This is a genomic window from Lactiplantibacillus sp. DA1, from assembly GCF_032681335.1.
In the GTDB taxonomy this organism is placed as follows: domain Bacteria; phylum Bacillota; class Bacilli; order Lactobacillales; family Lactobacillaceae; genus Lactiplantibacillus.
On record NZ_JAWHTQ010000008.1, the window covers coordinates 57,672 to 115,342 of the forward strand.

Below are 57,671 nucleotides of genomic sequence, written 5' to 3' on the forward strand. Positions count from 1 at the left end.
GCCCCGGCTTTCAGTTGATTGCCACACTGCGAGCAAAAAAGTGCCTGCTTATTCATTTAAACATCCTCCAAATTAATCATAAATTTCTCGTTAATCATTTGAATCTACCGTTTCAAACTTACCGGTACTCGTGTTGTAGCGCGCTAGAATATCATTAACATCATCATATCGATAAGTATCTGCTAAATCATTAGTACCACTAACATAGCATTTAATTTCATACACATCCGTGTGTGGTTCACTCGCCGTATAATCATAATCACTAATATCCCCACCGGTAGCCGCGGCAATTTCTGACACAGCTGTCTGAGCTGAACTAGACAAATCATCATAAGCACTGCCCGTACCACTCTGCGATTCACTCTCGCTGTTGATTAAACTCGAGTCTGATTCATCACTGGCAGTGGTAGCTTTGGTATCAGTATTCGCCGTTGACGTTGTCGCTGCCTTTTTATTCGCAACTAACGAAATTAATTCATGGACGTTCGCGTGCCCCATCAGATTAACCTTGTGCGTAATTGTCGTGTCAGAATTACTTAGTTTAAACGTATAGGTCCCCGGAAACAGCGGACCAACCTTATAAGTGGCATGCGCACTTTCGGTGGTCACCAATTCGATGTCATTTGCTTCCAGTGTGGCATTTTTTAGATTGGTCGTGATTAACGGCTGCATCGTGGTGACGCGTAATTTGTAAGTTGGGAATAGTGTCCACTTAGTTCCGATTTGCTTAACAACAAACGTGTGATCACTAGAATAACCGTTATGCTGTAAGTCTGTTTTCAGATCTTGTGCGTACTGGGGATGTTTTTGGATATAGGTCATTAAGGGCTTTACGGACTGTTTTGTGATTTTTAACCCAGTATTATCGCTAACTAAGTGTTTCGACAATGTCGTGGGCTTATTACTAGTCATCATTTCGACTTCCGCGGCAATCTGCTGATTTTTACCAGTGTGATATTGATAAAACCCAAATCCACCTCCCACAATAATGACGACTGCGAGCACGCTTCCACTGATTCGCAACCACCTTGATTGCTGCGTCTTAGCTGGTTTATGAGCTTGATATTGCCTTGAATCCCCGAGTTTCTGCTCCGTTCCACTGGCTTGCGTTCGTTCAGCACTGTCAATATGAGTCAGATCCGCTCCGCAATTTTCGCAAAAAACATTATCAGCCTCATTTTCATGCTGACAATTTGGACATATTTTCATTTCTGGTACACTCCTCCATTAATTTGACATCCGATGAAATAAGCTCCTCCCAACACTCTGATTTCTATTCTGCTTTGCAAGCTATACTAATTATTTAATAGCGTTATAACAAAGCTTTAATAACATTATATACGACTAAAAGAAGTATTTAAAGACCTTTATAGTATGTTGCTATTTTATCATTAACCGTAACCTAATAATTGCTTTGTCACATTCAACGGATCACAAATTCAGCATGAGTTCGATAACTGAAAGCAAAGTAACGTGATTTAATCAGCATCACGTATCAAAAGCTTTAATGACCTTATAATGGCACCTATAAGGTACTTACAGCTCTGTTTCAAGCATAGCGAAACCTCTAAAATTAGTGCTAAGACGCTTAATGGATTAAGGAGGATTCCCATGTTAACCGAGATAGGCAAAATCATTCGGCAACGCCGACAGCAACACGACATCACCATCGAGCAATTGGCCGAACAATCGAATGTTTCAATCTCGCTAATTTCCCGACTCGAACGTGGTAAGGTCGATAACATTAAACTACAAAGTTTGACCGCAATCGCTGAAACTCTGAATTTAAAAATAGCGGACTTCTTTCGCGACGAGCTTCTCCAATCACCTAATATTGTTGCATTACTCGACTACCTGAGTGATCTGCCAGCCCATCAACGCGAAGAACTTGCCGGTACGTTACTCAAACTACTCCGACTATCCAAATCGTGAGCATTTGTGCAGCGCCCCCCGGACAGTTAGTTCACCATTGAACCCCGCGATTCATCTACACTAAAAAATGATTCACCTTCCTCTAGCAGGAAGGCGAATCATTTTTAATTTATCAAACTTATTAGCGGTCAGTTAAGCGCCCTTAAAGCCAGCATGCAGTTCTTAATGATGCGTTGTCACTAATAACCCACTCATCACTGCCAATATGATACCCACCGCCATGGCTTTGAGTGGTTCACGAACGATGGGGGTGGCGGTCAAAGCCTCGACCATCGCCCCACCTAAATACGTTACAACGAGACCCAATACGGCGCCCCAAAAGATTGTGACTAGTAAACTAGCCAGCCACGTTGTCTTCAATAGCAAGCTCCTCCAATGCGGTCAGGCACCGCTGACCTTTTGATTGAGTGTATCAAAGTCGTCACGCGATTGCAAATTGATTAATAGAATTCATAATTTTTATATAATAGTTCTATCAAAAGAAAATCCCCACCATCAATGACAAAAAAGCTCAGCACCGACCATTCAGGTCCTAGGTACTGAGCGATTATCATGACCACTATGACAGGCTAACGTCCCCCACTACTCAAATCCGCAGGCCAATTTGATTCGACGACCGTTTGCGGAACATATTGGCGATTCAATAGTGCCAGCCACTGCCGGACAATCTTGCTCAGGGTAAAGTCATGACTGCGTTGCCGAGCGCGCGCGGCATATTCAGCGCGACAGTCAAAATCAGTTAACAGCGGCATTAAGCCAGTAATCAGAGCATTCACATCGCGGGCCGGAGTCAACACACCGTACTGGCCACCCTGCAAGTACTCGGCTGAGCCAGTATTCCACATTGAGACGATCGGTAATCCCATCGTCATCGCTTCCCCCATAACTAATGGCATCCCTTCCCAACGCGAGGTCATCATGAAGACACTCGCCTGTTGATAATGCGCCCGTAACTCAGTATCCTTCAGCGCACCCCGATAAATAATGCGGTCGCGAACATCGAGTTCAGCCATCAACCGATTGAACGTCGCTAATTGCGCTTCGGGACCAGCTCCCGCGACTGCGATTTGCCAATCATCGGGCAAAGCCCGCGCAACTGTCAACAAATAATCGAGTCCCTTATGTTGCAGGTCAATACGACCAGTGTAGGCAATGATGTGTTGCGCCAAGTCGGCCTGCTGACCATGAGCTTGCATGGTCGGTGGATTATAGATCTTGACCGTATGAGCGTTAAAACGTGAGTAGCCTTCCCAATCATAATCGGTCAATGTCACGACCGTATCAGCCGCTAAGAGCCCTGCGACCAGTTCATCTTGCATTTGGACGTAATACTGATTGAGGTAGATATCAACATTATTGTGCATCCACGCAATGACATTGATCCGTGGAAAACGTTGTTTGATTGCCGGAGCAAAACTCGTCAGTAAACCTCCCGGGAGAATAACGGCATCGTAAGTTCCCGACCCAATCGTCGTGAGTAAATCATCTATTTGAGGCGCATAAACTGTCAACGGATCAGCGCCAAAGTAATTAAGTACCGTCGCACTTGCGGGCCGGCGCGCCGTGATAAGCGGTGCGCTCAGTTCATAGAAAGACCGGGGTTGGGCCAAGGAGTAAAAAGCAACATCGGCTTGCGAGGTCAACGCATTGCCGAGGACCGTCGCCGCTCGTTTGACACCATCCATCACTAAATTCTCGACTGTTATCAAAATTTTCATTAGCATCGTTGACTGGCGATTAAACAACCAGTCGCTCCTTTCCACATAAACTCGGTTCATGGAACCGGAATCGACGATGTTAGGCTGAGCTGATTGCGTCAGACCCGTTCATCCTTAACTAATCACCATCACTAGTATCAGCTTAGGTAGCGTTATTATAACAGGAATAATTAAAAACCAATTAAAATATGCTCACAATTCACATTATGCTAGTCATTGCAAGTTGCTTATTGACTAAACGTCAGTTAGCTAGGTGCTGATTAAGACGTCATAGACTGCATTCCGGCCTCAATCAACACTTGTTAAAACGCCACTGGTATTGCTTGATATACACACAATCTGAAATACGTCGCCCATGCTAAGTTGACAGTATTCAATCGGCACAATTAATAGCACAAAAAATAGCGTTGCTACTGGAGGCACAGGCCAGTAGCAACGCTATTTTCAAATTAAGATTTTAACTGCTTATTTTAAACCCTTCCATTGCCAATCATTAACTTCTGGCAAATCGGTTCCGGCATCCCGAATGTATGCATTGTGTTTAGCAAGCATATTATCCATGGATTGAACGAAGGCCGCACCGGTGTTTTCCATGGCTGGTTGCGCCACAATCGCCGTCTTAGCTAAGTCGAAGCGGTCCATCTGGTTCATGACCCGTACGTCGAATGGTGTGGTAATATCCCCATTCTCACGGTAACCATGAACATATAAGTTATGGTTGTGACGATCGAAGAAGATGTCACGAACTAAATCTTCGTAACCGTGGAAAGCAAAGACCACTGGTTTGTCCTTAGTAAAGTAATGGTCAAACTCAGCATCTGACAAGCCCCGTGGATCCTTTTCAGGACTACGCAACTTCAAGATGTCAACCACGTTCACGAAACGAATCTTCATCTCTGGGAAACTGTCGTGTAGTAATTGGATGGCAGCCAAAGTTTCAAGCGTTGGTTCCGTCCCAGCAGCTGCAAAGACAATGTCTGGTTCGCTACCTTGGTCCGTACTTGCCCAATCAATGATACCAAGACCATTGTCAACTAATTGCTTAGCTTCTTCAATGCTGAACCATTGTTGACGTGGGTGTTTTGACGTCACCACGTAGTTGATCTTTTCTTGGCTCCGGAAAATGACGTCACCGACAGCTAATAACGTGTTGGCATCGGCTGGTAAATATTCGCGAATGTATTCTGGTTTCTTTTCGGCCAAATGAGTTAACGCACCTGGATCTTGGTGGGTGTAACCATTATGGTCTTGTTGGAATACAGTTGAAGCCGCGATAATGTTAAGTGATGGGTACTTTTTACGCCAATCAAGTTCATTGGCCTTACGTAACCACTTGAAGTGTTGCGTCAACATTGAGTCCACAACGCGTAGGAACGCTTCATAACTGGCAAATAACCCATGACGTCCAGTTAAGACGTAACCTTCTAACCAACCTTCAGCTTGGTGTTCAGATAACTGAGCATCTAAGACCCGGCCAGCTGGTGCTTCATATTGGTCACTATCTGGATGAATGTCTTCCATCCATTGACGATTAGTGGTTTCGAAGACACCATATAAGCGGTTAGACATGGTTTCATCAGGTCCGAACAACCGGAAGTTATCAGGATTCTTTTTGATGACATCCCGCAAGTAGTCTGACCAAACAAGCATATCTTGCTTAACATTCGCGCCTTCCTTGGACGTATCGACCGCATAATCACGGAAGTTTGGTAAGTTCAAGGCTTTCGGATCAACCCCACCATTCGTAATTGGGTTAGCAGCCATCCGACTGTCCCCAGTAGGAATAATTTCTTTAATATCATCCTTCAAAGAACCATCTTCATTGAAGAGTTCTTTTGGTTGGTATGATTCGAGCCAATCAACTAAAGCATCCGCATGTTCCATGTCATTTTGATCAACAGGAATCGGAATTTGATGAGCCCGGAATGAACCTTCGATCTTATCGCCGTCCCATGACTTAGGACCAGTCCAGCCCTTAGGTGCACGGAAGACGATCATTGGCCATACTGGCAATGTCGCATCGTCATTTTCGCGAGCATGCTTCTGGATTGTCTTGATCTTTTCAACGGCTTCATCCATCGCCTTAGCTAAGGCTGGGTGAACCTTTTCAGGATCGTCACCTTCAACGAAGATTGGTTCCCAATTCATGCTTTCGAAGTATTCCTTAATCTTAGCATCAGAAGTCCGACCAAAAATCGTTGGGTTAGAAATCTTAAAACCGTTTAAGTTCAAGATTGGTAACACAGCCCCGTCGTTGATTGGGTTGATGAACTTCGTTGATTGCCATGAAGTTGCTAATGGACCCGTTTCGGATTCCCCATCACCAACAACAACCGCGGCGATTTCGTCAGGATTGTCAAGAATTGCCCCAACCCCGTGTGAAATTGAGTAACCAAGTTCGCCACCTTCGTGGATTGAACCGGGTGTTTCAGGTGCCGCATGGGAAGCAACCCCACCTGGGAATGAGAATTGCTTGAAGAGCTTTTGCATCCCTTCAACATCCTGCGTAATTTCTGGATAAATATCGGTGTAAGTACCGTCAAGGTATGAGTTTGAAACCATCACTTGACCACCATGACCTGGACCTTCGACGTAGAACATCTTCAAACCGTACTTGTTGATGACCCGGTTAAGATGAGCATAGATAAAGTTTTGACCGGCGATCGTCCCCCAGTGACCAATTGGATGAACCTTAACGTCACTGGCCTTCAATGGCCGTTGTAATAGTGGATTATCTTTTAAATAAAGTTGACCAACTGATAAGTAGTTGGCAGCACGCCAGTACTTATCAACTTTTTGCAAATATGCTGGTGATGAGTAATCTGTTGTCATTTCAAAACACTCCTTAATTTGCTTTTCACTTGAACGCTAACTGTTTAAATGTTTTCGTTTACAAGTTCTATTTTAACAACTCATTTAAAAAAATCAACCTTTTTGTTAATTGGAACGGTCCAATTTTATAAATTAAAACAAAAAAACAAGGCTCATCCCTTGGGACACCTTGATTTTAGATTAATATATTTTTTCATAATTTGTACGCAGAGTGATTGAAGTAGCCCATCAATTAGCTTTAATATGCCCAGAATTAACACCGGCGCCCTGATTAGTTAGTGGCAACCAGTTCAGTGCTTTTAATAGATAGCGGTCCCAGAAATCCCACTCGTGCGCTCCAGAACCGACCACATATTCATGCGAAACTTTTTTGGCCGTTAGAAAATGATCAAATTCATCATTCGCTGGCTTTAAGCCGTCCTGATCGCCAATCGCCATAAAAATCGCGGGTAAAGCGACGTGAGCTGCCAGTAAATTAGTTACGAGCACTTGCGGGTTTAATTCCGAATGACCAGCAGCTGCTAGATCTGGGCCAAAAACGCCATGCTGATATGCGGCCGTTTCCGCAAACCACTGAGGCTTTGCCGGTAACTTTTCCATTCCGGGTCGCACATTCAGTCCGGCTGATAAACTCACAATGGCCCCAAAAGTATCGTGAAATTTTAGTCCGTTATACAGCGCCCCGTAACCGCCCATTGATAATCCGCCAATAAAAGTTTGGTCACGCTGGTGTGATAGTGGAAACGTCCGGCGTGTAAAATCAATCAATTCCTGACCAATAAATTGACTATACGTCTCCCCAGACCAAGGATGATCAGTATAGAAACTATTCTCGCCCGCTGGCATCACGACAGCCAGGTTCCGTTCGTCGGCCCAGCGCTGGATTCGTGTGCCACTAATCCAGTCGACTTCACTACCTAAGATACCGTGCAATAAGTACAGGGTGGCAAACGGACCCTGAATCGGGCGCGGCACGCCCTGCTCATCTGGGACCAATTTATCCGTTGGTAAACACACCATCAGGGGAACGGTCCGATGTAAACTAGCCGCCATAAAATTAATACGAATCAGTGCCATGACATCTCAGACTCCTAACTATTCGTTGACACAAACGTTGTATACTTCATATATTGATAATGTAGTCGCATATTAGACACTTCAAAGGGTGTCCCATCATCTAAGAAGAAGATCCCACTCATCAGGCCCACCGGTTCATTCGGCTGCAAATGTAGCAACTCTTGATCAGTCGTATTGGACGCATCGGCCGCAATCGATAAGAATGATTTAGTCACTGCGGCATGCAACGTCTCCTGTACATAATTAAAGATCGAACCACTGACCACTTGCCGGTTCAACTGGGGCACAAGCTTGATTGGAATATAGCCACTTTCAATCATGAAAGGCTGGTCATCCAGTAATCGCAGCCGTTTGATTTCATAAACAAACTCGTCAGCCGTTAAAAATAAGTCTTGTTGCAACTCTTGACTTGCAGGAATGACGCGAAAGTCTAATAATTGAATACTGGGCTTAGCACCCTCAGTATTTAAACTGTCCGTAATTCCTAGGTTAGTTCCTTCATACTTAAACGAAGATTGATTTTTAAGATATAATGGATTAATGAACGTTCCCGAACCCCGCTTCTTGAAAATCAGGCCCTTATTGGCTAGCACGTTAAGCGCGCGCTTAATCGAGCTACGACTTACCTGATACTGTTCGCTAAGACTACGTTCATCTGGAAGCTTCTTATCAACAAATTCATTCGCCATGATCCGTTTATTGAGATCATTGATGACTTGTTGATAAACTAGGTCAGCCATTGTAATCCCTCCTTTGAGGTTATTTCATACCTCAAGTATAGCAGAATTAATGGCGTTTGGGTGAATTGTTCCGGTCCATTTATAAAATTGGACCGTATTTTTAATAAATGTGAGGTTAATAATAATGTCAAAAAAGAAGAAAAAAGATCAATTAGGTAAAACACTTGTTGAAAAGATTTTGGATAAAGCAAATATCAGCTATCAACAATATGAATTCCCAACCGAAACGGAAGGCGACGTTCAACAATTACAAGTCGACCACCTCGGTATTGATGAACATCATATCTACAAAACCTTGGCGTTAATTGGTAACAAGACTGGTCCCATCGTTGGTGTCCTACCATTAGATGAACACCTGAGCTATAAAAAATTAGCCAAGCTATCAGGCAATAAAAAGGTCGGCATGATTCCATTAAAAGACTTGGAACGGACGACTGGTTATCAACATGGTGCGAATACGCCCGTTGGTATTTGGGAGACTAAGAAATTCCCTATCTATCTGGATGAAACGGCTAAGCAACAAGGAAAAATTCTGGTATCTTCAGGTAAAATCGGTCGTTCGATTGAAATTGACGCTGATGACTTACGCAAGCTCGTTCACGGCACTTTTGGACCGATAACGGAGTAATCTTGTGGAAAACTTGATCAAGAATAACAGTATTGTCCTGTTGATCATCATTGGTTTACCAGGGCTCTTTGCTTGGTTACTAACAATTGTCAACCGGAAGACTAAAGCAAATCTGGTCAACCATTATGGAATTAATAGTCAAGTCTATTGTGGCTTTTTAGGCATCATCATCCACGAACTCAGTCATTTGGTATTGGCACTAATTTTTCGGCACGGTATTCAATCCGTCAGGCTACTCAAGCGACCACACCTCCATCCAGAGAATGAATCAGCGGACGATTTAGCATTGGGCTACGTTAACCATACATGGAATCGACGCAGCCTATATCAAGTCATCGGTAATTTGTTCATTGGTGTGGCACCAATTTTTGGATGCACCGCAGCGCTCCTTGGGCTTGATTGGTTACTAGCTCCCGGACTTTTTCAGGCTATTTTTAAATTGGCCGACACACCTGAACAGCTGCAATGGACGGCTAGTTGGCAAACTTTAACAAGCACGTCGACAAGCTGGTGGCAACTGCTATTATTACTAATATTGACCGTTACCATTGTGATTGGTGGCTTTGATTTGAGTCCCGCTGATTATCAAAATAGTACGATTGGGTTATACAGTACCGTGGGCATTCTTCTTGTACTGACGACGTTGTTAACTTTAATTGGTATTACTAGTTGGATTCACACACTAGTCACTTGGGGACTAATGGTGGCCATCATTTTAGGCTACTCACTATTCGTGTCACTTGTCGTCATGTTGATAACCCATCTCTTAACAAACCGTGCTTAACACCGGTGCCCTCGCCCTTCAGCTAATATCAATTAAACTCGATTTCAGAAATTAAGATTAGATCACGCCTAAAAAGGACGTTTCAAGAATTGACTGTGAATTCTTGAAACGTCCTTTTTTAGCGTGATCAGCTTCAATATCGGCCGCAACACCTACTTTTAAAAGTATCAATCGAAGATTAACTGTCGCCAACACTCACGCTTTGTCATCCGCCGTCCACTCAGCTTTAAACTGATCGACAAATTGGTGCATCACCGTAGTTCGGTGCACTGCTAAGGCCTTGGCGGACGCCGTATTCATTAGATCCGCTAACTTGAATAGTTTTTCATAAAAATGATTGATGGCAGTTCCGGGCTGGTTACGATATTGGTCGCGCGTCAACTGTTCACGAGGTACGATCGTTGGATCATAGATTTTCTCACCGACATGACCTGAATAATAAAGTGCCCGTGCAATCCCAATGGCGCCAATTGCGTCCAACCGGTCAGCATCCTGAACGATTTGACCTTCCAGACTCAATTTTTGTACCCCATTGAAGGATTTACTAAATGACATATGATCAATAATATCAAAAATCGCCACTTGATCGGCCGGTGTGACGTGTAGGTTAGTCAACTGGTTAGCCAAGTCTTGATGAGCCTTAATGGGGTCCGTCATTAATTTATCATCGATCACATCATGTAACCATGCGGCTGCCAAAGTCAAATTCAAATTAGCCCCCTCAGCTTGTGCAAGGCGTCGTGCCAAGCGGTTAACTCGCTGTAAATGATCGCTACCATGGCCACTATGATCCTGAGCCAGTTGCCGCAAAGCGTAAGCTTGAATTGCTATTAATTGCCCCTCCGTTATCATACTCTCATCCTATTCCTGTATTTGATAATACGCCCGTAATTTCTTGATAGTCCCCCGACTAAAGGTCAGGTGATCCCGATTGTCCATGCTAATAATACCCTTATTAAAGTCAACCGTAATGACATGATCAAGATTCAAGGCATAACTTTGAAACTCATTGAAAAATTGCATTGCTGTAAGCTGTTCTTTAATCGTGTTTAAATTCTTATGTACGACATAGGACTGAGTTGTCGTGACAATTCGCGTTGTCCGTAACCCGTGTTCCTTCTCACAGTAAAGAATATCTTTAAGCTTCAATGTTAATAATAACGCGCCACTTCGTAAGGTTAAAGTTGGTTCGGCTGATTGTTGTAACGTCACTAACCGTTTTTTGACAATTTGAAGAATCTGTTGTACTTGTGGCACAAATTTTTCTTTATTGAACATATTTGTTTTTGAAATAAACCCAGTGGGCGTCGTCATCGCATTCAACGTATCCGGCATCATGTCATCCCGCACCGTCACATAGACGACAAAACCATCGGGATCATAATCACGAATCTTTGAGGCCAATTGAATGCCATTAATTTCACGCTGCAAAACAATATCTAAAAAATAAAGATTTGGTCCGCCACCCTTTTTCACCGCTGCTAACACGTCAGACGGCTGCCACGCCGAGACTAGCTCATAATTAAAATGCAATGCCTCGAGCTGCGTCGTAATGATGTCATTTAGCCAGAGACGTTGCTGTTCCTGATCGTCACTGATAAACACCTTCATATCAATCACTCTTCCCAATGTAAAGTAAATTAACAAACCAACCGTCTAAATAATTTACCTTACGCCCAATTTAAATTGTTTACAATCAGTTTATATCATACTAAAGCCCCACCATTACAGCAACCAAAAAAACACGAGTAGCCCAAATAATTAGCATCATGGGGCCACCCGCATTAATTTTTACTTTTCAATTTGTTGCGGTTTGGTCTGCGCTTGATTGAGTCGTAATAATTCGTCTGTCCGTAGCTTATTAACAATTAACTGGGCTGCTGCCGTAGTTAGACTATGACTGAGATCTTGGTCGAAAACTGTAATCGGATCATCAGGATGATGGAGTTGGTTGGTTAGTGCCGTGATAAAATTATCGTAAGCCCGCTTAGGATAACCTGTTGCGGTCACTTGATCAATGCCCTGCCGAATTTTATCCAATGGATAACTTGGTTTCAACAAACTAATCACAATAATATCGGCTAACTGCATAATTTGATATTTTTTCTTTACTGGCGACAAAATTACTTTGTGTTTAACATAATTATTGATCATCGCAGCGGTAACTGGATCGGCACCTAATGGCTGCAATGTTTCATTGATTAACAATAGCACCTGATCCATATATAAATCAAAATTTGGTAATTCGGTCCATTTAGGCAAGATTACTTTTCCCATCCGAACCTGCCAGTCGGCGTAAGTCTCATTAGCTGCCATTATGTTGCCTCCTCTGGTAAATTGATTACATTAATTATACCTAGATTAACTAGTCTTGTAAACTAGATGACATTGTAAATCACATTAATTTCCGAATATGTTATCATTTATGAGTTAATGCAAATACAAATGAAAAGTAGGTTATGTTGTATGTATGAAATGACTAAGAAACTCCGCGTTGGTGATGATGTCAAGGAGCTGATTCCACAAGCCGTGATTGCTGGGCTTTGGGACCGACTCAAAGCAATGCGGAAAGAAAAATTATTGATTGATAGTACGATAGCAATCATGTTCAGTGATGACTATGAGGATAACAAAATTTTCTTCATGACCCTTCAAAAATCCGGCTCATTCGCTAATGAGTACGAAATGGCCTATGCCGGTCCCAAAGACTTCCTCGGCCACGGGACCATCGTCATTATTAAGGACCGTCCCCGCACCATTCAAATGAGTATCTCTGATGCTAACAAAGATGAAGATACACCAACCAACGCATCAGCAGATCAAAAATAAGCTGTTATTAAATCACACCACCCAACACTAAGATTTGCTCAGGATGACGAGACTTAATTTTAAGGGGCTAACGGTTTCCAACACGCTAATTATTATGACCCAAAAAGCACCGTCAACACTAGGTTGGCGGTGTTTTCACTTATTGTACTTCAATCTTACCTTCACTGTCCGCAACCGTTTTTGGTAACGTTACGGTCAGCAGTCCAGCTTGATAGTGCGCCTGAATCTGGTTACGGTTCACGTTCATCAGATGGAACTTCCGGGTAAAGTCCGCATCCATTCGTTCGCGATGTAGTATGCGACCATCATCATTACGATCGTCTTGTGACCGATGCGCTCGAATGGTTAGCCACTCGTCAGCATAGTTAACAGTAATGGCTTCCTTATCAAAACCGGGTAATTCTGCCGTTACTGTGTAATCATCATCATGTTCGACTACGTCCGTTTTCATGCCAACGTGTGCGTTTAAAACGTTTTCTGCTTCCCGGTGAGCCCGCTTTAATAACTTAGTTGGTTTTAACAAGTCATCCAAATGATGACCTAATAATTGCTGGCGCATGTCAATAACCTCCGTATCCAATCAATAATTAATTAATAAGCCTGTTGGTGAATCGCTTCAGCAAGTAAATCTAAGGCATGGTCACGCGTCCCAACTTGATCCATATCAAAGATGATTGAATCGATGTCGCCACCCTTGAAATCAAACTGTTCGAAATAAATATACGGATCTTCACCTTCCACTTTAAGGAAAGCGGCTTCAATTTTTTTATCAAAGCCTGCCGCCCAATCCGCATCGTCCATCTGCTTGAAATCTGCACGGGTCACGTAACCACGGTCACGAATTAAATCCATCGCTTTTTTGACATCACTATCTTGATAAACCAATTTCTTCGAATCCTCATGAATCTTAGTTTTCGTTTCTACTGGCATCATTAAAGATCTCCCTTTACTTGGTATACCCTTAGTTTAGCACCATTCATTGGAAACGTTAACCATCTTTCTCGTAGCCTTATGATTTCCGCTCAGAGTATTGCTAATTCGCCGATTAACCTCGATAGACCAATTAATTAACCGTCACAGAGGCTGACAAAAACGGCGATAAGCCTTATAATAATAGCTACTTCGCGTTATACTTAAATTAACTACTATATATGAAATGAGGAATGTTTCTTTGGACAGTGGCCAGATAATTTTAAATTTAGTCATTATTGTCATTACGTTCTTCGTCGCTGCTTTCTTTGTGGCCTGCGAGTTTGCACTCGTTCAGACCCGCCCAAGCGCCCTCGAAGAAGAACAGAAAAAACGAGATAAGCCATCAAAACGGATCGCAACTTCCTTACACATGGTCCGTAATCTTAATGAGTATCTTTCAACAACCCAAGTAGGGGTCTCGTTAGCTGGTATCATTTTAGGTTGGATTGGGGAACAAACAACTGAACACTTTGTACTTGACTTCCTATCACTCTTCAACCTATCCGTCTCAACGGCGGTATTACGCGGCATTAGTATTGTCATTGGGGTCTTCTTACTAACTTACCTAGAAGTGGTCCTCACCGAAATCGTGCCTAAAAATATTGCGATCGACATGCCACTCAAAGTAATGGCCGTCATTACGACACCATTACGCTGGTTCCACGTCATGTTTTATCCATTCGTCTGGTTATTGAACGTATCATCGGCCGGTGTTGTCAAGATGTTAGGTATTCCAGTTGCCAATGAAGATAACGATGTTTATTCACAAGCTGAAATTCTCAATCTGTCTCGAAATGCTGTCACTGGTGGCGAACTTGAACGTAACGATTACCTCTATATGGAACGGGCGTTTGAGTTTAATGACAAGATTGCTAAGGACATTATGATCGACCGTACTCAGTTAGTCGTTATCGACATTAATGATACGGTTAAGCAGGCCATTCGCGTTTATTTACAGAAACGCTTTAGCCGATTGCCCGTTGTCGCTAACAATGATAAGGATAAAATCCTTGGTTACGTTTACAATTATGATTTGATTCGTCAAGGTGAAGTTGACGATGATATTCGTGTTAATAAGCTATTACGTAACATCATTACAATTCCTGAAACAACGCCAATTCAAGCCATCCTTCAAAAGATGATCGACAAGCAAACGCCAATCGTCGTTGTGGTCGATGAATATGGTGGTACCAGCGGGATTGTTACTGATAAGGATATTTATGAAGAGTTATTCGGGACAGTCAACGATGAAATTGACAATGTTTCTAACGAATACATTGAAAAGCAAGCAAATGGGACTTACCGCATTAGTGGTAAGATGACCATCTACGACTTTGAACGTTATTTCAAGACTGACTTACAAGAATTTGAAGACTCGGACGTCGTTACTTTGACTGGTTATATTTTGGATAATTTCCCAAAAATTCAAGCCGGCGATACAATTCAAATCGGTAACTTCAACTTCAAAGCCCTTGATTTTGAAAATGCCTATATCAATTGGTTTGAGGTCAGTGCTCAAACTGACAACTCAATTGACAATCATAGTGACAAGCAAGCACAAGACTAAATAATGACGTAGATTAGTTAAAATGGTACCTAAGAAAATTAGTTTCTTAGGTACCATTTTAGATTGCAACCCGCACCAAACTCAGTTGAGCCCTGCTAATAACAACTAGCCTAATGTATATGGGTTTGATCACACTGCTTTAAGATGCGCACCATTAAAATTCAAGGTTTCCTCAAAGCCATCGCAGTCATTACGATCTCTGACAATTGAGGTCCGCAGTTGTTTGCAATTAAGTAGTGCCCGGCGTAAACTAATACTAACGTAAAACAGAAATGAGGAACTGCTGTGAGTGAATCAACAATCAATATCATTTATATTTCCATTGAAGGCAACACCCGCTCATTTGTCACTGGTATGCAAGACTATGCTAAGACCCAGCATGCTGCCGATGATAGTAACCCGTTAATTACCTTGAAAGAAATCACCGAACAGTCAGATTTTGACATTGAAACAGAACCCTACTTTGCTTTTGTCCCAACTTATCTTGACGGTGGCAACGGGATCGATAATGGCGTTAAGGAGTTAATGACCAACGTATTAGGTGAATACCTGAACTACGACCAAAACTCACGGTTTTGTCTCGGCGTCGTTGGCTCTGGTAATCGTAACTTTAACGATCAGTACTGTCTAACTGCTCGGCGTTACGCCGAACAACTTGATACGGATATGATTGCCGATTATGAACTTCGCGGCACTTCCGTTGATACTGAACGTGTCTACAATGTCATGAAAGATCGCTTAGCGGCCTACTTAGACAATCAAACTTTTTAGATATTATTCAAAACGGAAGCCCCAGTCAGCACGACATTGCTGCTTGGGGCTTCCGTTTTGTTAATCACTGCCTTGCTTTAGCCTTAATCATCACGCAGTGGACCTATTCCGTTTCCTGATCCTTATCAAAGATCGTTGGCCCAATGATGAGTGATTCCGCCAGTAAGGTTTCATTGTATAGTTTAAACACGTACTTCTGATACTTGACCTCACGTTGCGAAATCATATCCAAATATTGCCGTTCTTGTTCGAGCGCATTCATAAAGGCCCGCATCTCTAGCTCTTTTTCCGCCCCAGTAAATTCCGGTCGGCGAACAACATCGACCCAAGCCCGGGCAAAGTCACGCGTTTTAGTTCGTTGTTTTTGCGTCATCAGATCAAAAATAACGGACTCTTTCACGTGTGGTGGCAAATACATTTTTTGAACGGTATCAATTGCATGATGAACCATGGCAACTCGGATCTTATCAATCTCACCAGTAGCTTCATCGTCGGTCAACGCCGGTTTTAGTAGCCACCGAAAGATAATCGTTGGAACAATCATACTGAGAATAATCAACGTACTAGCGGCCATTAAAACCAAGTTAAAATCAGCTTGACCGACTGTGGTATCCGTTAAGGTGTAGGCCAAAGCCAGTGTTACGGCACCGTGCACCCCACCCAAGGCAAATATCCAAGCAGGTCGATTCTTAAAACTCAACCGTAAGCGACCATAGGCGTAACGCACCAACACGTTACTAATATATAAGACAAAACCAATCATCAAGAAATTCAATGAACCATGTCCAAATTGCTCACTTACAAGAATCTTGATAAACATAAAACCAAGAACAACAAATACCATACTGTTAAAGATTTCAGTAATCATCCCCACCAAGTCGAAAGCAAAATGAACTTGTTGGGCATTAATCAGTCGACTCCGTTGGGCTTCCGCATTATGCACCAATCCCGCTACCACAACTGCGATGATGCCTGACACATGAATTGCTTCGGCAGCGTAATACAAAATAAAGGGCGTAATCACGTAAATTAACAATGACGCGTTCAGCGAGTTATACGAGGAACGTAATAGCACTTGCCGAAACAATACCATGATCCACGCACTCACAAACCCGAAGAGCACGCCACCCACGGCTGAAATAATAAAGTCAATAATGGTTTGACCATAATTAATATAACCATTGGTGTACCACAACACCGCCATATTCAACAAGATAATACCGGAAGCATCATTAAACAGTGATTCCATCTTCAAGAAGGTTCCCTCGGTTGGTGGCATCTCTAAACCATTGGTCACTGATTCCATTGCCGTGGCGTCAGTTGGCGTGCTAATTGCTGCAAGAATAAATGCTAATGGCAGTCCAACTAGGCCAAGCGCTGCCAAACCAAATCCCGCCACAATTAATGCAAGAATGACTAACACGACCGTCGTTTGAATAATATGTTTTAACTCCTTACCAACAGCATTGAGTCGGGTTGCTTGCCCCTCAAAAAACAAGAGTGGAGCAACAATCAGACCAATAAAAATCTCAGAATTAAAATTTTCAATATGACTACTTAGTATTGGGATAAAAAATAGTCCAATTCCTACTAACAAGCTCAAATAGTTAACTGATATTTGTGGAATTACCCGGGAAATAAAAATACTAATGACCGCAGCTAACACCAAAATAAAGCTTGAAACCATCAAGTTCACGTACTCACCCCACTATTAATCATTTATTAATTACACATCAGGCTAGTTAATCGACCATAAATCATGATTAAAAACATGCCAAACAGTTGAAGTTACCAACAACTTAATGTTTATTTGAAATACCAGTATTAAAATATACAAAGACCTGTTGTACCAAGTTCAGCGACCGTTCATCTGCTAATTGAACGACTTGCTGAAACGTATTTAGGAAATTTCTAATCATAATTAATACTAAATAATAACTAGTAGAACGTGTATTAATTGTATCCGATTATTAAAAAATTGTATCGTCAGTCGTCTCCACGCCCACAAGCAAGTCATCAAAAAAGCTTTCAAAGCGACTGGCCTTGAAAGCTTGGATTCTCGTACGAGCACTCATTAACCATTTAATAAATGTTCACGCCGGGCACGCCACAATACTAATGCTAAACTACCCAACATAAAAATAGTTACTGTAATAAAAAGTACCGAGTATGAAAACTGAGCGACCATCATTCCGCCAAACAACGGTCCCACGGCTCGCCCTAGCGACAAAGCCATGTTGTAACGGCCTTGATATTTTCCCCGCTGATCATCAGCTGCCATATCATCGACCCAGGCAGGCGCAATCGGTAATCCAATCACTTCACCAATCGTTAATACGACCATAATAATGATGAAATCAACGTATTGTCGGGCAAATACCAACCCCAAGAACGACAGCGCAAATAGCGTAATTCCAAAACCAATCTGGGTTCCAATCTTAAATCGTTCGTTAAATAATGCAACGATTGGCTGACTCACAATAATCAGCAACCCGTTGATCGTCCAAACTTCACTATATCGACGGAATGGAATCCCCAAGTTGGTCATATGCACGGATAGAATGCTCTCCCATAATGCATAACTCAAATAAATTGTGAAAATCATCAAACAAATCGTCCAAATTAACTGGCGATGATTTTTAGGCGTTGTGTCACGCTTCTGTGTCGTGACTTTTTCCGTCCGAATAGCAGGTGTGACATTAAATGTACTTAAGGTAATGACCATCAGCCCCATATAACAAACAGTCGCCACCATAAAGACCACGCTGATTCCAAGCTCTAATAAGTACCCTACCAACAACGTTCCGATAACGACCCCAACGTTCAAAGCTAAGTAGAGCATGTTGAAGACATAGCGATTGGATCTGGTCGTAACTGTCGCCGCATAAGCATTGACAACTGTCATACTGATTCCATCACCAAACCCAACAATGATTAACCCGATTGCGTATGACCACAAGCTATGCCAGAAAATCAACGTTGTTAAAATCGCCGTTGAAATTCCCCCGCCGAGCAAAGCCGTATAGTATGGTCGCCAGTGGTCAAACAGACGCCCACCGACAAAGTTACCGGCAATCATTGCCAACGACATCAAAAAGAGAATAATCCCTGAAAAAGTTAAGCTTTGCTTGAGATAATTATGCATGTAGACCGTTGTTAATGGCCACATAAATGCGGCCCCAGCGTTGTTCAACAGATTAGCTAAGAACAGCCAACGCAACCGAACTTCTTTTTGCATCTCCTCACCACATTTCTTAATTGAATTTATTCATCGCAAAAACAATACCCTAGCTAGTATACGCCGCTTGGTGACTTTTACCTACCAATCAGCCGAAAAAGATCATTAGTCCGCTAATAATCCCGTTTAAATCAAGCTTTACAATAACTTCTACGCCAATATTTGAGGTGTGACGTCAGTGCAAATCTACCCATCGTATATTAGAAATGGTGCGCACGATTGCTTGTGTATCACACCTAATTGGGCTCGTTTTAATGAGGTGCCTGCCTGGTTTTTAATTTTCACTCACTTTAAGTAATGGTTTATAATCAATGAACATGCGCCGTACATAACGACACGAACATTGGAATCAAAAGTAAGGAGACGTTAACATGCAACTTTTCACTATTCCAGCCGACCAGACAGCATTTAGCACTAAAGAAGTCGTTGCTATTACTAAAATGACTAAAGATGCCCTCCGCTATTATGAACAACAACGGTTAATTGGTCCGGTACCACGTGACCACAATAATTACCGGCAATACTCACATCAAAATTTAGAACGATTGCAATTCGTCGCAACTTTTCGGCAATTAGGTCTGGATCTAAAATTACTCAGCGGTGACGGCCATATTCCAAGCCGTGAGCAACGGATTAAAGAGTTGCGCTCATATCGTGCTACCGTTCAAGAACAAATCGCTCACTTACAAGCAACTGATCAGTTTTTAGCCCATAAGATTGCTTACTTTAAGGCCTCGCCAGATCACTAACCAACTTTTTGATTGATTGATTGCTTGCTATCGTGTGGACACGATAGTTTATACTAGCGCCAGACTTAAATTAAAGAAGGTTACGATTTATGAAAACAATTGCTATTAACCAATACGGTAGTGCGGAAGCATTCACAATGATCAACATGCCTAAACCCGAACCACAAGCTGACGAAGTCCAAGTCGCCATTCATGCCTTTAGTCTCAATCCAATGGATATTGCCGGTCGGATGGGGGCTTTGTCATCACCCTTTACTGACTTATGGTCTTTCCCATTGGTCTTAGGCTGGGACTTCTCTGGTGTAATTACTAAAGTGGGCTCCGATATAACTAGCTTTAAAACTGGAGATGCTGTATTTGGCTCGGCCGCATCAGCCCACGCGGCTAACAATGGGACCTATGGTGAGTTTATTACCGTTAATACCAAAGAATTGGCCCATCTCCCATCAGGGTTATCATTTGATCAAGCCGCCGCTTTACCAATCGCCGGACTGACGGCTTATTACGGGATGAAACATAATCTCAATCTTCAACCCGGACAAAAGATTCTGATTCAAGGTGGTGCTGGCGGTGTTGGCCTTTTTGCCGTTCAGATTGCCAAAGCCTTTGATGCTTACGTCGCTACCACCGCTAGTGCTAATCACCGCAACTTACTGGTTGATCTGGGAACAGACGAAGTGATTGATTACCACGAAACCAATCCTGCCGCCGTCTTACACGATTATGATGCCGTCTTTGATACCGTTGGTGACATCGATACTGGTCTTAAGGTCCTAAAAGCTGATGGTCAACTTGCAACCATTGCGGCTCAGCCAACAGACGCTCAGCAGCATGACCAACAGAAAAAAGCTGCTTTTCAGTTCACACAAGGCTCATCGGAAGACCTCACCGATCTAGCTAAGTTAACAATCAACGGCCAAGTTAAGTTAACCATTGCGACGTTACCATTTGCCGTAGCCAGCGTCATTAAGGGGCATCAAGCTATCGAAAGTCGTCATACCACTGGTAAGATTGTCATTCACGTTGCAGATTAACTAATGACGACTACTGTGGCTTGGTAAGCCCGATCAGGTTGACACAGCTTCTGGCTACCAGTACCGAATAAATATAAGTTTTCAGAAGCCAGTTTGATTTCTGAAAACTTATTTTCAATTGAACTTACAACTCAATCCGAATGCAGTTATAGCAGCATTTGGTTGCAACTGAAGCTATTCAACGAATACCCTTTAATTTTGTCACGCACTTTAATTGCCAATATCATTCACATAACTGCCATCTCCGCAAACTAGTAAGCCACTGTCCTGACAAACTCTGACTAAATTTTCGACCAGAGCAAACTGGTCACATTGATATTTATTTAACAATTTTAAAAAATTAAAATTGAAATGTCCGGTTTTTGAACCTGATTGTCGACTACTGCCCCTAATGATTGTTATAATATAGCCAAACACTGCCAACAGGTGTAATTTTTCAACAATTGAGGTGACAACATGGCGAATAATAGCTTTGGTTTGGCGTTAGGCTTCTTGGTGATTTTGTTACTCTGGATCTACCAACGTGTGCGCATGCCAAAGATGCGCTCACTCGCCGGCTACATGTCGCGACGCGCGATTGAAAACGAAGAAACATGGCGGTTTGCACAACGCTTCTATTCAATGTTTGGCATCGAGATTTTCTCCATTTTGTTAATCGGCGCGATTATTGGTGGTCTGTTCAGAATTCCGTTATTGCAAAACTTTAATTTTCAAGCCATCGCCTTGGCGGTTGGTTTAATTATGCAAAATGTCGCAACCGAACGTGAATTGAAACACCAGTTTCCAAAATCATCCCAACATTAGCACTTTATAATTGACCATTACGATGAATGGCTTAATATTAGTAATGGTAGTTTAATGTTAATTGACGATTACGAACAAGTACCTGGTTTAAAATATTCTTAGTAAAGAAGTGAAATTGATGAGTAACGAAAAAATTGCCTTATTCACCATCTTTGGCGGTACCGGTGACCTCGCCCAGCGTAAACTGTACCCGTCACTATTTAAGCTCTATCAAAAGGGCTATCTTAAAGATCACTTTGCCGTTATTGGTACGGCTCGGCGTCCTTGGACTGATGATCATTATCACGAAGTCATTAGTGACTCATTGGCTGATCTCAATGCTGATCAGGAAACCGTTGCACAGTTTGCGAGCCATTTTTATTACCAATCGCATGATGTGACTGACGCTGAACATTATCGAACTTTGAAAAAGTTATCTGAAAAGTTGGACGCTCAATATGGTCTACAAGGCAACCGGATTTTCTACTTAGCAATGGCACCAAATTTCTTTGGTACAATTGCACAACATTTACGTTCCGAAAACATTTTAACTGATAACGGCTTTAACCGGGTCATCATCGAAAAACCATTTGGTCACGATTTTGAAAGTGCCAAAGAGCTAAATGATCAATTAACAGCAACCTTTAACGAAAATCAAATCTATCGAATTGACCATTACCTAGGCAAGGAAATGATTCAAAACATCACGGCCATTCGGTTTGGCAATAATATTTGGGAATCATTATGGAACAATCGCTACATCGACAATATTCAGATCACATTAAGTGAAAAACTAGGTGTCGAAGAACGGGCCGTTTATTACGACAATAGCGGTGCTTTGCGGGACATGGTGCAAAACCATATCTTACAAATCTTGAGTCTCCTAACGATGGATCAACCCGTTGAATTTACTGAAAATGATATTGATGTCGAAAAGGTCAAGGCATTACGGAGTTTACGACCACTTAAACCTGAAGAAGTCGCAACTAACTTTGTTCGTGGCCAATATGGTGCGGGTGATGATGGCGCCAAGGCTTATCGCGATGAGGATAAGATTTCACCTGATTCAAACACCGATACCTTCGTGGCTGGTAAAGTCATGATTGATAACTATCGTTGGTCCGGGGTACCATTCTACATTCGTACTGGAAAACGGTTAGCCGATAAATTTACACGGATCGACGTGGTTTTCAAACGACCAGTTGTAAATATCTTTAATCACGATGACGTCCGTGCAAATGATGACGCAGCAACGAGTCTCGACCCTAACATCTTGACGATCAATGTTGAACCAACTGAAGGCTTTGAACTCCGGATGAATGCGAAAGCAATCGGTCAAGGGTTCGCAACCACCCCAGTTAAGTTGAACTATTCACATGATGCCGAAGCCACGGCAGGCAGTCCTGAAGCTTACGAACGTCTACTTCACGATGCCTTGAATGGTGATGCAACCAACTTTACCCACTGGCAAGAAGTTGCTGACTCGTGGAAGTTTGTCGATGTGATTCAGCAGTACTGGGATGAACACCAACCTGAATTTCCAAACTACCGCCCTGGTACGATGGGACCAGATGCGGCTGATGAATTATTACGTCAAGATGGTCACCGCTGGGTCTACCGCAACTAACCGTCCTAACGTAGTCACTTAAATGGCTTAATTAAAAGGGCTAATTACCAACACTTACCTAACAACGTGTTGATAACTGGTCCTTTTTATATTGCTTTAACAATTGGATGGGTTGCTGCCCGTCGGCAATACACGTTTATTTTGACCTTCGGGATTGCGCCTGCGGATTAGCTTAACTAGCGTCGCAATAATCCCTAACACCACCCATTCTGCTTATAAAAGCCTACCTTACCAGTTGTTCACAAACTTGAATCAACCGTTTGACACCGGTCGTCAACTCTGACAGTGTCAGCCCGGCAAACCCTAACAAGTAATAGTCCGCCGTGGGCATGTCGCGCCAATTGGAGTTAAGCGGATAAATCCGAACCTGTTGCTGTTCTAGGGCTCCTAATAATTTGGCCTGTGCAATGCCTGGAATCTGAACAACTAAGTGCACCCCCGCGCCGGTTGCAATCGGCCGGATCCGCTTAGTTCGCGCTAACTGTTGACAAAGTACCCGATACTTTTGTCGATTAGCAGCTCGGTTTCGACTAAGGTGCCGATAATACGCCCCATCTTCAAAATAATTAGCCATTGCTTGTTGTAACAGGCCAGCCACCATTTCAGCCCGATATTGATACTGTTGATGATAAGTTGCCACCAGTTGTGGTGGTAAGACCAAATACCCCATCCGTAATGTCGGATCAATTCCCCGCGAAAACGTCCCCAAATAAGCCACCTGATTAGCCGTTGCTAGCGACTGTAGCGCGGGTAATGGGTGCGCACTGTAGCGGTATTCACTATCATAATCATCCTCAATGATGAGATGCTGAGTCCCCGCCCATTGTAACAACGCTAATCGTTTCTCAATGGGCAAGACGACTCCTAATGGAAATTGATGGCCGGGGGTCGTATAAATGATCTGGGGATTGCGCTCACGAACTTGTGTCAAATCGAGCCCATCTTCCGTCACTCTGATGGGGACCGCCGTCTGTCCATAACTAGCCGCCAATTCGGATAAACCGCGGTAGCCTGGATTCTCAATCCCGACCGTTCCGCGTGGCAAGATACTAAGTAGAATACTGAGACCTGCCTTAGCCCCACTCGTGATGACAATCTGGTCCGCTGTGCACCGCACACCACGAGTCGTTTTCAAAAATCGAACCAAGTTTTCACGTAAAGCCGGTAAGCCCTGCGCATCCGGATAAACGGCCGTTGGTTGCTGCTCAGTCTGACGCAACGCTAGTCGGACAGCCCGTTTCCAAGCGTTCCAACTTGGCGATAACAACTGAGTCACACCATACCGAAAATCATAAGTGAACGCCCTGGGTTTAGTGGGCTGTGGCACAGTCTCCAGCGCCTGTTTAGCTGCTGGCCAGTGTGTCCGATCGCGATAAAAGTAGCCACTCCCGGGAACGGTATAAACATAGCCCTCTGCTAGCAACTGATCGTAAGCTTGTTCGACAGTGGTCTTGGAAACTCCCAAATTTTGTGCCATTTTACGAATTGACCATAACTGGTGGTTGGCTTGAGTAGCATCATAGTCATCACGCATCTGCTGGTATAACTGAATATATAACGGTGTCGTTGACTGACGATTTAATGGCATCACACAACTGTCCTTTCATTTTTATCAAAATTGTCTATTTCTAACCGGACGATTGTTGTTTATTATAAACGGTAATCACGTTGAGAGGAAGGTCCTAATGATGAATACAAATATTCGGATCCAACAAATTCAAGTCTCTGGCATCCGACGCTTCGATGAAGCAATCAGTCAAATTCCCGATATTATCAGATTAACGGTCGGCGAACCTGACTTACCCACCCCAAGTCACGTAAAAAAAGCGGCAATTCAAGCTATTCATAATGATTGGACACACTACTCGCCACTAATGGGCTTTGCCGCTTTGCAAGATGCTGCGAGTCACTACTTTCAACAGAAATACCAACTCACCTATGCACCTGAGCAAATCATTGCAACAGTCGGAGCTAGTGAGGCCGTGGCAACGACCCTGCTCACTTTACTTAATCCTGGCGATACCGTCTTATTGCCAACACCGGCCTACACGAGCTATCAACCCGTCGTTGACATCGCAAACGCACAATTAGCTCCCATTGACACAACTGCAACGGGTTATAAATTAACACCCAGTGCGTTACAAGCTGCGCTAGATGATCATCGTCGCGATCACGTCAAGGCCTTAATTCTAAACTACCCGACCAACCCGACCGGCGTCACGTACACTGATGATGAATTACGGGCTTTGCAAGCCGTCATTGCTACCGCTGGAATCTACGTTATTAGCGACGAGATTTACAGTGAACTAACCTATGAACAGCCCCATACCGCTTTTGCCACACTATATCCAAACAAAACGATCACAATCAATGGCCTCTCCAAATCGCATGCCATGACCGGCTGGCGACTGGGATTCATCATGGCCCCAAGTAACTTGATTACCGAGATGAAGAAGACCCACCAGTACCTCGTTACTTCAACGAGTTCAATCACCCAAGCGGCTGGTATCGAAGCACTTACCCATGGTCTGGATGATGGCTCAGAAATGCGTGACGTCTATCAAACACGCCGCGATTACGTCGTCAAACGTCTGAGTGAAATTGGATTCAATTATATTTATCCGACGGGCGCATTCTATATCTTTGTCCAACTACCACAGGATTTCCAAGGCACCAGCTGGGACTTTGCGACCCGACTCGCACACGAGGCCCAAGTTGCTGTCGTTCCTGGCTCAGCATTCGGTATGAGTGGCGAGGGGTGGTTCCGAATAAGTTATGCAGCCAGTCAATCGGCACTACGCGAAGGGCTAAATCGTTTAGCCTTATGGCGCGCCCAAACTACCACACAGGAGGATTAGCCACATGAATTTAGCATCCGCACACCTGATTACCGCCATGGTCACCCCATTTGATGACCAACAACACATTGATTTCCACCGCTTAGAGCAACTGATCGAACACTTACTTGCAACTGGCACGGACGGCTTATTAGTCGGGGGCACGACTGGCGAAGGCCCCACGTTGAGCATCGCTGAAAAAAGAGATTTATACACGCAGACAGCTAGGATCGTTGCTGGGCGAGTTCCAATCATCGCTAATACGGGGACCAATGACACTGCCGCCACAATTCATTTCACCCACATTGTCAGTCAAATCGAGGGCATCGACGCCGCCCTCGTCGTTGTCCCGCCTTATAACAAACCCAACCAAACCGGGATGATGGCGCATTTTACAGCCATTGCCGAAAAATCAGACTTGCCCATTATAATTTATAATATTCCCGGTCGCGTAGGCGTTAAGATGACGGTCACGACGATTCTGACTTTGGCCCACAACCCCAACATTATTGGAATCAAACAATGTGGTTCCGATGAAGAATTGGCCGCAATTGTTGAAAAGGCGCCTAAAGATTTTCTCGTTTACACGGGCGAAGATGCTCAGAGCTTGACCACCCTCGTCTTGGGTGGTCAGGGAACAATTTCAGTGGCGAGTCATTTATTTGGAAATGAAATGGCGACGATGCGTTGCGCCTTGAACCACGGCGATATCACCCAAGCAGGGCAAATTCAACGACGTTTAATGCCGAAGATGGCAGCACTATTCACACAACCCTCACCGGCACCCGTCAAAGCGGCGCTGAACGCCCAACACTGGTTAGTCGGAAGCACGCGCCTACCAATTTTACCGTTAACTACCAATGAACAAAGTCAACTACTCAACAGCTTAAAGTAATGCAGAACGGTTGGTAGTACCTGGCAAAAGCGTGTATACTGAAACTAAAATAATTAGGAAAGTGGTGACCATGATGTGCGGTTGGGCTTTTACTGGCGGTATGCCCTTGATGTGGATGGGTGGCGGCTTTGGCATTATCAGCTTACTGATTCTGTTAGCCGTTGGTGCTTACTTTTTAGGGACACGTTCACGCCATCACGATTAAAGTTCTCATTGGGATAGTCAAAAAGACTTTCAAGGCACGGCTTGAAAGTCTTTTTTGTTCCATCATCAGGGATCAGCCAACCGGGTCAAGCCCTCCCCATTTCAGGTGACCTGCAGTTTTACCTGATAACATCAGCCTAGACGTTGATTTAGACCCGATGACTTAATTTCAAGATAGTAACGTCAGTAAGTTTACCGCCTTAACATTGCTATTGAGTTTGTCCCACTAACTTATTTTCACTCACAATCCATAAGCCGATTTGAACAAACTGGCCGCCAGTCCTAATGCCCCGATTCCAATCACAATTTTAAGTAATCTGGCAGGTAAGTGGCGTACAATTCGTGGTCCTAAGCTACCACCAATCAGAAAACCAATGCCTAAGGGTAATACATAGCGCCACTGAATTGGCGTTTGCAAGCCATAAACGACGGCTGAAACAATATTGGCTAATCCCAACGCCAGATTTTTCTGAGCATTATAGACGACGAACGGTGCGGTACTCGTGAAAGACAGGATCGACAACATCAAGACACCACCCGCAGCACCAAAATACCCCGTATAAGCCCCGACTAAAAAGATGCCCAACCAAGCTAAAGCCGTCATCCATTTAGGTGTCACAACAATTTCACCGGGCTGTTTAACATGAATATGACGAGGAATCAGCACTAAAATTCCTGCAATCAAAATAAAAAATGGGACGACCTTCGCAAAGGTCGCTGCCGGGATAATAAATAACAGAATTGCCCCAACAATACTCCCAACTAAGGTCAGTGGAATGAGCGTCTTCAATTCCTGACCATGCCCCCGTAGTTCCCGGCGTGAAGCCGGCACGGCCCCAAAGCTAGTAAAAACTAAGCCCACGGTGTTAGTGACATTAGCCGTAACGGGCGGCAGTCCCAGCGCCAGTAGGACCGGGTACGAAACCAGCGACGCTAACCCCGCTGCAGTGCTAACGATACCCGCAACAATCCCAACAACGACTAAAATAACGATTAACTCTCCGAACGTAAACATGTGCAACGTTCCCTTCTCTCTTAATAGCCCTACAATAGCCACAACGATTACCATAGTCAAATAACCATGCTATAATAATAAATCATAATACTAACAATTAAGTATCAATCAAATAAGGACTTTAAGATGAATATTAAAGATTTGCAATATTATGTTTCGTTAACTCAGCTGAAAAATTTTTCATTAGTTGCAGCCCAATTTCACGTTAGTCAACCGACCATTTCGGCTGCTATTCGGCGATTGGAGACCGAACTGAAAACACAATTACTAATTCGGGCTAATCCCCACTTACCCGTGGCACTCACCACGACCGGGATTCAAGTCCAACGACACGCCAATCAGATCCTATTAGAGCACCAACTGATGTGCCAAGAAGTTGCCCACACCACAACCGATCAACTTGTCATCGGGATGCCGCCAATCATTGAAATCAACTACTTTCCCCGGATTGCAAGTCAATTACCACAGGCTTTATTCAGCCAGATTCAACCTATCAATCAAGGTTCACTCGCGGCGCTCAAAGGATTAAAAAACGGACAATTAGACTTAGCCGTACTTGCTTACCTCAATGAATTCACGGATACGACCATTCAACTCACGACGTTTGACACCCAGTCATTCAGTATTGTTGTACCAGCTGACGATCCGCTAGCAACCTACTCACAACTTCAATTCAGGTCGTTGCGTCATCAGCATTTTGTGGCTCTCAAAGATAACTTTGTCCACCGCCAGGCGTTTCGTCAACTCAGTCATCAAAATCATGTTCGGCCAACGATTGTCTTTGAATCCAACGAAATCGGCAGTATCTTAAACATGGTTCGTCAGCATGTGGGCATTGCCTTATTGAGTAACGCCGTCCAATTACCGGCGGGATTATACCGGCTCCCCCTAACTGACGCACAAGCGCCCACGTTCAATGTCGGCGTTGCGTACCGCCACTCAATGACGTTTAGTCCAACCCAAGCCGACCTGATCCAACGACTGACCGCTGCTTTTCAATCCGTCGATTGGCACGCATACTAACCAGCACCTAAAAATCCACCGTGTAAGCTTATCAATATGATAAGCTCACACGGTGGATTTTATAACGACTGTACGTCAAGTTAGGTCGCCAAATTCAGGTCATTAAACAGACAAGTTTTAGTAACCTATCATGGTCGCTAACCCGTCTCAACCTCAGATTAAGCTTGTTGAACAGCCTCCGAGATTGGGGTATCGCCATTGATCAACGCAATGGTTTTACCGACCGTTTCGGGGGTGTGTAACGTTTGAACTGTAAAAGTTGCGACATCATCACGCGTAATCTCACCGCCAACGTCAGGGTTAACGGTTACTTTGCCAGTACCGGCATCATTAATCAACGTACCTGGTTGCAAAATGGTGTAATCCAATTGGGTTCTGTTTTTTAACCATTCGTCAGCATAATACTTCGCCACGTAGTACGGTTGTAATGCTCGTGGCCAACGACTCCGATCCGGTGTAAATTCAGCGCTGATAATCACATACCGCTTAACACCCGCAATTTCAGCCGCTTGCATTGATTTGACAGCACCATCCAGATCAATCATCAAAGTCATATCATAACCCGTTTGACCGCCAGATCCCGCTGCAAACACGATTGCGTCCATGCCATTAAAAGCCAGCGCTAAATCTTCGGGCTGAGCCATTAAGTTAAATTGTACTGGTTGGGCACCAGCATCCTCGAAAGCTTCGCCCTGTTCTGGTTGGCGAATACCTGCGTACACCTGATCACCTTGAGCCACTAACTTGGAAACGATTTTCTTACCAATCTGCCCGTGGGCGCCAATCACAAAGATTTTCATCTGGGTCACTCCTGTCCTTTAATTAAGTTTCATTATAAAACTTACTTGTGCAAAAAAGTATCATTCTGTTCCTGATTTGTCCAGTTTACAGAATTAGCTTATAATATGAGTATCTAAATGAGAGTAGTGATAATTTATGTCAAAATACATTCGTCAGGCCACCAGTGCCGATTTGCCAGCCATAATGTCCATTATCGAACAAGGCAAACAAGCCTTGGCTGCCGACCAGATTCCCCAATGGCAAGACGGTTATCCGCTGGCTACTGATATTCAAGCTGATATTGATGCTAAAATTGCCTGGGTGCTCATCGTGGATAATCAGATTGCTGGAACGGCTGCACTGTTAACAACACCTGACCCCAATTATGCTGCTATTTATGATGGCAGTTGGGCGCCTACTAAGAACCACCGTTATGCCTCGATTCACCGCATCGCCATTGCCAGTGGTTACCACGGACAACACCTAGCTGACTTTTACTTTAGTAATCTCATTACCATGAGTTACCAACTCGGTTTTCGACAACTCCGGATTGATACGCACTTGTTAAACCAGCGGATGCAACACATTATTACCAAAGCTGGATTCGATTACCGCGGTATCGTCTACATGAATCATGACAAAAATGACCAGCGGAATGCCTATCAATTACTACTACACTAATATTTGTTAGCCACGCGGCCCTCGCCATTCGGCTTTAAACATCACGAACACTTTAATTAAGACCAAACTCAATAAAAAGCACGCCAGATTATTCTGACGTGCTTTTTCCAACTTTGTAAGCACCACCTGACAGCCAAACTTAATTAACTGGCACAAACACCTGTTGTGGCAGTGAGTACAAATACTGTTTAGTCACCTTTCTTGGATACATCGACGCTAGCGCTGCTGCATATAGTTTAACTTGACCAGCGTAGCGCGTCTTCAAATCTTCAGGCCGCTTGACGTGGTCCGTCTTATAATCAAACAAGGTTAACCCATCAGCCGTTTCTAAATAGCCGTCAATAATTCCATGAATCAGAACTTTTCCCGTTTCATGTTCATCAACATCGAAAATCTGACGTGCTGGAATCAGTAACGAGAATGGCACTTCGCGGTGCACCTTCGCCGGATTATCCAAAATTTGACTGCCCAGCGCACTCTGGTAAAAAGCCACGATGGTGTCAACTGCAATCAATTTCGCGACATTGGTCGTTAAGACCCGGTTAGCCACTAACCCATCAATCGTACTTTGAACCGTCGTTTCATTGACCGGTTTGGTCAAATCAAGTTGTTCTAAAACTAAGTGGGTCGCACTCCCAACTTCCGCACTGGTTGGCGCCTGCGTAGTTTGTAAAAATTGTGGTAACTCCAGTGACCCTGTCACAAACCGGGATGTCGGTCGTGAACGCCGCTGACTAACAGTCGGGTTCGCATTCATCAGCGGGGTATCCGGATCTTCAAAGATTCGTTTCACTTCTGATACCGATTGATATGCCGTCGTCGTCGTGGAAGCCTGGTGTGGATAATGAAAATTCAGTAACGTGGTCAGATAATCACGCGTTACTTGATCAACATCGATGGTGACTTGCTGTTCAACTCGTTCAAGCGCATCAGGTTGAGTACCCGTTACCGCTTCACTTTGCTCCGCCAGGACGGTGGTGGCATCTCCCAATTCAACGGCTAGCTTGGTCGGATCATCCGTCAATTCGTAATTGGGCCATTCATCTCCCCAATATGCCTTCATGGCCGGATGCCGCATCACGGCCATACCGACCCAATCTAATTGATTAGTCGTAGCAATTCGTGCCTGAGCACTCAAAACGCGCCCGTCGCTAGCAAAGGCCCGCCGCCATTTTTCGGTCGCGGTATCAATATCCTTGATTGTTCCAACCAAATAGAGCTGTTGCTGAGCTCGCGTCATCGCGACATATAGTTTCCGCATCTCTTCGGCTCGCATCTTCTTGCTGACTACCTGCTTAGTCACAACTTGTGGCAAGGTCGGGTATTTCACACGCGTTTCCGGGTCCAAATAAGTAATTCCAATCCCCGCTTCTCGGTCCAATAGCGCGCTCGAGCGCGTATCAGTCTGATTGAACTGCTTATCCATATCCATCACGAAAATCACGGGGTATTCAAGCCCCTTGCTACCATGAATCGTCATTACGTTGACCGCTTCCGCATCAGTCTCGGCCACGGCAGCTGCCAAGTCCTGGTCCTTTTCCTGCATCCGGCGAATAAAACGAACGAACTGAAATAAGCCCTTAAAACTGCCCTGTTCATACGTATAAGCACGTTCATATAAAGCATGGAGATTAGCCTGACGCTGTTTACCAGCTGGCATTCCGCCAACGTAGTCTAAAAAACCAGTTCGTTCATAGATTTGCCAAATCAGGGTTACGATTTGATTACGTCGTGCCAGATCTCGAAATTCAGTCAATTGTGTCAAAAAGGTCTCGATCTTAGCATAAACTTGATCACCATATTCAGTCGCCGGACCAGTTGGATAATGATGATAAAAGTCCTGGACGGCTTGAAAATAATCACTCGTTTTATTCTGGATACGCAAATAAACTAATTGATTTTCGTCTAATCCGACAATTGGCGAGCGTAGAACCGCCACTAACGGAATATCTTGATATGGGTTATCGATAATACTGAGTAGTGCCATCATGATCCGAATCTCAGTGGTTTGAAAATAATTCTGGGCATCATTGACCACAACGGGAATGTGATACCGTTTGAAAACATCAATAATTGTTAAATTATGATTACGTGTTGGTACTAGTAACGCCACGTCGCTGTAACGAAACGGTCGGTATTCCCCATTAGCACGTTCATAGATTGGCTTATCTTGGGCCTTAAGTGCCAAAATCTTTTGGGCGACCATCGTGATACTCCCAACGGCAGGATCATCAATTGAAAAATTGGTTTCATCCGTGGAAACATCCTCTGTCGACTTGTCAGTTTCCGTCTGGTAAAGTAATAGATTCGTCGTTTGTGGCATATCGGCCGGATAATCCTTGGGCCCATACTTGAGGTAAGCCGCTTCATCATAATCAATTTGCCCGACCGGCGCGTCCATCAGCTGACTAAAGATTAGGTTAGTCAAATGATCGACATTCGCCACCGACCGGAAGTTTTCAGCTAATACGATTCGTTCCCCGTGTTCGGGATTCGTCCCAAAATCGTGATACTTGTGCAAAAATAATAACGGATCAGCTAATCGGAACTGGTAAATCGACTGTTTGACGTCTCCCACCATGAACATATTTCCTGGCTGGTCGCGCGCCAACAGCTGCAAAATACTTTCTTGCAAAGAGTTAATATCTTGATATTCATCAACCATAACTTCTTCAAATTGGGCCCGTAACTGCGCCAAAGCTGCCTGACCACTTTCATTGTCACTCGTTAAGATTTGCAACGTTAGGTGTTCCAAATCCGAAAAGTCCAGGACGTGTCGCCGCCGTTTTTCAGCTGCAAAAGCCGTCTTAAACTGCTTGGTCGCATTCACTAGCTCAGTCACAATTGACTTTGCCCCTACCATAATATCTAAGACTTGCTGCTCATCGGCCGCAAAATAGGTCTCGCTAAGGGTGGTCATTTGTTTCTTGACACCGTCAACAAATGTGCCCATAGTTTTGGCCCGTGCAGTCTTCTCCGGCTCGTCCTTATAAGTTTTTTTGAGAGCTCCAATCTTGAAAGTGGCGACTTGAGTACGTAACTCATTCCAACTTGCCGTTGCCAATTGTTCACGGAGCGTCGTCAGCGCTTTTTGTGCTGTAGCGAGTACCTCAAGCGTTTTCGGGACTAAGTCAGCATCCGTCGCAACTTTTTGTGCCTGTCGTAATTTCATTTGCATCCCATCGACTTCATTAATGAGCAATGGTAATAATTGTTGTTGATAAAAGGCACTGGCCGTTAACGCTTCCTCATCCACCTGATAAGGTTCCGGCAACTTGCTCAGCCAGCCTTCCGGATCCGGGGTCGACTGGGCAAAATCAAATAACCGAAAAATCAATCGACTGAGACCATCATCACTTCGATCATTAGAAAAATTCGCTGTTAATAAGTCAAATAACGTACCATCTTCATCATATAATTGTTCACGAACACTGTCCCAAACCTGATCACGAATGAGTAACCCCTCAGTGTTGTCCGTCAATAGGCGAAAAACAGGATCCAAATCAATAACGTAGTAATAACGCTGAATCACGCGGAGACAAAAAGCATCCAGCGTACTAATATTGGCTACCCCGAGCAAATTTAATTGCTGCCGTAATTGCCGAATCGCTGGTGACGCCGTGGTTTGCGCCGGATTGTCCGTCATTAACTGTGAGATTCGCTTATTGATTTGCGATTCCAGCTTTTGTTTCATATGCTTGGCAGCTAAGTTTGTAAACGTCACCACGAGTAACTGGTCAATATTCGTGCCGGCCAATATCTTGCGCATAATACGTTCGATCAATACGGTTGTCTTTCCAGAACCAGCCGAAGCTGAAACTAACAAGTTATTTCCCTGCTGTGCGATAACAGCTTGCTGGCTGGGTGTATAGTGTGTACCCTCACTCATGGTTTTCTCCACCTTTCTGTGTCTTCAGTAAATCAAGAACCTGTTTGGCTGATAATGGCGGTAGATCCCGATAAGCATTTTCTGCCAGCATTGCATCAAACTGCATAATTGATAGATACGGCGAATACTGTAAAGCAGTCGTCTTATCGTTCAGCCGGATTGGATTTAGTTGAATTTCTCCAGCGAAAATCGCTTCAGCAGCTGCAATAATCAATTGACTATTATGCTGTAATAATCGTTCTAACTGGTCATTCGTCACCAGTGAAGCTGCACGCCCCCCACTATACGACCCATCCTTTTTACGTGCGAATGGGTAAACTTTCGAGGTCCCGTTACCTTGTTGTAGTTCGCTATCTAAATGTTCCAATAGCTGCGGATCATCGAGCAAAATTCCCTTATACTTATTCTTCTTTAGGAGCGCTGCTTCAAAACCGCCCTGAATATCTTTTGGTTTCAGAGTTGGATTTTGAATGTGCATGTAAAGTGCGCCGGCTAATTTAACCGCAGCTTGATCAGAACCGACTAAAGCTTGCTCGTTGTGCAGCACAGCATCCAAATAAGTTAACATTTGCATTGCGAGACCATAGTAAGCCTCTTGAAAATCAAATTTATGTTGGGATGACTTATAATCGACGATTCCCAGGTAACTTTGATCTGCCACTTGGATTTGGTCGAGACGGTCAATCTTCCCCCGCACGTGCACACTATGCGTTGCATCAATTTGAAAATCGAGCGCTTTTAATCCGTGTTCCTTGCCAACGTTACCAAATAAGACCTCGGTTTGCTTCGGTTCAGCGGCTGACAGTTTACTTTGATTGCGAATCGCAAACGCAATCTGCCGGACTGTGTTGATTAACTGCCGTTGCAAGTAAGCCATCCGGTTAGAACTCGTCAAAATTGTAAACTGTGGTTGATCTAAGATTTGACGGGTCACAGTCTCTAAATACTGTCCTAACTGCTGATCACTGGCTTGGGCCAATGGGATTTGATCAGACCGTAACGCCTTGATGAGCCCATCTAAGACAGCGTGGAAAAACTCCCCAGTACTAGCAGCTGATAACTCGAACACATCACGCTCACGCAGTTTGAGCCCATATTTCAAGAAATAAGCGTACTGATTACGATAAAATTCTTCTAGTTTTGAAATTGACGTATAAATTTGATACCCATACAAAGCCTCAACGCTGGCTGGTGTCAGCTTGACAGGTTGATTGCGATAACTTAATCCAGCCATCAATTGACGTGCTAGCTCACCGAATTGGGGGTCATGCGTCAATTGTTGCCGTAACCACACCCAAACCGGAGCAGGTTGTAATGGTGCGCCAACACGATTACGGTCAGTATTCGTCGTTAACACATCGCGGTAAACCTGAATCACATGACTAATCGTCCGGCGCTTAGTCCCAACAAATGGCCGAGCATCGGCATTAGTCGGATCAGGCGTCCCAAGATAAGTATGTTCTCGCAAATTGAACTGACGTTGAATTCGCCGCACATAGTTGGACCAATTTAAATCTGTTTCTTGATCATCTTTTAACGGGGCACTGAAAAACAAGTGTCGACGGGCACTTAAAAAGGCCAAATAATTCAGACAACTTTCATCACCAAGCTGAACGACAGCTGAATCATTTAAATAGTGATCACCATCTAACGAACTGAGCGTTGGTTGCAAATTTTCTTTATCCACATCACTCAATAAGTTGTTCGTCATAATCCGGTCAGGCATCACTAAATCGGTTGCTCCAACCATGAAGACAACTTTATGGTCCTGACTTTGAACCATTCCGCTCTCTGAAATTAACACCTGGTCCAACGTCGACGGAATTTGCGAGTAACTAGCACCTTCAAAGCCCGCTTGTAATAGTGCCAAAAAGTCCGTAATTTCAAATGGCTCTGCACCTAAGATCGTCACGTATTCATCTAGCATCCCACAGAAAGTTTGCCAGGTCTGCTCAGGCTCGGCAGCTGCCCGGACATCTTGGCGATCCAAGGCTTGATCGCGCCAAGCTAATAACTGGTCCGTAACGCCCTGGCTTGTCAGAAAGTTGACCAGCAATGTCACGGCTGCTTTGCCATCCGGTGCTTGCCGCATTTTTTTAAAAAACGGTGGTAACGTTTCAGCAACAAAGTGATGAATCAAGTTGATTTGTCGCGAAATTTCAGCATTTTGATCCGTCTCGACCCCGGCATCACCCTCGGTTAATTGAAAGTATTGCCAATCTTCCTTTTGTACCCACCGCTGGCCGTGATAGCCACTTTTCAGAATGAAGTTTTCGGTCAAGTCCACCGCTTGACGATAAGCTTGGCGTTCCATCGGCTGACCGTCAATGATCGGTAGTAATAATTCAGTCTTTAAAACTCGCATAACATCACGATATTGATACTGCTGCGCGTCGATATCAAACAACGCGTTAATCAACTCGACTAACGGATGGTCGGCCATTGAACGCTGCAAATCCACAAAGTATGGTATTTCTAATTCATGAAAAGTCGGCGCTAACATCGTTTGGTAGGCATCTAAGTGCCGTGTCATGATCAAGAAGTCCCGATAATGATAATCGTCGGCGGGATCGGCATGCTTTTTCGCGACCATTGCCCGAATCATGCGGCCAACTTGTGCCAATTCGGTCTGTCGACTATCGGTCCGGAATAAATGCACATTCGTATTCGGCTCCTCGTGACCGGTAGCCGCTTGGGGCTGACCACGCCAAAAATCATCGAGAGCCACTAAGCCGGGAGCCACGCGCGGCGTGTCAGCATAAATATCTTGGCTAACCGGAATCTGACGAATACGTGCATACTGATATAGCCGATAATAAAGCCGGCCAGATTGATAAAACAGCGTGCCATTTTCTGGCGCCCGGTCAACGACTTTGTGATCAAGCATCAAACTGATTGTCACGTCCGCGCCCTGTTCCAGCATAGTCGTGATAATTCCCTGTTCCTGAGCCGGTAATTGAGCAAAGCCAGCGAGTTCCACATAAACGTGCGTTCCGTGCAAGTCTTGATGCCGTAAGTAAGCATTCAATTGAACGAGAATATCAGCGGGCTTAAGATACTTATCCGCAGTCGCCGCCACAAAGTCTTTGTAAACGATCGCCAGATCATGTAGCTTAGCCTGCAAGTCACCCGCCTGAGCAGTCGCTGCCAATTGAACCACATCTTCTGGCTGCAAATTAGCAGTCTGTAACTCATTAATTTCACGAGCTAGTTGAGTCACAAAACCCGTTTGCGAGATTTCACCACCAAACAATCGCAGCTCATCGGCATGCCGTTGTAGAATGCGATATAATAGCATGTCAATCCCAGCAGCGGAGAGTCGTGGCACTTGATAAGCTGCTTCATTCTTCATCAAGTACCAAGCGAGACGGGTAAATGAAAAGACCTGAACCTGAGTCTGGGCATACAAATCTGGTTGCCCAAATGCCTGTGCCAAGCGGTTCAACACGTCAACTTCAGTATCGAACTTAATATGGTTCGGTACCAAATAGAAAAACTGATCTTGTGGCTTAGCCATCAAGGTTGCCACTAACTGTGCCACCATGGTACGGCGATGGTCCATCTTAGCTGGTCCCAATACAAATTGTAAGCTCACCACTAATTCCTCCTCTGAACTGAACAAACGTTCTCATTAAGTTAGTCTCATTATCGCATATTTAACCGGCTAAAAAAACACCTAACCCGTAAGTTAGATGTTTATTATCGCGTCCATTAAATACCACGTTATTCAGCCAAATGACCCATGTGCTGCACGTCTTAATTCTCAACGTTGACGGCCACTGCTGCCAGATATGCGTCGGATTTATAATGGCTTATTGTGCCCGGCGTCCAGTATCGTCTTGTCATCCTGATTTTAAATTTTAGAAGCTTTAACGAACGTGGTCACGGCTTAATGTGGGCAACTCGCACGGCCGCTTATTCATCCGGCTGCAAGTCCCGACCTCAAAAACACCTTACCGATCATCCGGTGACACTTGCCAATCCTCAGAGTGCTTAAAAGACGCGAATTAGCACAACCCCCACAATCATGACGAGCAAGCCCATCAACTGGACCCCCGAAATTGGGTTCTTTTTTGAAGCAAACCAGCCAAATTGATCAATCATTAAACTACCGGCCATTAGTCCGACTAAAACAATGACGACCGCTAAACCAGTACCAACGACCGGAACCAAGTAAACATTACCCAAAACATACAGCGCACCAATCATGCCACCAATCCACATCCACCAAGGATTAGGCGTCTTAGTTGGCCTAATCAATTTGAATTGAGGTCGCAAGACTAACACGATGACGATCAGCCCCAGAGTACCAACTAAAAAAGAAACAAATGCCGCGTGCACTGTGGAGCCAAGCACCCGACCTAGGTGCCCATTGACCGCAGTTTGCATCGCACTGAGCATTCCGGCAACCACACCTAGTACACGCCAAATTCCAAGGCCACTTTGGTCAGTGTCAGTAGCTGTATCTTTTTCCGCTGTTTCAGTGATTCGATTATGCCGCTGTTCGAGCCACCCCTGAGCCGCAACGGTGATGATGACCCCCGCCAAAACTAAAATTGCACCCAAAAATCGGGTCATCGTCAATGTACTTTGGGGTGAGTCGAACCAACCAAAATTATCAATCAATAGCCCGGCCAAAATTTGACCAAGCACGGGCATAATAACGGTTTGAACACTACCCAGCTTCGGAAACAACAAGATATTGCCAGTTAAGTAGACGACCCCCAACAGCCCACCCAGCCAAATCCAAACCGGTTGACTCGTAAATAACGTCGTCGAAAATCCTAAAGTATGGACATCAATTAGTGTCATTATCGCCAAAAACAACGTCCCCACAGCAAAAGATATTAGGGAGGCGCCAAATGGGGACCCCACTGAATTGCGCAATCGCGAATTAATACTCGTTTGCATTGGTAACCCAATCCCGATTGCTAAGCCAACTAAAACTGCTAACATCGAATATTCCCTCATTTCTTTATCTTGTCTTAACAATCTGTCACAGGTTAATATTAGCACGAGCCGGTAACTAAAATAGTCATGAAAATCGTCTGGATAATCCAGCTTAATTTTCATGACTATTTTAAATATGCCAGCCATTTATGGTGAGTAATCCTAATCAGTCACTCCCCAGTGTTCCGGATCTTGACGCCACGTATGCAATGAAGCTAATTCCGCGTCATCAATGTAATCGGCCTGGCGGGCAACCTTGATCAATTCAGGATAGTTGGACAAGCTGAACAGTGGTAATGACGCAGCGGCAAAGTTTTGTGTCGCAGCGTCTAAAGCGTAACTGAAGATTGCCCCAACGGCCTGAATATCGCCACCTGCTGCTTGAACGGCCTTGGCCGCCTGCAAAACACTACCACCGGTCGAAATCAAATCATCCAACATGACAACTTTTTGACCAGGCTTTAACACCCCTTCGATTTGGCGGCCAGCACCGTGATCCTTGGGTTTAGCACGAACGTAGATCAATGGTAGATTTAACAATTCCGCCACCCAGGCTGCATGGGGAATGCCAGCCGTTGCGACCCCCGCAATCACTTCGGTCGCTGGATACTCACGCTTGATAATAGCGGCAATGCCCTGCGCAATATGTTGACGAACCGCCGGATAAGAAATCGTTAATCGGTTGTCTGTATAAATCGGACTTTTAATGCCGCTAGCCCAGGTGAACGGGTCGTTGGGCCGTAGTGTAACGGCTTTGATTGCCAATAGATCCGTAGCGATAGTTGCTGCAATTTCACTCATATTAGTTACTCCATTCTGTCATAATATCGCGATACGCTTGAACCGGATCAGCGGCCTGCGTAATTGGTCGTCCGATGACGAGACCATTGCTACCAGCTTTAGCAGCGGCGGCGGGCGTCATCACCCGTTGCTGGTCATCTGACTGCGCCGACGCTGGGCGAATTCCCGGCGTAATTCCGAGAAAATCGCCACCGACGGCCGTGTGAATCGCCTGAACTTCTTGGGCGGAACAAATGACGCCATCACAGTCACTCGCCCGTGCTAGTTTGGCATAATGCACGACACTCGCCCGTACCGTTCCCATGATCTGCTGGTCCTGATTCAAAATAGCTTGATTAGTCGAAGTTAACTGCGTAATCGCTAACAGCTTGGGAGCAGTAACTCCAGCGGCCATTGCACCCGCGACCAATCCTCGTTTGGCGGCTGCGAGCATCACGTGCCCACCCGCAGCATGAACCGTCGTATAGGTTACCCCTAACTGCCCAATCACCCGCATTGCGGATTCGACGGTATTGGGAATATCATGTAGTTTCAAATCTAAGAAAACCGCATGGCCGCGAACTTGCACGTCCGTCACAATCCTCGGTCCCGCTGCATAAAATAACTCCATGCCGATTTTGACAGTGACATGTAACTCAGCCGGAAATTGGTCTAAAAAAGCTAAGGCCCGTTCGGCGGTGGGAAAATCTAACGCAATGATAATTGGTCGCTTCATCCTTGGACCTCCTGAATCAACGCTTGCAAGCTGGTGATTCCGTACTGATCCATCGCCGCCGGTAAGCCAGCAATAATGTCGGTACAAGCAGTCGGGTGACCATACGTTGCGGCCCCAACTTGGACAGCATTTGCACCAGCCAAGTAAAACTCCAGCACATCAGCCGGCGTGAACACGCCACCAACGCCAATAATCGGCAACTTGGTATGTTGACGCACGTCATGGATCATCCGAACAGCGAGTGGATGAATGGCTTTTCCAGATAAACCACCCGTACCATGCGCTAAGATTGGTTGGCGTGTGGCTAAATCGATGCCCATACCCGTTAACGTGTTAATCATCGTCAGTCCAGCCGCTCCACCAGCTTCGGCAGCGAGTGCGATGGGGACAATGTCAGTGACATTCGGGGTCAGCTTCATGAAGACTGGTTTATCGACCGCGGCAACGATCGCCTTAGTCAACGCCGTTACCGTCGCTGGATCAGTTCCAAATGCTAGGCCGCCATGGTCGACGTTTGGACATGAAATATTGATTTCCAATAATTTGACGTTAGGTGCCGACGCCATTTTTCGTGCGACCGCTACGTATTCATCGAAGCTCGCCCCCGCGACACTCCCAATAATCGGCAAGTCCGGATAATGGGTCGCTAACCACGGTAGTTTGTCGGCCAGCACATTGTCAATTCCTGGATTTTTGAGTCCGATTGCATTGAGCCACCCCGCCGTTGTTTCCGCGGTCGTTGGTCGTGGGTTACCCACTTTCGGTTCGGCGGTGGTCGACTTGATAACCAAGCCTCCCAACGCACTCAGATCTAACTGTTGAGCCATCTGTTGACCGTACGCCGCCGTACCACTGGCTGGCATAACTGGATTTTTGAGCGTAACACCAGCTAGGTTTACTGTTAATCGTCCCATCGTTTTCCTCCTAATGATCAAGCTTGTCAGCGGGTGTCCTGATTTAGAGCGCCTGCGTTACAAATGATTGTGACTCCCGTACTTGCAAGATAGCCGCGACCGTATCTAAAGCCGTGAACAACGGAATACCGTGCATAATTGACGTGTTTCGAATCAGGGTGCCATCATTTTCAGCCTGTTCCTCATCCGAAATCGTATTAATGACTACTTGGACTTCGCCGGCTTCCATGCGATGCAGTAAATCATGCTCGCCACTATCAATCTTGTCGACGGTCGTTACCGGTAAGCCTGCTGTCATCAAGGCAGTTGCGGTCCCGCGAGTAGCCAGCAATTGATAACCTAGCGCATGGAACCGCTTGGCTAACACCACCGTTTCCGGTTTGTCCTCATCGCGAACGGTCAATAATACATTACCGTGGCTCGGCACGTGTAGCTTAGCCGCTTCAAAGGCTTTGTAAAGCGCCTTTGCCATCGTGACATCGCTGCCCATGACTTCACCCGTTGACTTCATTTCTGGTCCCAACAAACTGTCCACACGATTCAACTTTGAAAATGAAAAGACCGGCGCTTTGACGTGTACTAAGGGACCCGGTGTGACTAAGCCAGTCTGATAGCCTTGTTCAGCCAATGACTGGCCAAGGATTGCCCGAGTCGCGACTTGAGCCATCGGAATGTTCGTGACCTTGCTTAAGAATGGCACTGTCCGGCTCGCACGCGGATTGACTTCAATCACATACACTTGGTCGTCGTGAATCACGAATTGAATATTCATCATCCCGACACAGTTGAGCGCAATGGCTAATTTTTCAGTATAATCCACAATTTGTGCTTGGACCGCCGCTGAAAGTGACTGCGGTGGATAAACGGCCATCGAATCACCAGAATGAACACCCGCCCGTTCGATATGTTCCATAATTCCTGGAATCAACACCATTTGACCGTCACAAATGGCATCAACTTCACATTCCTTCCCGACCAAGTAACTGTCCACCAAAACGGGATGGTCATGTGAAACCTTAACCGCGTTATGCATGTAATAGTCTAAGTCGGCCCGCTTCTTGACAATTTCCATCGCCCGGCCACCAAGGACATAACTAGGGCGGACAAGGACGGGATAGCCCAACTTATCCGCAATAGCTAGCGCGGTTGCTTCATCACTTGCCGTATCACCAGCCGGTTGTGGAATGGCTAAGGTTTTGATGACCTTATCAAATTCGTCACGGTCTTCCGCCCGGTTGACATCCGCCACACTCGTCCCCAAGATTTTGATACCATGGTCAGCTAATGGTTTTGCTAAGTTAATCGCTGTTTGACCACCAAATTGCACAATAACGCCCACTGGTTTTTCGAGTTCGATCACGTTTAAGACGTCTTCAATCGTCAGTGGCTCGAAGTACAATTTGTCTGATACTGAGAAATCAGTCGAGACAGTTTCCGGATTACTATTCATGATAATCGCTTCATAGCCAGCTTTTTGGATGGCTTTAACGGAGTGAACGGTGGCATAGTCGAATTCCACCCCTTGTCCAATGCGAATCGGCCCTGACCCTAACACTAAAACGGATGGGCGTTTCGTGACAATACTCTCATTTTCAAACTCATAAGTGTCGTAGTAATAAGGTGTCTCCGAAGCAAACTCACCGGCACAAGTATCGACCATCTTATAAACGGGCGCTAGTTTATGCGCTAAGCGGAAGTCGCGAACCTGGTCGATCGTTTCGTGCCAATAGTCAGCTACCGTTTGATCGGCGAAGCCATTGCGTTTAGCGACAGTTAGTGTCTCTATGTCATCCGTATGGGTACGCAAGGCTTGTTCGATTTCAATAATGTGTAATAGCTTATCCAGGAAGAACACGTTGATCTTGGTGAGTTCGGCTAATTCATCAATCGGATAACCGCGGCGAATCGCTTCCGCTAAGTAGAATAACCGGTCATCCTGCGCGTGAATGAGCTTATCGCTGAGTACATCATCGTCAACACTGCGCAAAGCGGGTTCTTCAACGTGGTGCACGCCAATTTCTAATGATCGAACCGCCTTTAGTGTGGCTTCTTCAATGTTACGTCCAATCGCCATGACTTCCCCGGTTGCCTTCATCTGGGTCCCCAAACGGCGATCGGCATGAGTGAACTTATCAAACGGCCAGCGGGGAATCTTGCAAACCACGTAGTCCAACGCTGGCTCGAATTCAGCGTAAGTTGTGCCCGTCACCGGATTTTTAATTTCATCCAAGTACAAACCGACCGCGATTTTGGCGGCCATCTTGGCAATTGGGTAACCAGTCGCTTTTGAGGCTAACGCTGATGAGCGACTGACCCGCGGATTTACTTCAATAATATAGTAATTAAAACTATTCGGATCGAGGGCCAACTGAACGTTACAGCCCCCTTCAATCTTCAAAGCCCGGATAATCTTCAAAGCCGCATCCCGTAATAATTGCACTTCGCGATCTGCTAACGTTTGAACTGGTGCATAGACGATTGAATCACCGGTATGAATCCCCACTGGATCAAAATTCTCCATATTGCAGACGACCATCGCGTTATCGGCAGCGTCACGCATTACTTCAAACTCAATTTCTTTGTAACCGGCAATACTTTGTTCAATCAGAACTTGGGTCACTGGAGACAACGCCAACCCATTTTCAGTAATGTCGTGTAATTGTTGGGGTGTTTCAGCAATTCCACCGCCAGTGCCCCCCATCGTAAAGGCTGGCCGCACAATCACTGGATAACCCGCTTGGGCTGCAAAGTCCAGCGCTTCCTCAACCGTCCGCGCAATGCCAGAAGCTGGCACTGGTTCGTCCAATTCTTCCATAAGTGCCTTAAACTGTTCCCGGTCTTCTGCTTGATCAATTGCACTGAGCTTCGTCCCTAACAATTCAATGTGCAACTCATCAAGAATACCTGATTTGGATAATTCCATCGCCATGTTCAAGCCTTGTTGACCGCCTAAAGTTGGCAAAATCGCGTCCGGATGTTCTTTGCGGAGAATCTGTGAAACAAATTCAAGCGTAATTGGTTCCAAGTAGACCTGGTCCGCAATTTCTTTATCCGTCATAATCGTTGCGGGATTAGAATTGACCAAGACCACTTCATAATCGAGTTCTTTTAATGCCAGGCAAGCTTGTGTCCCAGAATAATCAAATTCTGCGGCCTGACCAATAATAATTGGTCCTGAACCAATTACCATAATTTTATGAATATCTGTCCGTTTAGGCATCGAAATGGCTTCCTTTCCGGGCGGCTTGATTAGCGGCCATCAAATCAATAAATTCGTCAAAAATATGATCAGCATCGTGAGGACCTGGCGCTGCATCCGGATGGTATTGCACGGAAAAGGCCGCGTAATCACGATGTCGCAAACCTTCCACGGTACCGTCATTAATCTCTTCATGGGTGATTAGCAAGTCAGTCTGACCTAGTGAGTCCCGATCAACCGCGTAACCATGGTTCTGCGACGTAAAATCAATCCGTCCAGTTGCAATCTCACGAACAGGATGGTTAAATCCGCGGTGCCCGAATTTCATCTTGAACGTATCCGCGCCGTTTGCTAGCGCAAAAAGTTGATGTCCGAGACAAATTCCAAATAGCGGCACATGTTTTTCCACTGCTCTGATCATCTCTAAGGCCCCCGGAACATCTTTGGGATCACCAGGGCCGTTCGTCAACATCACACCATCCGGATTCAAAGCCATGATTTCACTGGCCGTGGTATTGTACGGCAACACCGTTAAGTTACATTGACGCTTTGCTAGTTCGCGTAAAATCGAATGCTTCAAACCAAAGTCGACAACGACCACGTTGGGACCTGTCGCTGGGTTGGGATAGGCGTTATTCGTTGAACTCTGAGCAACAACGGCCCGATTTAATTCCGTGACTTTGAGCCGATCAACCGTATCTGGTAAGACGTTATCAACGATGGTGGCCTTCATCGCGCCCTTCGTTCGGATATGTTTAGTGACCGCCCGCGTATCAATATCCATAATGCCAGGAATCGCATTCTGCTTTAGATAATCGTCCAATGACTGAGCGTTACGCCAGTTACTGGCTCGCCGGGCAACTTCGTGAACAACAACGCCCTTACAAGTTGGCTTGATTGACTCATGGTCATCCCGATTAATGCCGTAATTTCCAATCAAAGGATACGTAAACATCAAGATTTCGCCATTATAAGACTGGTCTGTGATCGACTCTTGATAACCACTCATGCCGGTATTAAAGACTAATTCACCAACCGTCGCCGTTGTCGCACCAAAACCCGTACCGGGGTAAATCGTACCATCTTCAAGTACTAAGTATCGTTTCATGCTTGCGTTTCCTTTCCATATGCCAACTTACCGTCAACTAGTGTCATTAAGACATTGCCATAAACGGGCCAACCGATAAACGGGGAATTGTGCCCCTTCGATAACATGGTGGCCGCTTCGATTTCATATTGATGATCTAAATCAATAATGGTTAGATCAGCCGGTGCCCCCACTACCAACCGGCCAGCTGTATTTAAGCCAAATAGTTCAGCCGGGCGCGTGCTCATCAGTTCAATTAAACGACCGAGCGTCAGTAACCGGGTCTTGACCAGCGCCGTATATAGCGTGGCAAAAGCGGTCTCAATCCCGGTAATCCCGAAGGCGGCCGTCTTCATGCTGCCCTGTTTTTCGGCATCAGTATGCGGCGCATGGTCCGTCGCAATCATATCGATCGTGCCATCCAATAATCCCGCAACTAACGCTGCGCGATCCTTGGCTGAACGCAACGGTGGGTTCATCTTTAGCATCGGGTTATCCATCGTAATATCTTCATCACAAAGGAGTAAATGATGGGGCGATACTTCACAAGTCACGTTGATGCCAGCTGCTTTCGCATTACGAATCACGCGTAAACTTTCCGCCGTTGAGACGTGACAAACATGATAGTGAACCCCACTCGCTTCTGCTAACATGACATCACGGGCCACTTGGGCCGCTTCTGAAACATTATTGATACCAGGCAATCCCAGCCGGTCAGCAACGGGCCCCGCGTTCATCACGCCATGGTGATAAAGCGAATCATCTTCAACGTGTGCCGCCAATGGCAACCCAGCTTTAGCAGCACCTTGCATGGCTGCAAACATGGTTCCGGCCGTTTGAACACCGGAACCATCGTTACTGACGGCAAAGGCCCCCGCCGCTTTGATGCCGGCAAAGTCAACGAGCTGTTCACTAGTCCGCCCAGTCGTAATGCTGGCATATTGTGCGACGTGAACATGTGCTTCCTGCTGATTACGCGCCACCATCGTCGCGACCCGCTCAGGTGTATCGGGTACCGGATCCACATTAGGCATTGCTCCGACCGTTGTGAAACCGCCGTGCGCCGCGGCTAACGTTCCGGTCGCAATCGTTTCCTTCGCTGTTTGGCCTGGATCGCGTAAATGAACGTGCACGTCGACAAAGCCCGGACTAACAAAGTGCTGATCGGCACAAATGACGTGATCCGCCGGCCCAAACTGATTGTGTAGTTGATGCCCGATCGCCTTAATTCGGCCCTCAGCAATCAGGATATCCGTTGTTTGTAACTGCCCAGCTTGCCACACTTGCGCATTCTTAATTAATGTTGTCATGCGTTAAACCTCCACTTGAGTTGCTGAAATTAACCCTTGATGAGCGAGGACGCTCGCCACCATTGCCATCCGAATATAAACACCATTTGTCATCTGCTGAAAAATTCGTGATTGCGGCGCTTCAACTAAGTCACTTGCTAATTCAACACCCCGATTAACTGGTGCCGGATGCATGATGATGGCCTGCTTAGGCATTCGTGCGGCGCGTTCAGCTGTTAGCCCATACTGTTGATGATAGGCAGAAGCATCGAAGGCCTGATTGTTCACTTGCGATAATCGTTCGTGTTGGACCCGTAATAACATCATGACGTCCATCGTTGCGACTAACTGGTCCATCGTCTGATATTCGCCATATGCTTCAAAGTCACGGCCATACCATTCCTTCGGGCCACCAAAGTAGACCTTAGCCCCTAACTGTGTCAATAACGCCATATTAGAACGTGCCACCCGCGAATGTGCTAAATCACCCACGATAGCAATTTTTAGACCATCGAAATGCCCAAATTCTTCATAAATCGTTAACATATCTAGTAACGATTGTGACGGATGCTGCCCACTCCCATCACCGGCATTGATCAGGCCCATATCAAAGCCAGCCTCAAGTAACGGTTGATAATAACGATCGCGCGGATGCCGAATCACAGCTAAATTAATCCCAATCGCCTCAATCGTCTTCAAGGTATCTAGCAAACTTTCACCCTTAGTCACCGAACTGGTCCTCGGGTCAAATGGAATGACCTGCAAGCCTAGCCGTCGTTCGGCCATCTCAAAACTCGTATGTGTGCGAGTACTATTCTCAAAAAACAAGTTCATCGCAAATGTTGGCTGTGCCAACTGCAACGTTTTACCATTCTTAAAGGCCTGCGCCAACTTCAGGTAGGCCATCACGTCTTGATTACTGAATTGTTCAACACTAACTAGGTTTTGACTCGTTTTCATGGCTATCGCCGTCTCCTTTGTGTACAAAAAAGTCTAGCTTCCGCAAAAATGTTTGCAAAGAGGCTAGACTCCGATTAAGTGGTCACGCATGACCAAACCGTTTCGTTCCTCTCTGGAAACAATTAAATGGTTTTATTCAATTAAATCATTCTTCTAATTTTTCAATACTAATGCCATCATGACCGTCGTGTTCTTCAAGCGCCACACTGACCTGTTCATCTAAGGCGGTTGGGATATTCTTGCCAATAAAGTCGGGCCGGATTGGCAATTCACGATGGCCACGGTCAACTAATACGGCCAAAGAAATCTTCGCGGGACGTCCATGGTCCATCAAGGCATCTAAGGCGGCCCGAACCGTCCGTCCAGTGAATAAGACATCATCCACTAAAATTACATGCTTCCCATTGATATCAACAGGAATATCAGCACCATTTAGCTTGGCTTGTCCGGCAACATCAACCGCATGATGATCATCCCGATATAACGTAATATCTAACGAACCAACTGGCACATCAACGTTTTCCAACTGTTTTAATCGTTGCGCTAATCGCTGGGCCAAAAAAATCCCGCGCGTCTTGATACCGATAAACACCAGGTTACCAACACCCTTGTTTTGCTCAATAATCTCATAAGTAATCCGCGTCAGCGCGCGGCGCATGGTCATTGCATCAACGACTTCTCGTGCCATTAGTTTGTCAGCTCCATTTCTGTAATTTCACCTTAACCTGCGGGTTGAAAAAAAGGCCGTCCCATTTTCCTGTGAAAAGCGTGGGCGACCCTAACATGACCGTTCCCCTTGTTAGCCTCACAGGACTAAGTTAAAGGTGCTTGTTTAATTGGACTAAGTGTAACGAACTCCACCACGACTGTCAAGGGTTAATCAACCCGAGTACCTTAATTATCTGTTGACTTTGAGCGTTTACCATTAATATTGGTATGTAGCATTGGTCCAACACGCCATACCCCTTAGTCAAAATAGTCAGTATAAATTGCTGAAAAAAAGTCACGTTAGTGTAACCTTACTCTGTCAGCATGCCGGTTTCCAAGCATTGCTAAAACGTAATGGACACAGATTTAAACCAATGCCCACACCTTAAATACTAGTCCACCACGCTTCAAAGTGACACTGTCGAAACGCATTTGGTTTCACTGAAGGCTGTGCTGGCTACGCCAATCGACTGACAATAAGCTCACACATTAATCCGCAGGCTGCTACGTGAGTTCAAATCGATGTCCACCCTGATTCAGCAATTGACACCCAGCCCCGGAAATCAGCATAAGATCCACACGCGCTGATGAACAGGCATCCAGCTAACTGGCACGTTTTACCAACATTGAAATCTATTAACCTATGATACTAATTCAGCACTTCATTTGTTTTTAATCTATTTTTCATTTAATTATAGTCAAACTGCCAAATTATCGGTATACTACTTGTTAAAGATAACTAATTTTAGGGGGGACTTACCATGCGTTTACAAACACTATTACAAACACCATCAATGCAACATATGCGGGTAATTGCGGGTGAACGCGGTCTCAAGCGCGAAATTAGTAATATTGGAATGATTGAATCACCCGACATCGCCAACTATCTCGCCAATGGTCAATTTTTGATTACAAATGGCTACCCATTTATTAATACGACAACGGACCCCTCGACCTTAATCAAAGCAATGCACAATGCCAATTGTGCTGGTCTTGGCTTTAAGGATCATCGTTACGTTGACCATTTGCCCAAAAAGGTGCTCGCTTTAGCGGATGAATTAGCCTTTCCAATTATTATCACACCCGGCGATGAGCTGATTTCTGAAACCATGCGTAAAATGTTAAGTATTATTTTAAAATCCCAGACTAATGAGCTTAGTCGGATCGTTACGGCTAACCAAGCACTTGCCGATTTGTTGTTAAAAGACCCAACTAATACGACCGTCTTGAATAAGTGTAGCGAGCTCATCCACCACCCAATCTTTTTAATGGACAGTCATTTTCGCGTTGTCAGTGCCTCACAAGACCTGCCAATGACGCGTCACACTTTGACAAACTTTTTACGTAACCAGACCGATATCGACTATTTCAACCTTAATACCCGCGTCATTCTCCCCTACCAGACAACTGACTTAACCATTATGCCGCTGTTTTCAGCCTACAAAGAAAACAAGGCTTTTGTTGGCGTTCTAGACCTGGATCCAGCCAATTCAACTGATCAGATGCTCACACAAGTCGTCCTTAATACTCTAAGTTTCGTCAACAGCCGCGTAGACATGTTGAACGAATCAGCTTTTCGTAATCAAAGTGGCTTCTATTTGAATGTTATGGACGGCGGTATTTCCAATGAGCTTGTGAATAAGACTCTGAAAGCACGCAACATTGATCCAAGTACCAAATTCCACTGCGCAACCATTCTAGTGACCACGACTCATCAAGCATTATTAAGCAACCACCTCTTAGAACAAGTGCAACAACTCACACTGTGGTTTATTAAAGAATACCAAGCAGCCGTCATTGTGTTTTCATTAAAACAACAATTGGTCTTATTAATTAATGACCAACAAAATGCCCAGCACTTTTTAACGGCTCTCGTTCAGTTTATTCAGCCTAAGTTAGACAAACAAGCTCGTTTGATTGCTGGTTACAGCTATTCGACGTTGCCCTTGACTGAGCTCGCAACCATTTATAATGAAGCCGCGGAAGCTTTAGCACTCAGCAGGAATAGCCCCCATGCGGTCACGATTTATCGACCTAAATACGTCAAAGAACTGATTTCATTGATTCCACAAAACGAAGCCCGATCCTTTGTCGAACGTGTCTTAGGCGGACTTGTCAGTAGCGTTAGTGCTCACGAGCAGCTTAACTTACTGACGACTCTATATGGTTACTTTTATTACCATCAAAATATCGCGGAAGTTGCTGGTCACCTCGACATCCATCGGAATACCGTAATTTACCGGCTCAAAAAAATCGAAAAAATGCTGATGTTAAATTTGGACGATCCTGAACAGACCCAAACACTTGAAATGGCCGTGTTACTTTGGCATAGTCAGCAATCGCAAAAGTGAACGTTTTCATTTTAAGTTTTCACAAAAATGTCGTTTTTACGAACATTAATTTATTCGGCAACATTTGTATTCGGTTTTCATCTGTGCTAGAATAAGTCTCATTCAAATAAGTGGTAATTGCCTATATAATGTCATGATATGGTTGACGAGTTTCTACCCAACCCCGTAAAGGTTGGACTATAAGCAAACGAGGTCATCCCGTTTGCCGGGGTGACTTTTTTTATAGGCAAATCAGCTTAATCGAGAGAGGAAGATTGATTTGAAGGAAGTATCCGTAGCACCTAAAATTACCAACATTAAGGCGGCCGTTTTAGGATTTCAACATCTGTTAGCCATGTATTCGGGTGATGTGCTTGTCCCGTTATTGATTGGGGCAGCCTTGCATTTCAGCCAAGAACAATTAACTTACTTAGTTTCAATCGATATTTTCATGTGTGGCATTGCAACATTCCTACAATTAAAACGCACCCCGCTAACAGGGATCGGACTTCCCGTCGTGCTTGGCTGTGCAGTCCAAGCCGTCAATCCACTGATTCAAATCGGTAAAACGTACGGTCTGGGGACCATGTACGGTTCAATTATTGGTGCTGGTATTTTTATTTTCTTGATTGCCGGACTGTTTTCAAAAATCAAGAGCCTCTTTCCGCCCGTCGTCACGGGATCACTAATTACAATCATTGGTTTCACCTTGATTCCAGTGGCCTTTCAGAACCTGGGTGGTGGCGATACTAGTGCTAAAGATTTTGGTAATTTGCAAGCACTAGGTATCGGTTTTCTTACGATTGCCATTATTTTATTAATTAGTGTTTTTGCACGAGGTTTTATGAAGTCCGTTTCAATTCTAATCGGGATCTTAGTTGGTACCTTGATTGCTGGTGCCATGGGCATGGTTTCCTTGAAACCCGTCGCCGAAGCCAGCTGGTTCCACTTACCGACCCTCTTTTACTTTGGTACGCCCCATTTTGAATGGTCATCTATTCTGACGATGATCCTCGTCTCATTGACCACAATGGTCGAATCAACCGGGGTCTTCTTTGCCCTTGGCGACATTACTGGTCGTAAAATTGAAAGTGATGATTTAAAGCGGGGTTACCGAGCAGAAGGGATTGCCGTTATCCTTGGTGGATTATTCAGTACTTTCCCTTACTCAACCTTCTCCGAAAATGTCGGGGTCGTTCAATTATCCGGTGTCAAAACACGGAAACCAATTTACTTTTCCGCAGCCTTCTTAGTTGTCTTGGGCTTATTGCCTAAGATTGGTGCGTTGGCTACTATTATTCCCGACCCAGTACTAGGCGGCGCCATGGTCGTCATGTTCGGGATCGTTGGGATTCAAGGAATTAGAATGTTAGCTCAAGTTGATTTTCGTAATAATAATAACTTGCTCGTTGCAGCCGTCTCCATTGGGCTCGGCTTAGGGGTCACAGTTCAAACAAACATCTTTCAATTCTTACCTGGTGCCCTTCAGATCATGTTAAGCAACGGGGTTGTCGTTGGTAGTTTAGCCGCGGTTGGCCTTAATCTGCTTTTCAACCGGCATGCAGCTGAAAACACCGTCGATGATGAATCAGTCGGTCTCAACGAAACTGAACAACATTAATCGTTATTCTTAAATACAGCGGGGCACATTCCTACAATATAGGATGTGACCCGCTGCTTTTTGTTCTGATGCGCCACATCAAATCTTGTTAATCATCATTCCAATCGAGTTTATGCTGACGTGCATTCACTGAACACAACCAATCCACACGCTTCGCTAGTCAACCGTTCATGAATCATGATTATAACGTGCCAGTTAGTCGGATTGCTGTTCGTCAGCACGTGTTCATCCTAATCCGACCTCCGGGGCTGGGTGCCAATTGCTGGAACGCAGCCGACGTCGATTTGAGCTCACGCAGAAACCCACTGCGCAATCTCAAATACGAGTCTTATTCTAAGCCGGAAGCACCCCACTCCCAGCTAAGAATAATTTGGCTACTGAGCATTGTCACCCAGCCCCTCCAGTCGGGAAGCCGCTCGAATGGCTGATGAACAGCCACTTAACTTGGTACAATCGGTCGTTGAATATTTTGATACTGGGACTTCAATTAAACGTTAAGTTATCATCGTCCATTTTAGCTACTCCAATACTAATATGGTGATTTAGGCATAGTTGATCTGTCAAAATAGGATTATCAGTCTGACAGTTTGCTGACAGGATTATCGTTTGAGAAAAATAATGATCAATTCATCAAAAGTTGGGTACGTCCATATCTGCCATTCGAACACTGTCCCGACTGGAAGGCGTTTCTGACAATGCTCAGCACTTCAAGAGTGTGAGGTCCAACCGGGTTGGGTTGAGGATTAGCCTAGCGATGTTGCTAAGCGGATGGTCTTCCCCGATTGGCAATATTGTGTAGCTAACCGCAGACCCAGGTTGGCCCGAACACGTTTCGACAATATTGCACGCCTATGGAAGACCAGCATTTAAGACGTGGGTTTCGGCTTAAATCTGTGTCCATCGCGTTCCAGCAATTGGCAGAAATGCCTGGAAGTCGGTCTAGGACGCTCAAGCCAAACATGTTTACGCTAGTTCGACCTTTTTCCAGCGGGTTTAAGCTGGTGCTTTTGACCTTAACCAATTGGCATGTTTTGATCATCATTCATGATACTTTGGTAAAAGTGGACAATGACTGCATGGTCGCTTGAGACTACCCTGACGATGTTGGAATTAAGTCAACCGAAAGAGATAAAACAATAAATTCCCTGTTACCCTAAAAAACAGTATGTTATACTAGACAATTGTTGAATTGTTAGTTTTTTATTAATTTTAGGAGTGGGTCATTATTCTAGAACAATTATTTCATTTGCGTGAAAACCGTACTTCAGTCCGCCGCGAATTGATCGGTGGTCTGACGACCTTTTTAGCCATGTCTTATATTTTAGCCGTAAATCCCGAACTATTGGGCAGTACCGGCATGAGCAAAACTGCTGTCTTTACCGCAACAATTTTAGCCGCCATTGCTGGTTGTCTATTAATGGGATTGGTAGCCAACTTCCCCGTAGCGCTTGCGCCTGGGATGGGGTTGAACGCCTTCTTCACTTACACAGTCGTCCAAGAATGGCATATTCCATGGCAAACGGCCCTAGCAGGTGTCTTGGTTGCTGGGATTCTCTTTATTCTATTAACGTTATCTAAATTACGCGACAAATTGATTAATTTGATTCCGAGCGCCTTAAAGTATGCCGTATCCGCCGGGATTGGATTATTCATTGCCTTTTCTGGGCTCCAAACTTCTGGTATTATCGTTGCTAACAAGTCAAATGCCGTGGCCCTTGGCAACTTACACAGTCCGACCGTTTTATTAGCAATTTTCGGCATTATTGTTGGCATTATGTTAGTCACTGCTAACGTTACTGGTGGTATCTTTTGGGGCATGTTTATCACAGCCGCAGTCGGCATGATTTTTGGCATCATTCCCTTACCAACTGGCATCATCAGTGGTGTTCCGAGTGTCCAACCTATCTTTGGTCAAGCAATCACCCATCTTGGCAATATCAATTCATTTCAAATGATTATCGTTATTTTAACGTTTTTCATTATTGGGCTTTTTGATACATCTGGGACACTCGTTGGGGTAGCCACCGAAGCCGGAATGGTGGATAAGCAGTCCGGTGAAGTTAAGGGAGTTGGTAAAGCACTCTTTAGCGGTGCGCTCGCGACATCCTTAGGCGCAATCTTTGGGACGTCACCAACGACGGCTTACGTGGAATCAACCTCAGGTGTGGCTGTTGGGGCACGAACTGGCTTATCATCGGTCTTCGTTGCGCTCCTGTTTACCGTTGCCGCCTTCTTCTCACCAGTTTTAACAGTGATTACGTCTGCGGTTACTGCTTCAGCACTGATTATCGTCGGTATTTTGATGCTTTCAAACGTTCAGTACATTGATTGGACCAAGTTTGAAATTGCCGTACCAGCATTTTTTACCATGATTATGATGCTACTTACTTACAGCATTTCGGAAGGTTTGGCCGTTGGTTTTATCTTTTATCCGGTCACGATGACCGTCAAAGGACGTTGGCGTGAAGTCAATGCCCTCATGTGGACGATGATGGTCGTCTTTATCCTGTACTTCGCCTTTGTTGCTTAAGGCACCATTGGTTAGTCTAGCAACTGCATAGAAGGTCAAAAACACCCACGAGTTTTCGAAAACTCGTGGGTGTTTTTGACTTTCATTGCTCATATAACTGATCTTAATTAGTGTTTGATGACCTGTTGATTATGGTAATCTTCAGCAAAGACTTGTGCAAAATCGGCCATCTTGACAGTCCCCAATCGTGGCTGGTGAGCCCGATAGTCCGCATAAAAATCGTGCTCACGTTGGTAAGCAACCGTTTTGACATACTCTCTTGCAAAAGCTATTGGCATTCCCGCCGTCACTAAATTGTCCTGCATGACCTCATCGGGGACTTGTGAGACACGTAAATCTGGCATCTTGAGCATCTTCGATAATGCTGACGCAACTTCCAAATAAGTCTGTTCATCACTAGCAACATAGGACACCGTCTGTCCAGTAACCGGTTTAGTCAAAGCTTTAATGATAACTGGTGTGACATCAACCGGCGCCACCCATACGTTCTTAACATCGAGACTAGCATTAGTGTAAATCCGATGACTTTTTCTAATTGTTGGTACACTGTTTAATAGATTATAGTACATTGCAGTTGGCCGAATGAACGTTAAGTCAACATCTGGTAAAGCCGACATTAACGTCTGTTCAATAATGTGATACATATACAACGAACCAACCTCTGGGCCTAAATCAGCACCCACGCTACTCAAGTTAACGACTCGCTTCACCCCAGCTGCATTGATTGCAGCTGCATAGATCTCCGCTTGCTGTTTGGCAGCAACATAAATATCATCACTAGCCAACACGCCGGTCAACATTAAGTAGACAACATCGGCTCCCTTGAAAGTCCGTGTCAAAAATGCCTCATCATCGAGACGGCCGATTGCCGGCGTTGCTCGAAAAGCTTTGATTAGCCCACTACGACTAGGCTGATGGCTAATAACCGTCACATCATGCCCATTGTGGGTCAGTTGAGGAACGAGGGTCTGATTAATGCGACCGATCGAACCTGTTAAAACAATTTCCATTTCACAATAACCTTCTTCTTTAATCTACGTTGTCTCTCAAAGTCATTATCGATTATAAGCGACCACTAAAACCTCGTCAATTATTCGTAATTATGTTAGCCCGACAATGTCAGTGGATGGTTGTCTGTTTTCTTCATAAGCTTAATCTGATTGATAACATTCAGCAGACAATCCTATTTATCAGCATATAATATTGATTGAAACTGTGCAAATATAGGCATATAATGTCAAGAATGTTTAACTATATCAACTATAACTGCTGGACGTTTTTCCTGCTGTCATAAGTTTTTTTGTGGAGATTATATATAAATGAACCTAGTGCAATTAGAAACAGGATTACTTTGGTTGACTGGTTTAATTACCGTCGGCTTTATCCTCACAATCGCGATTTATTACTGGTACTCTCGTAAGCACTCCAATAACTATCTTGAAAACGACGATTTTAAACTTCGCTATTTTATTCAAAAACAGGTCGATTTTCGCGGACAGACGACCGGATACGAGTGTCTGTTACGTCAACATAACACTGACGGTTCATGGTCATTGCCACCACAACTGGACTCCTTACCACTCCAACGCGTGATCTTCTTACTTGAAGATACCTTTAAGTCATTACCTGATGAAGCCATTACACTATCAATCAACTTGGAGTATGAACAAATCATTAGTCCTGAATTTCGCTACTTTGTTCGCTGGGCCATCGCGAATATTGAGCCGATGCATTTAGCTGTTGAATATACGCCACAGTATCAGTCACGCCACATCAACAAACAGCTATTTCGGCGACGAATCCGTGAAGCCCGCACATACGGCATGAAACTTGGGATTGATAACGTCGGGGCTAGTTTAGCTAATTTGAAGAATATTCAATGGTTACTAGCAGATATCGACACACTAAAATGCTCAATGCGTTCGTTTCGTAAGGAAGATCCTTCCGTTTGGCTAGACTTGA

Annotated in this window: 48 protein-coding genes and 1 riboswitch (2 of these 49 cut by a window edge); of the genes, 19 read left to right on the forward strand and 29 right to left on the reverse strand. The window is 44.8% G+C overall.

Annotation, left to right across the window (positions count from 1 at the left end):
* Together RXV91_RS12860 and RXV91_RS12865 are read right to left on the reverse strand one after the other, a co-directional pair.
* A protein-coding gene (locus RXV91_RS12860; protein ID WP_003642645.1) for a zinc ribbon domain-containing protein crosses the window boundary here: on the reverse strand, positions 1-56 show its 5' end (the start). Its footprint begins 820 nt before the window's first position; only the first 56 of its 876 coding nucleotides appear in the window; it begins with the start codon at positions 54-56; its stop codon lies off the left edge, out of view.
* Between the two features lie 34 nt (positions 57-90).
* The gene (locus RXV91_RS12865) at positions 91-1,209 is read right to left on the reverse strand and encodes a TcaA second domain-containing protein (protein WP_316440185.1); all 1,119 of its coding nucleotides are present in this window, start codon (positions 1,207-1,209) and stop codon (positions 91-93) included.
* A gap of 402 nt (positions 1,210-1,611) precedes the next feature.
* On the opposite strand from RXV91_RS12865, the gene RXV91_RS12870 reads away from it, so the two are divergent.
* Complete coding sequence (locus tag RXV91_RS12870; protein WP_316440186.1) at positions 1,612-1,932, forward strand: helix-turn-helix transcriptional regulator; 321 nt, start codon at positions 1,612-1,614, stop codon at positions 1,930-1,932.
* Between the two features lie 162 nt (positions 1,933-2,094).
* Here RXV91_RS12870 and RXV91_RS12875 read toward each other — a convergent pair whose 3' ends face one another.
* The 5 genes from RXV91_RS12875 to RXV91_RS12895 all read right to left on the reverse strand — a co-directional run bounded on the left by RXV91_RS12875 (position 2,095) and on the right by RXV91_RS12895 (position 8,299).
* The gene (locus RXV91_RS12875; protein ID WP_003645904.1) at positions 2,095-2,292 is read right to left on the reverse strand and encodes a DUF2929 family protein; all 198 of its coding nucleotides are present in this window, start codon (positions 2,290-2,292) and stop codon (positions 2,095-2,097) included.
* Between the two features lie 209 nt (positions 2,293-2,501).
* The gene (locus tag RXV91_RS12880; protein WP_316440187.1) at positions 2,502-3,650 is read right to left on the reverse strand and encodes a glycosyltransferase; all 1,149 of its coding nucleotides are present in this window, start codon (positions 3,648-3,650) and stop codon (positions 2,502-2,504) included.
* Positions 3,651-4,115: 465 nt separating this feature from the next.
* On the reverse strand, positions 4,116-6,482 hold the full coding sequence (locus RXV91_RS12885) for a phosphoketolase family protein (RefSeq protein WP_316440188.1): 2,367 nt from the start codon (positions 6,480-6,482) through the stop codon (positions 4,116-4,118).
* Between the two features lie 228 nt (positions 6,483-6,710).
* Positions 6,711-7,559 (reverse strand): alpha/beta hydrolase-fold protein, encoded by an 849-nt coding sequence (locus RXV91_RS12890; RefSeq protein WP_316440189.1) that lies wholly within the window; start codon positions 7,557-7,559, stop codon positions 6,711-6,713.
* A 14-nt stretch (positions 7,560-7,573) separates the two neighbouring features.
* The gene (locus tag RXV91_RS12895) at positions 7,574-8,299 is read right to left on the reverse strand and encodes a GntR family transcriptional regulator (protein ID WP_316440190.1); all 726 of its coding nucleotides are present in this window, start codon (positions 8,297-8,299) and stop codon (positions 7,574-7,576) included.
* 124 nt (positions 8,300-8,423) lie between these two features.
* Between RXV91_RS12895 and ybaK the strand changes: the two genes are divergently transcribed.
* Entirely contained in the window at positions 8,424-8,927 is a 504-nt protein-coding gene (ybaK, locus tag RXV91_RS12900; protein WP_316440191.1) for a Cys-tRNA(Pro) deacylase, read from the forward strand.
* Positions 8,928-8,931: 4 nt separating this feature from the next.
* Complete coding sequence (locus RXV91_RS12905) at positions 8,932-9,711, forward strand: hypothetical protein (RefSeq protein ID WP_316440192.1); 780 nt, start codon at positions 8,932-8,934, stop codon at positions 9,709-9,711.
* A gap of 195 nt (positions 9,712-9,906) precedes the next feature.
* Here RXV91_RS12905 and RXV91_RS12910 read toward each other — a convergent pair whose 3' ends face one another.
* From RXV91_RS12910 to RXV91_RS12920, 3 genes are all read right to left on the reverse strand, one after another.
* Entirely contained in the window at positions 9,907-10,563 is a 657-nt protein-coding gene (locus tag RXV91_RS12910; RefSeq protein ID WP_316440193.1) for an HD domain-containing protein, read from the reverse strand.
* Between the two features lie 9 nt (positions 10,564-10,572).
* Positions 10,573-11,322, reverse strand: coding sequence for a LytTR family DNA-binding domain-containing protein (locus RXV91_RS12915; RefSeq protein ID WP_316440287.1), 750 nt, complete (start codon positions 11,320-11,322; stop codon positions 10,573-10,575).
* A 180-nt stretch (positions 11,323-11,502) separates the two neighbouring features.
* The gene (locus RXV91_RS12920) at positions 11,503-12,027 is read right to left on the reverse strand and encodes a DUF1836 domain-containing protein (protein ID WP_316440194.1); all 525 of its coding nucleotides are present in this window, start codon (positions 12,025-12,027) and stop codon (positions 11,503-11,505) included.
* 150 nt (positions 12,028-12,177) lie between these two features.
* On the opposite strand from RXV91_RS12920, the gene RXV91_RS12925 reads away from it, so the two are divergent.
* Complete coding sequence (locus tag RXV91_RS12925; protein WP_316440195.1) at positions 12,178-12,540, forward strand: hypothetical protein; 363 nt, start codon at positions 12,178-12,180, stop codon at positions 12,538-12,540.
* Positions 12,541-12,679: 139 nt separating this feature from the next.
* On the opposite strand, the gene RXV91_RS12930 is transcribed toward RXV91_RS12925, so the two are convergent.
* On the reverse strand, positions 12,680-13,099 hold the full coding sequence (locus RXV91_RS12930) for an Hsp20/alpha crystallin family protein (protein WP_316440196.1): 420 nt from the start codon (positions 13,097-13,099) through the stop codon (positions 12,680-12,682).
* 32 nt (positions 13,100-13,131) lie between these two features.
* Positions 13,132-13,473: a hypothetical protein gene (locus RXV91_RS12935; RefSeq protein ID WP_316440197.1), complete on the reverse strand. Its 342-nt coding sequence runs from the start codon at positions 13,471-13,473 to the stop codon at positions 13,132-13,134.
* 238 nt (positions 13,474-13,711) lie between these two features.
* On the opposite strand from RXV91_RS12935, the gene RXV91_RS12940 reads away from it, so the two are divergent.
* Together RXV91_RS12940 and nrdI are read left to right on the forward strand one after the other, a co-directional pair.
* Positions 13,712-15,079 carry a hemolysin family protein gene (locus RXV91_RS12940; RefSeq protein WP_316440288.1) on the forward strand — a complete coding sequence of 456 codons (1,368 nt, stop codon included), beginning with the start codon at positions 13,712-13,714 and terminating at the stop codon, positions 15,077-15,079.
* 285 nt (positions 15,080-15,364) lie between these two features.
* Positions 15,365-15,850 carry a class Ib ribonucleoside-diphosphate reductase assembly flavoprotein NrdI gene (gene nrdI / locus RXV91_RS12945; RefSeq protein WP_021732782.1) on the forward strand — a complete coding sequence of 162 codons (486 nt, stop codon included), beginning with the start codon at positions 15,365-15,367 and terminating at the stop codon, positions 15,848-15,850.
* Between the two features lie 103 nt (positions 15,851-15,953).
* On the opposite strand, the gene RXV91_RS12950 is transcribed toward nrdI, so the two are convergent.
* Together RXV91_RS12950 and RXV91_RS12955 are read right to left on the reverse strand one after the other, a co-directional pair.
* Positions 15,954-17,546, reverse strand: coding sequence for a sodium:proton antiporter (locus RXV91_RS12950; protein WP_316440198.1), 1,593 nt, complete (start codon positions 17,544-17,546; stop codon positions 15,954-15,956).
* 378 nt (positions 17,547-17,924) lie between these two features.
* Entirely contained in the window at positions 17,925-19,088 is a 1,164-nt protein-coding gene (locus RXV91_RS12955; protein WP_316440199.1) for an MFS transporter, read from the reverse strand.
* Positions 19,089-19,459: 371 nt separating this feature from the next.
* Between RXV91_RS12955 and RXV91_RS12960 the strand changes: the two genes are divergently transcribed.
* The 4 genes from RXV91_RS12960 (at position 19,460) to zwf (ending at position 23,281) form a co-directional block, all read left to right on the forward strand.
* Entirely contained in the window at positions 19,460-19,837 is a 378-nt protein-coding gene (locus RXV91_RS12960) for a MerR family transcriptional regulator (protein WP_316440200.1), read from the forward strand.
* Positions 19,838-19,926: 89 nt separating this feature from the next.
* Positions 19,927-20,871: an NADP-dependent oxidoreductase gene (locus RXV91_RS12965; protein ID WP_316440201.1), complete on the forward strand. Its 945-nt coding sequence runs from the start codon at positions 19,927-19,929 to the stop codon at positions 20,869-20,871.
* A gap of 456 nt (positions 20,872-21,327) precedes the next feature.
* Positions 21,328-21,675, forward strand: coding sequence for an SdpI family protein (locus RXV91_RS12970; protein ID WP_021730584.1), 348 nt, complete (start codon positions 21,328-21,330; stop codon positions 21,673-21,675).
* A gap of 118 nt (positions 21,676-21,793) precedes the next feature.
* Positions 21,794-23,281, forward strand: coding sequence for a glucose-6-phosphate dehydrogenase (gene zwf, locus RXV91_RS12975; RefSeq protein WP_316440202.1), 1,488 nt, complete (start codon positions 21,794-21,796; stop codon positions 23,279-23,281).
* Positions 23,282-23,504: 223 nt separating this feature from the next.
* Here the strand turns inward: zwf and RXV91_RS12980 are convergent, their stop codons facing one another.
* Positions 23,505-24,869, reverse strand: a complete 1,365-nt coding sequence (locus RXV91_RS12980; RefSeq protein ID WP_316440203.1) for a PLP-dependent aminotransferase family protein — start codon at positions 24,867-24,869, stop codon at positions 23,505-23,507.
* Positions 24,870-24,966: 97 nt separating this feature from the next.
* Here RXV91_RS12980 and RXV91_RS12985 point away from each other — a divergent pair, with 97 nt between their 5' ends.
* The 3 genes from RXV91_RS12985 to RXV91_RS12995 all read left to right on the forward strand — a co-directional run bounded on the left by RXV91_RS12985 (position 24,967) and on the right by RXV91_RS12995 (position 27,218).
* Positions 24,967-26,139: an aminotransferase class I/II-fold pyridoxal phosphate-dependent enzyme gene (locus RXV91_RS12985; RefSeq protein WP_316440204.1), complete on the forward strand. Its 1,173-nt coding sequence runs from the start codon at positions 24,967-24,969 to the stop codon at positions 26,137-26,139.
* 4 nt (positions 26,140-26,143) lie between these two features.
* A complete protein-coding gene (dapA, locus tag RXV91_RS12990; protein ID WP_316440205.1) occupies positions 26,144-27,013 on the forward strand; it encodes a 4-hydroxy-tetrahydrodipicolinate synthase in 870 nt (289 codons plus the stop codon).
* Positions 27,014-27,083: 70 nt separating this feature from the next.
* A complete protein-coding gene (locus RXV91_RS12995; protein WP_021730589.1) occupies positions 27,084-27,218 on the forward strand; it encodes a hypothetical protein in 135 nt (44 codons plus the stop codon).
* Between the two features lie 240 nt (positions 27,219-27,458).
* Here the strand turns inward: RXV91_RS12995 and RXV91_RS13000 are convergent, their stop codons facing one another.
* Positions 27,459-28,232, reverse strand: a complete 774-nt coding sequence (locus tag RXV91_RS13000) for a sulfite exporter TauE/SafE family protein (RefSeq protein ID WP_316440206.1) — start codon at positions 28,230-28,232, stop codon at positions 27,459-27,461.
* 126 nt (positions 28,233-28,358) lie between these two features.
* Between RXV91_RS13000 and RXV91_RS13005 the strand changes: the two genes are divergently transcribed.
* A complete protein-coding gene (locus RXV91_RS13005; RefSeq protein ID WP_316440207.1) occupies positions 28,359-29,255 on the forward strand; it encodes a LysR family transcriptional regulator in 897 nt (298 codons plus the stop codon).
* Between the two features lie 158 nt (positions 29,256-29,413).
* Here RXV91_RS13005 and RXV91_RS13010 read toward each other — a convergent pair whose 3' ends face one another.
* Complete coding sequence (locus RXV91_RS13010) at positions 29,414-30,055, reverse strand: SDR family oxidoreductase (protein WP_316440208.1); 642 nt, start codon at positions 30,053-30,055, stop codon at positions 29,414-29,416.
* A 136-nt stretch (positions 30,056-30,191) separates the two neighbouring features.
* Between RXV91_RS13010 and RXV91_RS13015 the strand changes: the two genes are divergently transcribed.
* The gene (locus tag RXV91_RS13015) at positions 30,192-30,716 is read left to right on the forward strand and encodes a GNAT family N-acetyltransferase (RefSeq protein WP_316440209.1); all 525 of its coding nucleotides are present in this window, start codon (positions 30,192-30,194) and stop codon (positions 30,714-30,716) included.
* 139 nt (positions 30,717-30,855) lie between these two features.
* On the opposite strand, the gene addA is transcribed toward RXV91_RS13015, so the two are convergent.
* From addA to pyrR, 11 genes are all read right to left on the reverse strand, one after another.
* Positions 30,856-34,605 carry a helicase-exonuclease AddAB subunit AddA gene (gene addA / locus RXV91_RS13020; RefSeq protein WP_316440210.1) on the reverse strand — a complete coding sequence of 1,250 codons (3,750 nt, stop codon included), beginning with the start codon at positions 34,603-34,605 and terminating at the stop codon, positions 30,856-30,858.
* Positions 34,598-38,200, reverse strand: a complete 3,603-nt coding sequence (locus RXV91_RS13025; protein ID WP_316440211.1) for a PD-(D/E)XK nuclease family protein — start codon at positions 38,198-38,200, stop codon at positions 34,598-34,600. Before RXV91_RS13025 ends, addA begins: the two co-directional genes overlap by 8 nt.
* Positions 38,201-38,598: 398 nt before the next feature.
* Entirely contained in the window at positions 38,599-39,702 is a 1,104-nt protein-coding gene (locus tag RXV91_RS13030) for a DMT family transporter (RefSeq protein ID WP_316440212.1), read from the reverse strand.
* A gap of 15 nt (positions 39,703-39,717) precedes the next feature.
* On the reverse strand, positions 39,718-40,356 hold the full coding sequence (pyrE, locus tag RXV91_RS13035) for an orotate phosphoribosyltransferase (RefSeq protein ID WP_316440213.1): 639 nt from the start codon (positions 40,354-40,356) through the stop codon (positions 39,718-39,720).
* Between the two features lies 1 nt (position 40,357).
* Positions 40,358-41,071, reverse strand: coding sequence for an orotidine-5'-phosphate decarboxylase (gene pyrF / locus RXV91_RS13040; RefSeq protein ID WP_316440214.1), 714 nt, complete (start codon positions 41,069-41,071; stop codon positions 40,358-40,360).
* Positions 41,068-41,985: a dihydroorotate dehydrogenase gene (locus RXV91_RS13045; protein WP_316440215.1), complete on the reverse strand. Its 918-nt coding sequence runs from the start codon at positions 41,983-41,985 to the stop codon at positions 41,068-41,070. Before RXV91_RS13045 ends, pyrF begins: the two co-directional genes overlap by 4 nt.
* 43 nt (positions 41,986-42,028) lie before the next feature.
* Positions 42,029-45,205, reverse strand: a complete 3,177-nt coding sequence (gene carB, locus RXV91_RS13050) for a carbamoyl-phosphate synthase large subunit (RefSeq protein ID WP_316440216.1) — start codon at positions 45,203-45,205, stop codon at positions 42,029-42,031.
* Complete coding sequence (locus tag RXV91_RS13055; RefSeq protein ID WP_316440217.1) at positions 45,198-46,292, reverse strand: carbamoyl phosphate synthase small subunit; 1,095 nt, start codon at positions 46,290-46,292, stop codon at positions 45,198-45,200. Before RXV91_RS13055 ends, carB begins: the two co-directional genes overlap by 8 nt.
* Positions 46,289-47,581: a dihydroorotase gene (locus RXV91_RS13060; RefSeq protein WP_316440218.1), complete on the reverse strand. Its 1,293-nt coding sequence runs from the start codon at positions 47,579-47,581 to the stop codon at positions 46,289-46,291. The genes RXV91_RS13055 and RXV91_RS13060 overlap by 4 nt, the downstream gene beginning before the upstream one ends.
* A 3-nt stretch (positions 47,582-47,584) precedes the next feature.
* On the reverse strand, positions 47,585-48,520 hold the full coding sequence (locus tag RXV91_RS13065; RefSeq protein ID WP_316440219.1) for an aspartate carbamoyltransferase catalytic subunit: 936 nt from the start codon (positions 48,518-48,520) through the stop codon (positions 47,585-47,587).
* 145 nt (positions 48,521-48,665) lie between these two features.
* Positions 48,666-49,208 (reverse strand): bifunctional pyr operon transcriptional regulator/uracil phosphoribosyltransferase PyrR, encoded by a 543-nt coding sequence (pyrR, locus tag RXV91_RS13070; protein ID WP_316440220.1) that lies wholly within the window; start codon positions 49,206-49,208, stop codon positions 48,666-48,668.
* Positions 49,209-49,989: 781 nt separating this feature from the next.
* Here pyrR and RXV91_RS13075 point away from each other — a divergent pair.
* The 3 genes from RXV91_RS13075 (at position 49,990) to RXV91_RS13085 (ending at position 55,709) form a co-directional block, all read left to right on the forward strand.
* A complete protein-coding gene (locus RXV91_RS13075; protein WP_316440221.1) occupies positions 49,990-51,579 on the forward strand; it encodes a PucR family transcriptional regulator ligand-binding domain-containing protein in 1,590 nt (529 codons plus the stop codon).
* Positions 51,580-51,680: 101 nt separating this feature from the next.
* A riboswitch (purine riboswitch) is annotated at positions 51,681-51,779 on the forward strand.
* 59 nt (positions 51,780-51,838) lie between these two features.
* Positions 51,839-53,179: a nucleobase:cation symporter-2 family protein gene (locus tag RXV91_RS13080; RefSeq protein ID WP_316440222.1), complete on the forward strand. Its 1,341-nt coding sequence runs from the start codon at positions 51,839-51,841 to the stop codon at positions 53,177-53,179.
* 1,246 nt (positions 53,180-54,425) lie between these two features.
* Positions 54,426-55,709 carry an NCS2 family permease gene (locus RXV91_RS13085; RefSeq protein WP_316440223.1) on the forward strand — a complete coding sequence of 428 codons (1,284 nt, stop codon included), beginning with the start codon at positions 54,426-54,428 and terminating at the stop codon, positions 55,707-55,709.
* Positions 55,710-55,816: 107 nt separating this feature from the next.
* Here the strand turns inward: RXV91_RS13085 and RXV91_RS13090 are convergent, their stop codons facing one another.
* Positions 55,817-56,719 (reverse strand): NmrA family NAD(P)-binding protein, encoded by a 903-nt coding sequence (locus tag RXV91_RS13090; RefSeq protein WP_316440224.1) that lies wholly within the window; start codon positions 56,717-56,719, stop codon positions 55,817-55,819.
* Between the two features lie 309 nt (positions 56,720-57,028).
* Between RXV91_RS13090 and RXV91_RS13095 the strand changes: the two genes are divergently transcribed.
* On the forward strand, positions 57,029-57,671 hold the 5' portion of the coding sequence (locus tag RXV91_RS13095) for an EAL domain-containing protein (protein ID WP_316440225.1). Its footprint extends 191 nt past the window's final position; 643 of the gene's 834 nt are visible here — the first part of the coding sequence; the start codon lies at positions 57,029-57,031; its stop codon lies beyond the right edge, outside the window.

Bases quoted from the DNA above. Each gene is read 5' to 3' on its own strand.
- RXV91_RS13000 (WP_316440206.1), bottom strand. From the start codon at position 28,232: ATGTTTACGTTCGGAGAGTTAATCGTTATTTTAGTCGTTGTTGGGATT.
- pyrR (WP_316440220.1), bottom strand. From the start codon at position 49,208: ATGGCACGAGAAGTCGTTGATGCAATGACCATGCGCCGCGCGCTGACG.
- dapA (WP_316440205.1), top strand. From the start codon at position 26,144: ATGAATTTAGCATCCGCACACCTGATTACCGCCATGGTCACCCCATTT.
- addA (WP_316440210.1), bottom strand. From the start codon at position 34,605: ATGAGTGAGGGTACACACTATACACCCAGCCAGCAAGCTGTTATCGCA.
- RXV91_RS13060 (WP_316440218.1), bottom strand. From the start codon at position 47,581: ATGACAACATTAATTAAGAATGCGCAAGTGTGGCAAGCTGGGCAGTTA.
- carB (WP_316440216.1), bottom strand. From the start codon at position 45,205: ATGCCTAAACGGACAGATATTCATAAAATTATGGTAATTGGTTCAGGA.
- RXV91_RS13015 (WP_316440209.1), top strand. From the start codon at position 30,192: ATGTCAAAATACATTCGTCAGGCCACCAGTGCCGATTTGCCAGCCATA.
- RXV91_RS13065 (WP_316440219.1), bottom strand. From the start codon at position 48,520: ATGAAAACGAGTCAAAACCTAGTTAGTGTTGAACAATTCAGTAATCAA.
- RXV91_RS12890 (WP_316440189.1), bottom strand. From the start codon at position 7,559: ATGGCACTGATTCGTATTAATTTTATGGCGGCTAGTTTACATCGGACC.
- RXV91_RS13045 (WP_316440215.1), bottom strand. From the start codon at position 41,985: ATGGGACGATTAACAGTAAACCTAGCTGGTGTTACGCTCAAAAATCCA.
- RXV91_RS12995 (WP_021730589.1), top strand. From the start codon at position 27,084: ATGATGTGCGGTTGGGCTTTTACTGGCGGTATGCCCTTGATGTGGATG.
- RXV91_RS12865 (WP_316440185.1), bottom strand. From the start codon at position 1,209: ATGAAAATATGTCCAAATTGTCAGCATGAAAATGAGGCTGATAATGTT.
- RXV91_RS12895 (WP_316440190.1), bottom strand. From the start codon at position 8,299: ATGGCTGACCTAGTTTATCAACAAGTCATCAATGATCTCAATAAACGG.
- pyrE (WP_316440213.1), bottom strand. From the start codon at position 40,356: ATGAGTGAAATTGCAGCAACTATCGCTACGGATCTATTGGCAATCAAA.
- RXV91_RS12985 (WP_316440204.1), top strand. From the start codon at position 24,967: ATGATGAATACAAATATTCGGATCCAACAAATTCAAGTCTCTGGCATC.
- RXV91_RS13030 (WP_316440212.1), bottom strand. From the start codon at position 39,702: ATGGCTGGCATATTTAAAATAGTCATGAAAATTAAGCTGGATTATCCA.
- zwf (WP_316440202.1), top strand. From the start codon at position 21,794: ATGAGTAACGAAAAAATTGCCTTATTCACCATCTTTGGCGGTACCGGT.
- RXV91_RS12965 (WP_316440201.1), top strand. From the start codon at position 19,927: ATGAAAACAATTGCTATTAACCAATACGGTAGTGCGGAAGCATTCACA.
- RXV91_RS12955 (WP_316440199.1), bottom strand. From the start codon at position 19,088: ATGCAAAAAGAAGTTCGGTTGCGTTGGCTGTTCTTAGCTAATCTGTTG.
- RXV91_RS12920 (WP_316440194.1), bottom strand. From the start codon at position 12,027: ATGGCAGCTAATGAGACTTACGCCGACTGGCAGGTTCGGATGGGAAAA.
- RXV91_RS13090 (WP_316440224.1), bottom strand. From the start codon at position 56,719: ATGGAAATTGTTTTAACAGGTTCGATCGGTCGCATTAATCAGACCCTC.
- RXV91_RS12880 (WP_316440187.1), bottom strand. From the start codon at position 3,650: ATGAAAATTTTGATAACAGTCGAGAATTTAGTGATGGATGGTGTCAAA.
- RXV91_RS13005 (WP_316440207.1), top strand. From the start codon at position 28,359: ATGAATATTAAAGATTTGCAATATTATGTTTCGTTAACTCAGCTGAAA.
- RXV91_RS12970 (WP_021730584.1), top strand. From the start codon at position 21,328: ATGGCGAATAATAGCTTTGGTTTGGCGTTAGGCTTCTTGGTGATTTTG.
- RXV91_RS12980 (WP_316440203.1), bottom strand. From the start codon at position 24,869: ATGCCATTAAATCGTCAGTCAACGACACCGTTATATATTCAGTTATAC.
- RXV91_RS13075 (WP_316440221.1), top strand. From the start codon at position 49,990: ATGCGTTTACAAACACTATTACAAACACCATCAATGCAACATATGCGG.
- RXV91_RS12960 (WP_316440200.1), top strand. From the start codon at position 19,460: ATGCAACTTTTCACTATTCCAGCCGACCAGACAGCATTTAGCACTAAA.
- RXV91_RS13055 (WP_316440217.1), bottom strand. From the start codon at position 46,292: ATGAAACGATACTTAGTACTTGAAGATGGTACGATTTACCCCGGTACG.
- pyrF (WP_316440214.1), bottom strand. From the start codon at position 41,071: ATGAAGCGACCAATTATCATTGCGTTAGATTTTCCCACCGCCGAACGG.
- RXV91_RS12915 (WP_316440287.1), bottom strand. From the start codon at position 11,322: ATGAAGGTGTTTATCAGTGACGATCAGGAACAGCAACGTCTCTGGCTA.
- RXV91_RS13010 (WP_316440208.1), bottom strand. From the start codon at position 30,055: ATGAAAATCTTTGTGATTGGCGCCCACGGGCAGATTGGTAAGAAAATC.
- ybaK (WP_316440191.1), top strand. From the start codon at position 8,424: ATGTCAAAAAAGAAGAAAAAAGATCAATTAGGTAAAACACTTGTTGAA.
- RXV91_RS12885 (WP_316440188.1), bottom strand. From the start codon at position 6,482: ATGACAACAGATTACTCATCACCAGCATATTTGCAAAAAGTTGATAAG.
- RXV91_RS12910 (WP_316440193.1), bottom strand. From the start codon at position 10,563: ATGATAACGGAGGGGCAATTAATAGCAATTCAAGCTTACGCTTTGCGG.
- RXV91_RS12925 (WP_316440195.1), top strand. From the start codon at position 12,178: ATGTATGAAATGACTAAGAAACTCCGCGTTGGTGATGATGTCAAGGAG.
- RXV91_RS12870 (WP_316440186.1), top strand. From the start codon at position 1,612: ATGTTAACCGAGATAGGCAAAATCATTCGGCAACGCCGACAGCAACAC.
- RXV91_RS12935 (WP_316440197.1), bottom strand. From the start codon at position 13,473: ATGATGCCAGTAGAAACGAAAACTAAGATTCATGAGGATTCGAAGAAA.
- RXV91_RS12930 (WP_316440196.1), bottom strand. From the start codon at position 13,099: ATGCGCCAGCAATTATTAGGTCATCATTTGGATGACTTGTTAAAACCA.